The organism is Facklamia hominis CCUG 36813 (assembly GCF_000301035.1).
Taxonomy (GTDB): Bacteria; Bacillota; Bacilli; order Lactobacillales; family Aerococcaceae; genus Facklamia; species Facklamia hominis.
Genome location: NZ_JH932292.1, coordinates 519,042 through 576,712, shown reverse-complemented (window position 1 = coordinate 576,712; position 57,671 = coordinate 519,042). Strand labels below are relative to the sequence as shown.

Genomic DNA, 57,671 nt, shown 5'->3' with positions numbered 1-57,671 from the left:
CTTGCTTATTTTGCGTCATTAGATAGAGTTGGATCAATTCGTGAAAGCAAGGCCAGCTATTTTCTATTTGATAGGATTCCTCAAGGTATTTTTTGGCCAAGGCAAAATCATTGTTTTGAAGGGCAAGGCATCCCTTGCGGTAGTAGTTTTGTGCATTGTTTGGTAAATTAATAATATCCGTCATGGGAATCACTCCTTGGTCAAAATGAGGTGAAAAAATGTTAACGATCTATATGGATGCTGCATTTGATCCTAAAACAGGGGAAGCAGGTCTAGCATATGTTATTATCGATGGTCAAAGCCGTCAGTACAATAAGTACTATTGTTCAAAATTAATGGATAATCATCAAGCGGAGTTCGTCTGCTTAAGACAGGTCTTAAGAGATCTATTACTTGTCAAATCATCATTGAATCAAGTTCTAGCCATTAAAACAGATTCTAAGATTGTGGCTGATTCATTTGATAAAGGCTATGTCAAATCGAATAATTATCAGGCTTATTTATCAGAAATACTACAGCTGGCGGATCAGTTTGATCTTATTTTTGTCACTTGGCTTCCTGAAAAGAAGAATAGGCAGGCGGATGGGCTTGCAAAACAAGCCCTTCATCGTCAAGGGCTTGTTGAAGTGTTATCTTAGCCCTGTGACCAATATTGATAGTAATCGACTTTTAGAGCCCCATTATAGAGCTTGCGTTTTTTGGTGGCCTTCTTTCCATAATAGTCCTCAAAGGCTTCATCGCTGGTTAGAATGTATTTGGACCAGGTTGGCATTTTTTGATAAATTTCACCCATTTGTTGGTAAAGATGATGGACTTGGTCTTTATCCAGCAAGCGATCACCATAAGGTGGGTTAGCAATTAAAATGCCGTAATCTTTTTTGGGAACGAAGTCTGATAACTGCATTTGTTTAAATTCGATGGTATCAGCGACACCTGCTTTACTTGCGTTAGCTTTAGCAATTTCAATCATTCGTCCGTCAATATCACAGCCTAAAATATCCATTTGAAGGTCGGCTTTGATTTGTTGACGGGCTTTTTGACGTTCGATAGTCCAAACCTCTGGATGAAAATACGTCCAATCTTCAGCTGCAAATGATCGTTGTAAGCCTGGTGCAATCTTCCGCCCCATCATGGCTGCTTCGATTAAGATGGTGCCTGATCCGCATGTTGGATCATAAAGTGGTCGGTCTGCATGCCAAGTGGTTAATAGGACTAGAGCTGCAGCCATATTTTCTTTGAGGGGAGCCCCCCCTTTTTCACTGCGGTAACCTCGTTTGAAAAGGCTCGATCCGGAAGTATCCAAACTAATGATAACATGGTCTTTAACCAGACTAACTTCGATGGGATAATGACTGCCGGTTTCGGCTAGGGGTTGAGTGCGGCTGTAGTATGTCATTATTTTTTTGGCAATCGCTTTTTTTACAATCCGCTGGCAGTTAGGAACGGAGTGGAGTTTTGATTTTTGGGATTTGCCAGATACGGGGAAATTAGCATCTAAGGGTAGGATGTCTTCCCAAGGAAGGTCATAGGTTTGGTCAAAAAGGGATTCAAAAGTTGTTGCCTTGAATTCACCAACAATAATTTTGATTCGATCTGCCGTTCTCAACCAAAGGTTAGTACGAGCGATATCAATGGCGGTGCCTTCAAAACGGACACGGCCGTTTTCAGTTTGAGTTTTGTAGCCAAGTTCTTTTAATTCACGGTTTACGAGAGATTCGATGCCACTTGCAGCAGTGGCAATGAGTGAGTATGTTTGCATGGGATTCCTTTCTTTTTTTGTTATTAAATAAAAAAACACTCACCTAGCAGACGCTAAGTCAGTGTCAGTCTAAAAAGCAATCTCTTAGCTAGGCTAATACCTATAAATAGTAAAGATCGATAAGCCATGTTCTGTCATCATCGATTGATAGGTACCATCGATGATGGGGTAATCATCTATCTGCATTTACATGCCTTCTTGTCCGTTACCCGACGCAAAGGTCGTTCCTTTCAAGAAGTGCCCCTACCAAATTTGGGTTGCTCGCTCGAGGGGTTTACCAGCGTTCCAGTTTTTGCATTTCTGCAAAAAATCGTCTCTGTGGCACGTTATGGGATACTCCTTCATAGCTGTAGCCTTAGAAGTTTTTCCCGCCGTTAACGGTGAAGTTACCTTAGCTTATTGTTTCGCTAAGCACGATCACTACAAGCATTTCAGCATTGTGCGAGCATGGACTTTCCTCAGTCAACAGAAGTTGACCGCGATTACCTAACCTTTACTATGTAATATTGATTGACTTATTAAGGGTTGGAGTCGTCTGAGATTCGAGCTCCGAAAACATGTTTTTCCAAGTTGGAAAGACGTTTAAGAATATCAAAATTAGTGACGCCAGAACCTGGGTTGCTTGGCGCATTTTTCTTTGCAAGTGAGAGCTGTTTGGTTAACTCATCAACTTTAGCGATCAAACGTTCATTTTCGTTCTTCAAAAAGACAACATCTTTTTGATAGGAGTCATAATCACGAATAATACTATCGAGATATTCATCGACTTCTGCTGCATTGTAGCCACGCATTGAACGAGAAAATTCTTTTTGTAAGATATCTTTTGCGGTTAAATTTTTCTCTGCCATGAAGGTCACCTCGTTTACTAATTGGTCTTTGAAAATATTCTAGCTTATCTATTCTATCGCTTTTAGTGGTTAATATCAAAGATTAATTTGAACCTACTTAATATTATGACATGATCCTATGAAAAATACTAGTCTATTTCTAGAATTTTAAAGGTCAATCTTGCTAAAGTAGTTTGAAATCGTCATAATAAGATTCAGGAGAAAGGCGTGGTGAGATGGTAAGACTAAGTCTTTTTGAAGCTTGTCATCAGCAGCTAGACCAATTGTTTTTTTCAAATGATTGGTCTTTAAATTATCTTGAGGGTCAAAACTGTTTAGAACTATTCCTATATTTTGAATTGGACAATCCATTGCAGCTAAACTTTGAGGATGCGAGTCAGGCGGATAGTTGTCAGGATCCCTTGCCCTATTGTTTAAAGGTAGCTATCTATTCAAAATACCAACCGGTTAGTCAAAACTTGTACTGGGTAGCGTTAGAGATTGATCCCGATAAAGGCATAGAACATGGAGAGTTGAAAGCTTTTCTTAAGACAGTTAAAGATCAGTCTAAATCTTTAAGCTTAGCTTGGAAAGATTGGTATCAGGGGGGGCGCAACTTTGATTTTGATTTTGCTTGGGACTGGAAAGCATATCGTGATAAGATAGCCTTGTATCAAGAGACGGGGCGTTACGATAATCGACGCTTATTTTTGTTTTAGATGAAAGGAGGAAAGCAATGACCCAATGGCAGATGATGACTATATCGATGGATCGAAAGTATAAGAGTCTGTTGGACAGCTTGACTTATTATTTGTTTGAGATGGGTGCTCAAGGGACTCAGATTGAAGGGGCAGACTACTATTTAGAAACAGAAGACTTGTATGGTGAGATTCGGTCTCAAGGCTCTGAAGAATCAAAGGAGCCGCTTCAGGTTAAGGCTTTTTTTGAACCAACGATTACACCAGATTATATCCAATCACAACTTCAAGCAATGCTTCAAGTGCCTGTTCAAATTCAAAGTCAAGTTATTAAGGAGGAAAATTGGCAAGCTAATTGGATGTCTCATTATGAGCTGCAGACAATTTCTCGCTTTATAAAGATTGTTCCGGCTTGGCAAGATTATCAATCTAATTATCCTGATGAAAGGATCATCTTTCTAAATCCAGGCTTGTCATTTGGTACGGGAAACCATACGACAACACGACTAAGTGGGCAGGCTTTAGAGCTTTTCATGCAGGGTGGAGAAAGAGTGATTGATGTGGGAACTGGTTCGGGCATTCTTTCTTTAATTGCCTGGTCTTTGGGAGCTAAGCAAGTTTGGGGTTACGACCTGGATCCACAGGCAATTCAAGCGGCTACTGATAATTTAGCGATTCATCAAGCGAAAACGGGTCAAAATATAGCTGTCGAATTTCAAGTGAACGACCTATTATCAGGTGTTGAACAAACTGCTGAGATCATTGTGGCAAATATTTTACCACATATTTTAAAAGAATTAATCCCTCAGGCTGGCCCTCTATTAACCGAGAATGGTTACTTGATTCTTGGAGGAATTCTGGAAGAAAAAGCCAAGGATCTGATTGATTATTTAGAGGAATCAGGTTGGAAAGTTTGTCAAAAGACGAGCGCTGAAGGTTGGGCAAACTTAGTTGTCCAAAAAAAGGAGGACTAAGGTGCAACAGTATTTTCTAGAATTAGAAGCGTCTGCTTCGATACCTCCTACTTTAGTTTCTTTAAGCCAAGGAGACAGTCATCATTTGTTGACAGTTCTGCGAGCAAGAACAGGCCAAGAAATATATGTTGTTCATCAAGGTCAACGTTATTTAGCAAGGCTAGTAGGTGAAAGGGCAGGGTTGGCTCAGTTAGAAGTAATTCAGAGGATAGAAGTCGATACGGAGCTCCCTATTCAAGTGACCATTGCTTGTGGATTGTCAAAAAATGATAAGTTGGATACCATTGTTCAAAAGGGGACAGAGTGTGGTATGGCTAGTTTTCAGCCCGTGTCTTTAAGCCGTGATGTTGTTCGATGGAAAGATGGAAAGTCTATTCAAAAGATTGATCGGCTACAGAAGATTGCTCAAGCAGCCAGCCAGCAGTCTAAGCGATTGGTTGTTCCTCGAGTCTCTTCTTTAAAAACATTGGACCAGTGGTTACAAAGTGTGGATGATTATGACCTTAAGTTGGTTGCTTATGAAGAAGAAGCCAAGCAGACTACATCATATAGTCTTCGACAGGCTTTGTCTTTGGGCCAAAAAGGACAAAAGATGGCCATTGTCTTTGGTTCAGAGGGAGGGTTGACTCAGGAAGAAGTGGATCAATTACGCGCTAAAGGATTTATAACTTGTTCGCTAGGACGTCGAATCTTAAGGGCTGAAACGGCTCCTATATACGCTCTGGCCGCTATTTCTTATCAATTTGAATAATTTATCAAGGAAAGGAAGTTTTATGATGTCAATGAATCAATATATCGATCACACGCTTTTAAAAGCACAAGCCACTCGCTCTGAGATTGAACGTTTGTGTCAAGAAGCTAAGAAATATCAATTTATGTCTGTCTGTGTGAATCCATATTGGGTTGCTTATGCAAATGAGTTATTACACGATACGCCTGTTAAAGTATGTACAGTCATTGGTTTTCCTTTAGGGGCTAATACCAGCTCCGTAAAAGCCTTTGAAGCTAAGGAAGCTGTTAAAAGTGGGGCTGATGAGGTGGATATGGTAATTAATGTCGGTCTTGTTAAGGATGGCTTATGGGATCAAGTTCAAGCAGATATCGAAGCGGTTGTTGATGCAGCTAAACCCGCATTGGTTAAAGTTATTATTGAAACTTGCTTGTTAGAACATGATGAAATAGTCAATTCCTGTCAGGCTGCTCAGCAAGCTGGGGCTGACTTTGTAAAGACATCAACCGGATTTTCGACGGGTGGAGCGACAGTGGATGATGTGGCATTGATGCGTCAGACGGTGGGGCCAGATATGGGAGTGAAGGCTTCCGGTGGAATTCACACGTTCGAGGAAGCTCAAGCACTAATTGAAGCGGGCGCAAGTCGTTTAGGTGCGTCTAAAGGGGTTGCTATCGTTCAAGCAGAACAAGAATAATTAAATCAAAAAATAGGCGTTAAAATACAAATAATCCCACAACCGTGGTCATAGGATGGTTAGCTATACTTTAAGTAGAAGTTGCTAGCAGAAGCCAGAAGACTTTAAAAAGTTCCTGGTGGACCAACCCGGTTGTGGCTTTTATTTTTATTCTATAATGAGAAGAATATCCAACTAACTTGAATGTGTTAAAAAAATACGCTTTTTAATGGATTTTGTGGATCAAGTTTGGAAAGATGGCTTTAGAGCTTGTTAAATAAGGCTTGCTTGGCGTATAATGTAAGATAAATTATACTAGGGGGTGGAACAATGGCACGCAATGAAATATTTACCGCAGAATCAATCATTGAGATTTGTTCAGAGTATATGAATGAACGCTCGGTTGCTTTTGTCAAGAAGGCATTGGATTTTGCAACAGCAGCCCATGCCCACCAAAGTCGCTTGTCGGGAGAGCCTTATATTATACATCCTATTCAAGTTGCTGGTATTTTAGCGCGTATTAAGTTGGATCCAGATACGGTAGCTACGGGATTCTTACATGATGTTGTAGAAGATACAGATTATACCTTAGATGATATCAAGGAAAATTTTTCTGAAACAGTCGCTTTTTTAGTGGATGGGGTAACTAAGTTAGGGAAAATCAAGTTTCAAAGTAAGGAAGAACAATTAGCTGAAAATCACCGTAAGATGATTTTGGCCATGGCTAAGGATATTCGGGTGGTCATGGTTAAGCTAGCTGACCGCTTGCATAATATGCGAACCTTAAAGTATCAGAAACCGAGTAAGCAAATTGAAAAATCAGAGGAAGCTCTTGAGGTTTATGCACCCTTAGCTGAAAGAATTGGTATGTCAGCGATAAAATGGGAGCTAGAAGATACGGCGTTACGTTATATTAATCCAGATGCTTATTACGACATTGTCCATAAAATGGATGCTAAACGGGATGAGAGAGAATCCTATATCAAAGAAGTAATTGCTGATATCCAGGTTGCCATTCAGGAATTAGAGATGACGGCAGATATCTACGGTCGGCCTAAGCATATCTATTCGATTTATCGAAAGATGGTTGATCAAAACAAAGAATTTGACGATATCTATGATTTATTAGCAGTTCGAGTAATTGTGGATTCAATTAAAGATTGTTATGGGGTACTTGGGGTTATTCATACTAAGTGGAAGCCGATGCCCGGGCGTTTTAAAGACTATATTGCCATGCCTAAGGCTAATATGTATCAATCGATTCATACGACAGTCATAGGCCCTCAAGGGAAACCCGTTGAAGTTCAAATTCGAACTCATTATATGCATCAAGTTGCTGAATATGGGGTAGCGGCTCACTGGGCCTACAAAGAAGGTAAACGAGCAGATGAAGAACCCGTTGATAATATTCAAAAACAATTGAAGTGGTTCCGTGATCTAGGGGAATACCAGGATGATGCTGATAATGCTAGCCAATTCATGGAATTTATCAAAGAGGATGTTTTTAAAGATCAAGTTTATATTTTTACTCCTCGTGGGGATGTGTCTGAATTACCTGCTGGTTCTGGACCAGTTGATTTTGCTTTTCATATTCATACCGAGATTGGTAATAAAACGATTGGTGCTAAGGTGAATGGGATTATTGTTCCCTTAAATTACCAGTTAAAAAATGGCGATATTGTGGAGATTTTAACGAATCCCAATTCTAACGGACCGAGTCGTGATTGGTTGAAGTTTGTTAAAACATCTAAGGCCCGTAATCGAATTAAACGTTTCTTTAAGTTGAAGGAGCGTGAACGAAATGCTGAAATGGGTCAGCAAATCTTAGAAAAAGAATTAAAAGATCAAAATACTAGTCTACGACAGGAGTTAAAGCGTAATAAGGAAAAAGATCTGTTAGAGCGCTTTAATTTTAACAGTTTGGAAGACTTATATGCAGCCATTGGCTTGGGTGAATTGTCCATGCACACGATTTTGAATTATTTAGGGATTCACCAAGAGGAAAAAGATGATGAAGCTAGTGGTAATACGATTAATAAAACAACACCGAGTAAAGATCAACCAGACCGAACCGTCCACGAGTCGGGGGTTGTTGTTAAAGGTATCGATAATCTGATGATTCGCCTGAGTCGTTGCTGCAATCCTGTTCCCGGAGACCCTATAGTTGGGTATATCACGCGTGGGAGAGGTATTTCAGTTCACCGAATAGATTGTCCTAACTTGCAGCATGAGGTTGAATTAGCGGATCGGACCATCGATGTTGAGTGGGAAGAATATGATCAGTTACAAGAGGAATATACGACAGCGATTCAAGTCATTGGATTTGATCGTACGGGATTGATCAATGATGTTCTGCATGTGATTAACCATACGATTAAGAATTTAAAGAGTGTCAATGGTAAGATTTCGGACAATAGTCAAGCAACGATTGACTTAAAGGTAATGATTTCGAATACCAAGCAATTAGAGGATTTAATTCTTAAGCTGCGCAATATTCCAGATGTCTATGAAGTTAAACGGATTGCCAATTAGGAGGAAAAAATGCGAGTAATTATTCAACGGACTCAAGCTGCTCAAGTAACCATTGATGGAGAAGTGGTAGGGGCTATTGATCATGGATTTACATTGTTAGTCGGTTTTACCCACGGGGATGATCAGACAGATTGTGACTACTGTGCACGTAAGATTGCTAATATGCGAATTTTTGAAGATGAAGAAGGAAAGACTAATTTGTCGTTAAAAGAAGTGGGGGGAGCCATTCTTTCGATCAGTCAATTTACGCTATATGCCGCTACTAAGAAAGGAAATCGTCCTGGCTTTACTCAGGCCGCTGATCCCGATTTAGCGACTGAATTGTATGATTATTTTAACCAGTGTCTAAGAGATTACGGCTACCAGGTGGAAACAGGTCAATTCGGTGCAGATATGCAAGTTTCTTTAGTGAATGATGGACCAATGACGATTATCTTGGATTCGGTAGACCGATAGTTTATCTGTCTTAAGTATGCTCTTTTGATTGGGCATAAAATTTATGAAATTAAATAAACGAACAGGCTGGGATCTAACATCCCAGCCTGTTTTTTAATGATTTTTATTGAGTTGATTAAAATAGCTCTCTAAGCCTTGGACAATACCTTGTGCGAGTTGATCTTGATATTGATCACTTTTAATATTTTCTAGATCAGCCGCATTGGACATGAAGCCCATTTCTAGAAGGATTGCGGGGATATGGCTCCCACGAAGTACTTGATAATTACCATATTGAACGCCACCATCTGATTGTCCGAGAGAGGAGATGCTTGCTTGCATGGCTTGAGCGAAGTTCTCATCTTCTAAGTGATAGAAGTAAGTAGTAATGCCATTCCAATTGGGATCCCAAGAAGCATCGAAGTGGATTGAGACAAAAAGGTCTGCGTCCGATTGATTGGTCATGTCAACCCGTTGATCTAAGCCAACAAAAACATCCTGATCACGTGAAAGAATGACCTTGCAGCCTAGAGCTTCTAGCTTGGCCTTTAGTTTTACGGCGACAGGCAAGGTATAGTCTTTTTCATGAAACTGCTTATCTAGGGATAAAGTTCCGGGGTCTTCGCCGCCATGCCCTGGGTCGATAAAGAGGGTCGCCTCTTTAAGTGTATGTACTTTTGGTTCACTCTTATGATCAATCGAATCGATCGGTTGTGAAACAACCATTGGATTTAAATAACCTTCTCGGCCTTGATCGTCTTTAGCTTTATAGAATATTTCACCTGTTTCTTCATTTTTGACTTCTTCAAGAAGAGTGAATTGTTGAAGATATGAGGCTTGATAGTGAGCTTTGGATTGATAGGAGGGGCTTTCAAAGAAATAGGCTCCTTCTTGGCGGATCGTTAACTGGTCCTTAAGTTGTTCATAGGCTGCTTGACGTTTTGCTTCTTTCTTTTCCGACTCTTCTTTGGCTTGACGTTGCAATTTAGCATCTTTACTGGCAAGGAGTTGAACTTGATTTTTTTGTACGAAACCTTCATAGTCTTGATAATAAATTTTGATCCAGTCTGCTTGAACAAATTGAACATTGCTAAAGCTATCTGCCGGTAATTCAGTGACTACCGGGCTATCTTTATCTGCTTTACTATATAGAGGTGTTTTTCCTTTAGTTTTTAAGCCGATTTCCTGGTCAGAGGGGAGTTCCGGCTGATCAAGTAGCCATTGGGGAATCCAGCCATCGATCTTACCTTGATAACGTACTTTCAACCAGTTTTCATTACGGCTAAGCAAGGAAACTTGGCTCTTAGGATCGATTTCAGCGAGCGCTTGGGATCCTGTGGAGGGTTCTTGACGCAGGGTAACTCCGGGACGAACAATCGTTAAGGGACTGGTTCGTGTTAGATAACTAAGACTTAGACTAGCAATAAATAGGCTAGTGACGGTGAAGAAAATTGCTAGTTGCTTCTTAGATAGGTTAAATGAGATTGGCATCAGGGCGCCTTCCTTCCTAGACGGTCTTCATAATACTTCTATTATAATAACTTTGTTGACGCTTTCTTCCATTTTTATAAAATGTCATTAAAAAGTAATCATTTTGTGATCCATTTGTCTTTTAATAAATTCAAGGGATTAAGATTACGATTGAAATACTTATAAAGGGGATATTTGTCAATTGTCAACTTTTTTAGGAAGCGATCTCTAAAACTGCTAATTATTTAATTTATAGATATCTATTATTGTTCTTGACAAAAAGAAGTAGATTAAGTAAGCTATAAACAAAATTAATTCGTTGAAGTAGATAAGTAGCTCGCAAACAGAGAGGAACAGATGGTGAGACTGTTCATGCAATAGTGAAGACACTACGGAGAAGGATAATGCAAAGTTATCCCGTTTAGCGCGTTAAGTTATTTAAGGCAATGGTTACATTGCAAAATTAGGTGGTACCACGTTCAATCGTCCTATGCTATGGCTAGGGCGATTTTTATATTTAAAAAAGGAGGAAGCAATTTGATTCAGAAGATGAAAGGGACGGAAGATATCCTGCCAAAGGACGTTGCACGTTGGCAGTTTGTTGAAGATTTGGCCCGAGATTTATTTGATCAATATTTATTCAGAGAAATTCGAACCCCTTTATTCGAATCTTATGATTTATTTGCAAGGTCAGTTGGGAATACGACCGATATCGTTTCCAAGGAGATGTACGATTTCGAGGATAAAGGGGGGCGTCGTCTTGCCCTTCGTCCTGAAGGGACGGCACCGGTAGTTCGAGCATACATTGAAAACAAGTTGTTTGGTCCAGAACATCCTCAGCCTCTAAAACTTTATTATATCGGTTCAATGTTTCGTTACGAGCGTCCTCAAGCCGGCCGTCAGCGTCAATTTAATCAGATTGGTGTTGAGGTTTTTGGCTCAGATAATCCAGCTACTGATGTGGAAGTGATTGCTCTTGCTTGGCAATTTTTCCAAGAATTGGGTTTAAGAGGAATTCAAATCCATCTAAATTCATTAGGCGAAAAAACCGCTCGCCAAGCTTATCGTCAGGCTCTAATTGATTATTTTGAGCCGCATTTTGATGAATTGAGTGAAGATTCAAAGCGAAGACTTCATGATAATCCGCTAAGGGTTCTAGATTCAAAAGACCCTAAGGATCAGGCGCTTCTGCCACAAGCACCGTCAATATTGGATTATTTGAATGAAACGAGTCAAAAGCATTTTGAAGAAGTTCAATCATTACTTCAAGCTCTGAACATTCCTTATCAAGTGGATGATCGTATTGTACGAGGATTAGATTATTATCAAGAGACGATTTTTGAATTTATTGTTGAAAACCAAGCGATAGGCGCTCAATCAACCGTTTGTGGTGGGGGACGCTATAGTGGATTGGTCGAAGATTTGGGTGGCCCTCAAAAATCCGGTTTTGGCTTTGGATTGGGTATGGAGCGTCTTTTATTATTGTTAGAAGAAGAGGGTATCGATTTGCCCGGTTACGAACCTGTCGATGTTTATGTTATTTGTTTAGAGCAAGCAGCGAATCGATTGGCTACCCAAGTGGTTCAAGCAGCAAGAGGAGCGGGTCTAATTGCTGAACGGGATTATTTAAACCGCTCTTTAAAGTCACAATTTAAGACGGCAGCCAAGTTGGACAGTCGGTTAGTGGTTACTTTGGGCGAAAAAGAAGTAGCATCGGGTCAGTTGACTTTTAAAAACCAGGCTAATGGTCAGGAAACAACGCTTTCCCTCGAAGATTTACTGGAGGATTTTGCTGGAGTCTTCCGACGATTGACGATGGATACTTCTGTGATTGATGCATTTTTTAAAGGAGAATAGTTATGGCAAAAAGAACAGTTTATTGTGGTTTAGTCAGTGATGAATGGGTAGGAAAAACAATTACCCTCAAAGGATGGGTTCAAAAAAGACGGGATTTAGGAGGAGTCATCTTTGTTGACTTGCGTGACCGCGAAGGTTTTTGCCAAGTGGTATTTAACTCTGGCAAGCTATCAGCTGAAGATTTCCTAGCAGCGGACAAGTTGCGGTCTGAATATGTCATCGAGATAACAGGGGAGCTTCAATATCGGGCGGAAGATCAAATTAATCCAAAAATTCCAACTGGAAAATTTGAAGTGATGGCGACAGAACTGATCATTCATGCGAAAGCTAAAACACCTCCTATTTATATTGAAGATAATATTGATACCGATGAAGAAGTACGTCTGAAATATCGAATGCTTGATTTAAGACGCCATCAAGTCTTTGAAAATATCCGTTTAAGACATGTCGTCACCAAGACTATTCGTCATTATCTAGATAATGCAGGTTTTATCGATGTGGAAACCCCCTTCCTAACGAAATCAACTCCCGAAGGTGCTCGTGATTATTTGGTTCCCACTCGGCAAAATGCGGGCAAGTTCTTTGCTCTACCTCAATCCCCACAGTTATTTAAACAATTGTTAATGGGTGCTGGATTTGACCGTTATTATCAAATTGTGAAGTGCTTCCGAGATGAGGATTTACGAGGTGATCGTCAACCTGAATTTACCCAAGTCGACTTAGAAACAAGTTTCTTGGAACAAGAAGAGATTCAAGCAGGGGTTGAGGCCATGTTGAAGGAAGTGGTGAAAGCAACCCGTGGAATAGAAATTAATGAAGCTTTCCCAACAATGACTTATGACCAAGCGATGAATGAATATGGATCTGATAAACCGGATATTCGTTTTGATATGAAGCTAACTGATCTGAGTGATTTTGCGGCTACCAGTGATTTTGGTGTCTTTAAGAGTGCAGTTGAGGCGGGTGGCCAAGTTAAGGCGATTAATCTTAAGGGAAAAGCGGACGAATATACTCGTAAGACGGCGGATGCTTTGTTTAACGTTGTTAAGCCTTATAAAGCAAAAGGTTTAGCCTGGACAAAGGTACTTGAAGAAGGATTTAATGGGCCAATTGCTAAGTTTTTATCTAATGAAGATCAGGACTTGATTAAAGAACGATTAGATGCTAAAATAGGTGACATCTTATTCTTTGTGGCAGATAAGAAACAAGTGGTTGCGGATTCCTTGGGGGCTTTAAGAAGCTACTTAGCCAAGGAACACCAGCTTTATGATCCACAAGAATTAGCTTTCTTATGGGTGACCGACTGGCCTTTATTTGAATATGATGAGGAAGCTGGCCGGTATGTAGCTATGCACCATCCATTTACGGCACCTCAAAATCCAGATGTCGCTGAGTTGAAGGCACACCCAGATCAAGCAAGGGCTAAAGCTTATGATATTGTTTTAAATGGTTACGAAGTTGGGGGTGGATCGATTCGGATTCATACGCGTGAGATGCAAGATCAGATGTTTGAGTTGTTAGGTTTTACACCGCAACAAGCTCAAAGTCAATTTGCTTTCTTATTAGATGCGCTAGAATTTGGCTTCCCACCACATGGAGGATTAGCATTAGGATTGGACCGTTTAGTGATGATTTTAGCTGGACAGCCTAATATTCGAGAAGTTATTGCTTTTCCTAAGACTGGACGTGGACAGGACCTCTTAACCGATGCACCAAATAACGTTGCTAAAGACCAATTAGATGACCTTCATTTAGTTGTTAAGTATCCTAAATAATATGTGATCAATACGACATAACCAATGTGATTAATCTTACATTGGTTATGTCGTTTGTTTCGCATTCTTTTTATGAAATCAATAACTAATAAAATGTGATCAATTGGTTTTGTTGATGTGAAATCGTTAACGCAAGCGGTTTCCGCTGAGAGTTATAATGAATATATCAATTAAAGGGAGGAATTTGAATGTCAAATATTCAAGTATTTTCTGAAATCGGTCGTTTAAAAAAGGTTTTACTTCACCGTCCAGGTAAAGAGTTAGAAAACTTAATGCCAGACTACCTAGATCGTTTACTTTTCGATGATATTCCTTATCTCGAAGCAGCTCAAGCAGAGCATGATAACTTTGCTAAAACATTACAAGATCAAGGTATTGAAACAGTATACCTTGAAAAATTAGCTGCAGAAGCAATCGATGCAGGTGGCGTTAAAGAACAATTTGTTGACGATTGGATGGCAGAATGTGGACTTGCAGAAGGACCACAATATCAAGCTGTTCGTGAACAATTATTAGCTTTAGATACTTTCGATATGGTTCTAAAATCCATGGAAGGTTTCAAGAAATCTGAATTAGATGTGAAAACAACTGCTTTAGATGACCTTGATGCAGATTATCCATTTGCAGTGGATCCAATGCCAAACCTTTACTTCACACGTGACCCATTTGCGACAATTGGTAATGGTGTAACAATTAACCATATGTACTCAGATACTCGTAATCGTGAAACACTTTATGCAAAATATATCTTTGAATTCCACCCAGAATATAAGGATACTCCTCGCTTCTATAGCCGTGAAGAATCTACTCGTATCGAAGGTGGGGACGAATTAGTACTATCTAGTCAAGTGCTTGCTGTTGGTATCTCACAACGTACTGATAAACGTTCAATCTTGAAATTAGCTAAACGTTTATTTAAAGAAACAGACTATAAAGAAGTTTATGCTTTCTTAATTGCTAACAATCGTAAATTCATGCACTTAGATACGGTATTTACCCACATTGACCATGATAAATTTACCATTCACCCAGAAATCGAAGGTGGATTGAAAGTTATTCGTTTAACTCCAAATGGAGACGATGTCAAAGTGGATGAAATGGAAGGTAAATTAGAAGATACCTTAGCTAAAGCTTTAGGTGTTGACCAAGTTTCTCTATTACGTTGCGGTGGTGGCGAAATTGTTGCCGGTGCTCGTGAACAATGGAATGATGGAGCTAACACATTAGCTATTGCGCCAGGTGAAGTTGTGGTTTACAACCGTAACGTCATTACTAATGATCTACTTTGCAAAGCAGGCGTTAAGATTCACCAAATCGAAGGTAGCGAATTAGTTCGTGGTCGTGGTGGTCCTCGTTGCATGTCAATGCCATTAGTTCGTGAAAAATTTTAGTCGCTAAGTCAGTAAAATAGATAGGAGAATGCCCATGTTCCAAGGAAAAAACTTTTTAAAAGAAATTGATTTTACACCCGATGAATTAAGATATTTGATTGATTTTTCAATTCACTTAAAAGATTTGAAAAAACGTCATATCCCACATGAATACCTAAAAGGTCAAAATATTGTATTACTTTTTGAAAAGACTTCAACACGTACACGTTCTGCCTTTACAGTTGCAGCTAATGATTTAGGAGCTGCTCCAGAATTTATGGGATCTAATGATATCCAATTGGGTAAGAAAGAATCTGTTAAGGATACAGCCATTGTATTAGGATCAATGTTTGATGGAATTGAATTCCGTGGATTTAAACAAACAGACGTTGAAGAATTAGGTAAATATGCTGGCGTTCCAGTATGGAATGGTTTGACCGACGAATGGCATCCAACTCAAATGATCGCAGACTTTATGACCATTAAAGAAGAATTCGGTGAATTAAAAGGTAAAACTTTGGTTTACTGTGGTGATGGTCGTAATAACATGGCTAACAGCTTGATCGTGATGGGAGCTTTAGTAGGTGTTAACGTAACGATTGCTGCACCTAAAGAATTGTTTACTGATGAAGAAATCGTTAAACGTGCTGAAGGATATGCTAAAGAATCTGGTGCGACTGTTCGTGTAACAGATGATGTTGAAGAAGCCGTGAAGAATGCAGATGTTATCTATACAGACGTATGGGTATCGATGGGTGAAGAAGATAAGTTCGAAGAACGTATCAAATTACTTCAACCTTATCAAGTTAATAAAGAATTAACAGATAAGATCGAAAACAAAGACTGGATCTTCTTACACTGCTTACCAGCCTTCCACGATACTGAAACTCGCTATGGTAAAGAAATGAAAGATAAATTTGGTATTGATCAAATGGAAGTAACTGATGATGTCTTCAACGGCGATCACGCTCGTCAATTCCAACAAGCTGAAAACCGTATGCACTCAATTAAAGCAGTGATGGCAGTTACTAATGGTAACTTGTTCATCCCTAAAGTATAATTTGCCTATAAAAAATGACATATTAATCCGGTTATGGTCATAAGCTATGACCGGATTTTTTTAAAGTTAAGGAGGAAATAATATGTCTGACATGAATACAAATCAGGTTGAACAAACACCTAAAAAACGCAAAATGTTAAATGCCTTTACCATATTATTTATTATTACAGCCGTTGTAGCTATTTTAACTTGGATTATCCCTTCGGGTGTTTATGATGTAGATGCTGATGGGAATTTTATTGCAGGGACTTATCATACTGTAGAAAAAACAGCTCAAGGCTTTTGGGACTTATTTTCAGCACCAATTCGTGGTTTTCTAGGAACTGATTCGACACCCGGTGCGCTAGAAGTATCCTTCTTTATTTTAATGGTAGGTGGTTTCCTTGGAGTTGTTAATGAAACCGGTGCCATTGACGCGGGAATTGCTTCATTAATTAAAAATAATAGTAAAAATGTATCAATTTTAATCTGGGTATTGATGTTTGTCTTTGCCCTTGGTGGATCAACTTATGGGATGGCTGAAGAAACAGTTGCCTTCTATCCACTATTGATTCCTTTGATGGTTGGGGTAGGAATGGATGCCTTAGTGGCTGTGGCAGTGGTCTTAGTTGGTTCTGGACTTGGGGTTCTATCTTCTACTGTTAACCCATTCGCAACCGTAATTGCTTCTGATATGGCGGGTATCTCTACCGCTGATGGTATGGCTCTTCGTTTAATTTTCTTTGCTGTTACCTATGTGATTGGTGCTTGGTATGTGTCAAGCTATGCTAAAAAAGTAATGGAAGATCCAAAACGAAATTCTTATATTGCAGATCATATTGAATCAGATAAAGAAAAATGGGCTGTTGAAGAAGATGCTCCAGCACCAACTGGTAAACAAAAAGGTGTTTTAATTATCTTCATGCTTACCTTCGTTTTAATGATTTTAGCTTTAATCCCTTGGGGAGATTTAAACGAAAATTGGACTTTCTTTGAAAGTTTAACAAATTGGATTACTGGACTTCCTATCATTGGTGCTTTAGTTGGTAAATCATTGATTCCATTTGGTACTTGGTATTTAACTGAGATCTCTGTATTATTCTTCATGATGTCAGTGATTATTGCTTTATACTATAAGATGAATGAAAGTCGTTTCGTAGAAGTATTTATTAATGGTGTTACTGACTTAATTTCAGTGGCTTTAATTTGTGCAGTGGCTCGTGGTATCCAAGTTGTAATGAACGATGGTCAAATTACAGCGACGGTACTTCACTGGGGTGAAATGTCTCTAGCTAACTTGCCTAAGTGGGCCTTTACGACATTGACTTATATTTTCTATATTCCAATGTCCTTCTTGATTCCTTCAACTTCAGGACTCGCTGCAGCAACAATGGGGATTATGGCTCCGCTTGGCGAATTTGCCAATGTTGCTCGTTCGATCGTTGTTACAGCATACCAAAGTGCTTCAGGTATTGTGAACTTGATTACACCAACATCTGGAGTGGTTGTCGGGGCTTTAGCCATTGCTAATATTGAAATAGGTACATGGTGGAAATTCATGAAGAAGTTAATCATCATTGTCTTTGTAGTTTGTCTTGTTTTATTATTAGCTGGAGCGTATTTAGCAATATAGTATAGTATAGTATAGTTTAGTTTTAATCAATTGAAAGGGGAGTATTATGGAATATAAATTAACTCAGTCCGTTCAAGAAGAAGCCTTAAAAACCTTAGAAGAATGGATAGCTATTCCCTCTGTCTTAGATGAAAGTGCTAGTGAAACACCTTTTGGCGAAGATATACAGCGTATGCTTGAAAGAGCATTGGCTACGTGTGAATCCTTAGGAATGAAGACTTACATTGATCCTGAAGGATACTATGGCTACGCTGAAATGGGTCAAGGTGAGGAACTATTTGGTGTCTTATGCCATCTAGATGTAGTTCCTGTAGGCAACCCCTCTGATTGGACCAATGATCCATTTAAAATGATCCGGACTAGTGATGCATTATATGGTCGTGGAACACAAGATGATAAAGGGCCATCTATTGCTGCTTTGTACGCTTTTAAAGCATTGCTTGATCAAGGGTATGAATTAAACCAACGTGTACGATTTATTTTTGGGACAGATGAAGAGACCTTATGGCGCTGTTTAAACCGCTATAATGAAAAAGAAGAGGCAGTTACCATGGGTATTGTTCCAGACTCTGCTTTTCCATTAACTTATGCAGAAAAAGGTCTGCTTCAATTGCACCTTGTAGGTCCTGGTAGTAAAGATTTTCATATTTCAAATCCAGGTGCCTTTAATGTCGTTCCAGATAAGGCTGCTTATCAAGGAGAATTCGCTGAAGATTTAGCGAAAGAACTTGATAAAAAAGCTTATAAATATGAATTAGATGGGGATCACCTAACCGTAAAAGGCGTATCTGTTCACTCAAAAGATTCATTAGATGGGGATAATGCCTTAAGTCACTTGATTGAAGCTCTATCTACAAAAGTAGATCATCCAATTCTTAAGTTTGTTGCTGATACTTTGGCACAAGATGTGACGGGAGAAAAAATCTTTGGAAAAGTGGAAGATGAAGATTCTGGTAAATTAACATGTAATGTGGCTAATCTTGAAATTAATGATCATGAATCTAAGCTAGGACTGGATTTAAGAATTCCGGTTAAGACCGATAAAGATCAGTTAGTTAAAACATTATCGGATTTCGCTAAGGATTATGAGTTAAGCTATCAAGAATTTGACTATTTAGCTTCTCTTTATGTTCCTGTTGATTCTGAATTGGTGACTAAATTATTAGCTGTTTACCGTGAGCTTACGGGAGACATGACTGAACCGATTTCATCGGGTGGTGCTACTTTTGCTCGTACAATGAAGAATTGTGTTGCTTTTGGAGCGCTTCAAGAAGGTGTAGAAGATACCATGCACCAGGTTGATGAACATATGCCTTTAAAGAATTTCTATGAAACCATGGAAATCTATGCGAATGCTCTAAAGGCATTGATCACTAAATAATTTAAGGGGGAGTTTTATGTCAAAGAAAAAAATTGTTGTAGCCTTAGGGGGTAATGCGATCCTATCTTCGGATCCATCTGCCCAAGCACAAAAGAAAGCCTTAGAAGATACGGCAAGCTACTTAGTTCACTTGATTAAGAGTGGGCACGAACTCATTATTACACACGGAAATGGTCCTCAAGTAGGGAACCTGCTCTTACAAAATATTGCAGCAGATTCTGAAAAGAACCCAGCTTTCCCATTGGACAGCTTGGTTGCCATGACTGAAGGTTCAATTGGCTATTGGTTACAAAATGCCATGCAAAATGAATTGGCCAAAGAAGGCATCGATAAGACAGTGGCTTCTGTTGTAACGCAAGTAATTGTCGATAAAGAAGATCCTGCTTTTAGTAACTTATCGAAACCAATTGGTCCTTTCTACACCGAAGAAGAAGCCAAGGAACAAATGGCTAAGACCGATGCTACTTTTAAAGAAGATGCGGGTCGGGGTTGGCGTAAAGTTGTCGCTTCACCAAAACCAGTGGCTATCAAAGAATTAGATGCCATCTCAAGCCTAGTGAATGCAGGCCATGTGGTAGTTGCAACTGGTGGTGGCGGTGTGCCCGTTATTGAAGAAGATGGGCAATTAAAGGGTGTTGAAGCCGTTATCGATAAAGACTTCGCTTCCCAAAAATTAGCCAACGATCTTGGTGCGGACTTATTCATCGTCTTAACCGGTGTTGATTATGCCTATGTGAACTATAACAAACCGGATCAAAAGAAATTGGAAACCGTATCGGTCGACGAGATGAAGGAATATATTAAAGAAAATCAATTCGCACCTGGTTCGATGTTACCGAAGGTTGAAGCTGCTATTCAATTTGTGGAAAATACTCAAGGAGGTCAAGCAGTCATCACCTCGCTTGAAAACTTGAAAGCCTTCATCGAAGATGGGGCAGCAACGATTATTCAATAATATTTTTAGACCCATAGGATAAATAAGATTGTTTGTTCGATATAAAAGGCCAATTAACACCAGCGTAGAGCGATGTTAATTGGCTTTTTTTAAATAATAGGAGGATTCAAAATGAAACAGTTTAAGAGATATCGAAAATCATTGGTTAGTAGCTTATTAGTGATGACAGTGCTTCCGGTTCCTTTTGCTGAGGCTTGTACGAGTGTTATTGTTGGTAAAAATGCTACCGTGGATGGTTCAACAATGATTGCTCGAAATGAAGATATGTCGGCGGCATGGCCAAAATATTTTGTGGTTCGTCCGGGGGGACAAAACGAAGAAACTCAGTATGTGTCAAAGGGTAATGGTTTTACAGTGGAGTTACCACAAGAACGTTTTAAGACAACTGCTACTCCGGAAGGTGATGAGTCAGAAGGAAGTTTTGACGAAGCAGGGATAAACTCTGAAGGCGTGGCTATGTCCGGAACAGAATCCCTATCAGCCAATGATGATGTATTAAACATTGATCCTTTGGTCGAAGATGGTATTGCAGAGGATAGCTTGAATGCTGTAGTATTACCTTATATTAAATCTGCCCGTGAAGGGGTTGAACGATTAGGAAAGATTGTTGAAGAAAAAGGTGCTGCTGAGGGTAATGGTGTTATCTTCTCAGATAAAGATGAAGTCTGGTATATGGAAATCGCGACTGGTCACCAATGGGTAGCTCAACGAATTCCAGATGACTCATATGCCGTGATTGCTAATCAAATTGTAATTGAAGAAGTGAATCTTGAAGATAAAGAAAACTTTATGGCTTCGAAGGATGTTTTAAAGGTTGCTCAAGAAGCTAATCGTTATAAAGAAGGAGACACTTTTAGCTTTGAAAAAGCCTATGGTACGGATACTGAAGAGGATCAAGTCTATAATTATCCTCGTGTTTGGTATGGTCAAAAACTACTCACACCAAGCGTTGAACAAGATCTAGAATCTTATGATTTCCCATTCGTGATGAAAGCAGATGAAAAAATGGACATTGAAGATATTGAAAAAGTACTCTCCTCTCATTTTGAAGGTACAGACTATGATTATCGTACTAACCAAGAAAGTACTCTAAGACCAGCAAGTGTTCCTCAAACAATGGAATCACATATCCTTCAAATTCGTCAAGATCTACCAAATGATATTGCAGGGGTTCACTGGCTCAATATGGGGCAACCTGAATCAAGTGTTTATGTGCCTTTCTACTCAGGTATCACTGAAACGCCAGAAGCTTACCGTATGGGAGACACGAATTTCTCATCAGGTGGTGCTTATTGGACTTTCCGTCTCGCTGGTGCATTAATGGATCAAAACTATGACCTCTTAAAAGAAGATTTTATCGTACCTGCAAAAGATGAAGCAAGAAAGATGATGGCTGAAGACTTAAAGGCTAGTGATGAAAAAGCCTCATCGATTGAAGATCCTGAAGAGCGATCTAAGTATCTTACTGAAAGTTCAGCTGAACGTGCTCAAAAGATGATAGATAAATGGAAGGAATTAACCGATCAAATGATGGTTGAATTGTTAAAGAATACGCCAGTTTATCATAATCCAGATCTGTAAAATTTTAGGTTTGTGCTTGGTTTGCTTCTAGGAACCATAAACAATTTAGAGTTTAATAAATGTTAGAGGCTATAACTTAACCGTTATGGCCTCTATTTTTAAACAGTGAAATTTTATAATTTTTATTAAAATAAGATTAAATTATAACTAGACAAATGAACTTTAGCTGTGATATAATCCTTTAATAATTAACGAAGTATTAGTAGGAGGGTATATTATGAAGAAGTTCTTAAAAACAATGGGTCTTACTTTATTGACTTTAAGTCAATTATTGGCACCTTCAACAGCTTTGGCTCAAGATAAGGTTCTTAATTTATCAACAGGTGCTGAACCGCCAACAATTGATCCCGGTCTTTCATCGGATACGACCTCAGGAGTTATTATTGATAATGTCTTTGAAAATCTAACAGAGATGAATAATGAAGGGGAAGTAGTCCCGGGGGCAGCGGAATCGTGGGAAGTCAGTGAAGATGGGTTGGTTTATACCTTTAAGTTGAGGGCAGAAGCTAAATGGTCTAACGGGGATCCTGTGACAGCGGCAGACTTTGAGTATGCCTGGGAACGAATGTTAGATCCTGAAAAAGTGGCTCAACGAGCTAATTTGTTTTTTGATATCAAAGGAGCTGAGGCCTATAGTTTAGGTGAAGGTTCATTAGAGGATGTGGGAATTAAAGCAGTCGATGATTTAACCTTTGAGGTAACTTTAGCCCATCCGGTGGCTTATTTTCCTGAATTAATTAATCACTATGTATTTGCTCCAGTCAACCAGAAGGTGGTTGAAGGTAACCCAGATTGGGCAATGGAGGCTGGAGAAGACTATGTGACTAACGGTCCTTTTGTTTTATCAAGTTGGAATCATAATAGTGATTATACCTTGAGCAAGAATGACCAATATTGGGATAAAGATCAAGTTAAATTGGATCAAGTGAATGTTCAAATTGTTGAATCGGAGTCAACTGCTAGTACCATGTATCAGAGTGGAGATCTTGATTATTTAGGATCACCTTTTGGAACTATTTCTTTAGAGAATCTACCAGTATTCCAAGAATCAGGTGAATTGCAAAAAATTCCTTACTCTGCGATTTATTGGTATAAGTGTAATATCTCAGACCCTGTCATGAGCAATGTAAATATACGTAAGGCACTTGCATTAGCTATTGATCGTCAAGGATTAATTGAAAATGTGATGCATGGTGCGCATATTCCAGCGACAGGTTTAGTCCCACCAACAATTCCAAGTTTTGAATCGGAAAGAGATTACTTCAAGGATGGTGATCTAGAACAGGCTAAAGCTTATCTTGCTAAAGGCTTAGAAGAATTGGGAATGAAGGATCCAGCTGAATTAACAATTAATCTATCCATCAATACCAGTGAAGCCCATGCGACGATTGCTCAATATGTCCAAGAAAATTGGGCTCGTAATCTTGGAATTAATACTCAGATTGATAACTCAGAGTGGCAAGTTTATCTTGATAAGGTACAATCTTTAGATTATCAAGTGGCACGGATGGGATGGGCAGCAGATTATAATGATGCTAGCTCTTTCTTAGGTATGTATCGTACGAGTCAAACAGGAAATAATGATACGGGTTGGGAAAATCCCGACTTTAAAGCAAAATTAGATGAAGCTAATAGCGAAGCTGACGGGGATAAACGGAATCAATTGCTCCATGAAGCGGAAGCAATCATAATGGAAGAAATGCCAGTTATTCCAATTTACTATAATGAGAATAATTATGTGTTAAAAGATACCGTTAAAGGAATGCGTCCTGATCCAATCGGTCGGATCCATTTAAAATATGTTAGCATCGAATAATTAGAAGAGTACTAGTCATGGGATTGACCTCCGTCAGTTAGGCCAAAATCTAACATTTGGAGGTCTTTTATATTGAATGTGATGACGTTGATGACCGAGTTTGAGCTTGTTAATGAATATTGGCAACATTGACATTGAGGTCTAGGATGTTATGATTTAGATTATGAAAGAAGGTTAAAATATGATTATTAAAGATTTATCGAATGCTTTTGGTGTTTCTGGTTTTGAAGAAGAAGTTCGTCAAGTTGCAGAAAATTATGTAGCAGACTTCGCAACTACCCGACATGATAAAATGGGAAACCTATTTATTAATTACAAAAATCAGGCCACTAACGATCAAAAAGTCAGAGTTTTATTAGATGCTCACCAAGATGAAGTAGGCTTTATTGTTCAAGCTATCCGTCCGAACGGTATGTTGGACTTTTTACCAGTTGGAGGATGGGTGACAAGCAATGTTCCGGCTCATACGGTGATCATCAGAACACGTTCCGGTCAAAAAATTAAAGGGATTACTGCGAGTACGCCTCCTCACTTTATGACGGATGCCGAGAGAAAGGCTCCTTTGGAGATGGATAAATTGGTCATTGATGTGGGAACTTCTTCTTACGATGCGACCGTTGCATTGGGAATTCAGATAGGAGATCCGGTTGTGCCAGATGTTTCCTTTGAAGAATTACAGGATGGGTCTGTGCTATTGGGGAAGGCCTTTGATTGTCGTATTGGTTGTGCCTGTTTGTTAGAGACCATGAAAGATTTTCAAGATCAAGTCGATGAGAGTCAAGTTCAGATACAAGGCGTCCTAACAACGCAGGAAGAAGTAGGGACTCGAGGCGCGAAAGTAGCTATTAACCAATTACAGGCAGATTTAGCGATTGTCTATGAAGGTTGCCCGGCTGATGATACCTTTACAGCAGATTACAAAATCCAATCCGCTTTAACCAAAGGGCCAATGCTACGTAATTTCGATGTGTCAATGATTACGCACCCTGGATTCCAGAATTGGGCGGTAGACTTAGCTAAAGACTTGGGAATTAAAGTTCAAACGTCTGTTCGTAAGGGTGGTGGCACGAACGGAAGTGTCTATCATCTGGCTAATCAAGGAATTCCAACGATCGTCGTAGGGATTCCAGTTCGTTATGCTCATACTCATTATGGTTTCGTAGCTTATGAAGACTTTATCAGTGCTAAGGAATTAGTGCTAGCAATTTTGGCTAAGATGACTCCTGAAATCTATGATTCTTTATAAGCTATTATTAGTTACTACGAGAAGTAATCATAAATTAAAACAAATCTTTGACGATTTTATCTTTTATCAGTTTTTCTAATAGTATAAAAATTCTTGATATTGGTTAGTATAATTTATAATGATCGCTTTTTTATTCTTTAATCATTTATTTTTATGAGACTTTTTTTGGAAATAGGGTTGATTTATTAAAAAAATCAATTATAATGAAGTCATTCATAGATAAAATTGGGAAAGAGAGTAAGTGAAGCCTTATTCAACAGCAAGTCGGGACGATGAGAGCCGATGAAGATATTTTCACCGAAGCGCACTTTCTGATAGGATAGATGAAATTATGAGTAGTCTATCACGTTTAGCGACGTTATAGCATAGAGATAGCCTGTTTATTAGACTGGCTAATCAGAGTGGTACCGTGTATTTTATATGCCTCTGGGGGGTTCCCCAGGGGTCTTTTTTTATACGAGACCAAATAAGAAAGGAAGAAAATGATGTCAGTAAAAGAGAAAATTGTTGATTTATTGCATAAAGAGTTGTCGGAGCATTTAGATAAGGATCAACTAAGTCGTTTGATTGAAAAACCAAGCAATAGCGAATTGGGTGATTATGCCTTCCCAGTATTTAGCCTAGCCAAGATTTTTCGGAAAGCACCCAATGCAATCGCTGAGGAATTAGCTGCTAAGCTAGATCCATCTGGTTTTGAGAAGGTACAAGTAGTGGGTGCCTATATCAACTTCTTCATCGAAAAAGGCGCTCATGGTAATTCGGTGATTGGAGAAATCTTAACCAAAGGGTCTGACTATGGTTGTACGGATGTCGGTAAAGGGGGTAATGTTCCGATTGATATGTCATCACCGAACATTGCTAAACCAATGTCGATGGGGCACTTACGTTCTACAGTATTGGGCGAGTCTATTGCAAAAATTCTTGCAAAAATTAATTATAATCCAATTCGTATTAATCACTTGGGTGACTGGGGAACTCAATTTGGTAAGTTAATCGTTGCTTATAAAGGCTGGGGAGATGAAGAAGTTGTTAAAGCCGACCCAGTGAATGAATTAGTTAAGTTATACGTTGATTTCCATGAAAAAGCTGAAGAAAATCCAGAGCTTGAAGATCAAGCACGGCAAGTTTTTAAAGAATTAGAAGAAGGAAATCAAGAGTATCTTGATTTATGGAATTGGTTCAAGGATGAATCAATAAAGACCTTTAAGAAAGTCTATGACTTGTTGGATATCCATTTTGATTACTACACTGGAGAGTCTTTCTATAATGATAAGATGCAAGAAGTCATTGATATCCTAGCAGATAAAGGCATCTCTCATATTGAAAATGGTGCGACGGTTGTTAACTTGGATAAATACAATTTACCAATTGCCTTAATTAAAAAATCGGACGGAGCGACTCTTTACTTAACTCGGGATTTAGCGACAGCTTATTACCGTAAACGGACCTTTGATTTCGTTCAAAGTCTTTATGTTGTGGGAAGCGAACAGAGTGATCACTTTAAACAATTAAAGGCTGTTCTGAAGGAAATGGGCAATGATTGGTCTGACGATATGCACCATATTCCTTTTGGTTTGATTACTTTAAATGGTAAGAAATTATCCACTCGGAAAGGGAAAATTGTCTTATTGGAAAAAGTGCTTCATGAAGCTATTGAAATCGCTGATGAACAAATTGCGGCTAAAAATCCTAATCTAGAAAATCGTCAAGAAGTTGCCCAACAAGTTGGGGTGGGTGCAGTTGTCTTCCACGACTTGAAGTCGGATCGTCTGAATTCATTTGATTTCAACCTAGATGAAGTCGTTCAATTCGAGGGAGAAACGGGACCATATGTTCAATATACCTATGCACGGTTAAATACAGTGATCGCAAAATATGGTAAAGAAGTTTCTGACACGGTTGATTTCAACTTAGATGATGAAAATTCTTGGGAAATTATCAAATTGTTGCAAAATTATCCTGAAGTGATTGTCAAGGCAGCGACTGAATATGAACCATCTGTCATCGCTAAGTACGCGATTACTTTAGCGCAACAAGCTAACAAATACTATGCTAAGGTTAGAATCTTAGAAGAAAATGACCAATTGGAAACTCGGATCCAACTAGTTAAGGCAGTTACCATTGTCTTGAAAGATGCTTTATCACTCTTAAATATTAAAGCGCCTGAAAGAATGTAATGGATGATTAGTTAGTTTGTTAAACATTTAGAATATAATAAGTCCTTTTGCAATTTTGCTGGGGTGGAATCAATAGCTATTAATAGCTGACACATTCTACTCTATCGCTTGCAAGAGGATTTTTTTTACTTTGGGTACTTTTAATAATAGCCAAAAATAACAATTGACAAGGCTTTCATATAGGTCTATTATTAAACATATAAATCAACATAGAAAGGAGTGTTAACGATGGGAACCATTATAAAATTACTAGATCGTTTAATGTATAATACTCCTTTGAAAATGGTAGAATTAGGCTGAGATAAGTGACTGTCTTCAGCGAGCGATGCAATTTATGACGCTTCTTTTATCATGGACGATAGGAGAGGCGTTTTTGTGTGTTTAAAATAGAAATGAGGTTACAATGTTTAGTTTATATTTAGAAACGATTCGTAAGCATTCAAAAAAGTTTTCTATAGCATTTGTAGCAATTATTATTACTGCGATTGCAGAATTGGCTCCTACCTATATCATTCAAATATTCATTGATAAGATGGTTGCAGGGGGGCTTACTCAAAAAATAGGATTCGCTTTTTTGTTTGCTCTGTTTATGGCAGCAGCGATTGCTTATATTGGCAATGCCGTCTTAATGTATTTAGTGTTTGGTGAAAGTTTTTCTTTGATTCATCACATTCGAATCAAGATCTTTAAACGACTTTTAGCTATGAGAAGTTCTTTTTATGAACAATTTCGTTCAGGAGACCTCATGACGCGAATGACGGAAGATATACCAACGATTGGTTATGTTATGGCATGGTTCTTTATGGCTGTTGTCTTAGATGGCGTGACAATTATTACTCTGATGGTGCTAATGATAGGCTTCATTTCATGGAAGTTGACGCTTTTAAGTTTAATACCTTTATTAATTTATGGGGTAATCATGTATTTTCTAACAAGTAAAGTAGAAAAAAGTTATGAAACGATGCGAGAATCTGTTACACACTTGAATGATCAGGTGTTGGAGGTGGTGGAAGGTGTCCGTGTTATTCGTACGACGTCTAAGGCAGAGGAGGAACTATTTCATTTTAAAGAAAAAACTGCAGCAGTGAATCAAAGTAATAATGCATATATCAAAATCACTGGGCTTTATAATCAAGCGGCAAGTCTCTTTTCAGCAATTGCCATGGTTATTGGAATGGGCTATGGTGCTCAATTATTACAAAGGGGTGAAGTGACTTTGGGGATGTTGGTTTCTTTTCAACTTTATCTAACGATGCTTAATTATTCGATTTGGGATATTGCAAGTATTTTTTCAGATATACAACAAGGTCGAGTTGCATATCGTAAAATTCGTGAGCTTGAAGAAACACAGGATCATCTCTCCAAGTCGGGATCGCTTAAACTAGACCAGATACATTCCATTGAATGGCAAAATTATGGCTTTAAATATCCACTTCAATCTCAGCCAAGTCTGAGAGATATTCAAGTCACCTTGAAGGAAGGAGAAACTCTGGGCATCGTCGGAAAAACGGGAAGTGGAAAGACAACACTCATCCGGCAATTATTAAGACAATGGCCGGTCGGTAATCAGGGACGGTTGTTGATTAATGGGCAAGCGATTGAAGACTATGATCTTCAATCCTTAAGCCAGCAATTTGCTTATGTGCCTCAGGAACACTTCTTGTTTTCTCAATCGGTTAAAGAGAATATTCTCTTTTCAAATCCTACAGCCACAGAGCAAGACTTGGGTCAGGTTCTTCAGGCAGCCGATTTAGCTAAGGATATTGATCAACTGAGTCAGGGCTTAGAGACCTTAGTCGGTGAAAAGGGCGTGGCCTTATCAGGAGGACAAAAGCAGCGTTTGGCTATTGCTCGTGCATTAATCGCTAAAGCTCCGATTCTTATTTTAGATGATGCCCTGTCTGCCGTCGATGCTAATACAGAGCGTACGATTATTAATCATATTCATGAACTTCGCTCTGGGCAAACTAATCTAATTGTGACCCATCGACTTTCAGCTGTCCAAGCTGCTGATTATATTATTGTTTTGGATCAAGGGCGCATCATCCAGGAGGGAACGCCGATAGAATTGCAGAATCAGCCTGGATGGTACGCAGATCAGTATCATTTGCAGCAGATGGGAGGAAAAGTGAATGAAGGAATTTAAGCGGTTATTATTAGCTATTAAACAAGAATGGCTTTTATTCTTGTTAGGTATTACATTGTTGATTATATCAACCATTTTACTCTATTATTGTCCTAGATTAATTTCTGATTTGTTAGATTATTTGACCCAAATGATTCAAAGCAAAGGATCTTTTGAAACAAGTAAAGTGCTGCAGTTACTAACAATCTATTTAATCCTTTCCCTGCTAGCAGTCACTTTATCCTATTTGAGCCGTGTGTTAACCGGAATTGGGTCTAATCGCATTGTTCGCTGGATGCGTGACCAAGCCTATGCCCGTATGCAGTCCTTACCGGTCTCTTTTTTTGATGATAAGCCGGCTGGTAAAATTGCTTCGCGAATTGTAAATGATACGGAGACGATTCGCTTGAAGTTTTATCAGACCTTTTCAACTCAGATTTTATTGAACTTTACCAAGGTTATTGGGGCATATTTGGCATTATTTTATACCGATTATCGAATCGCCATTCCCTTATTGATCTTAATCCCTGTTTTTATTTATTGGCAGCAGTTTTATTCCAAATTAGTTAAGCCAATTAATCAGTATGACCGTGAGTCAAGTAGTGAGATTAATTCAGCTACCAGTGAATTAGTCCAAGGTATTTCGTTAATTCAGTCTTTCAATCAGGAAGAGCATGTGGAAGAGCAATTTTCTAAATTAAGTCAGTCATGGTTGACCAATCGCTTAAAATATTTAAAGATTGAAGCGACTCTTGAATGGTCATTGTCGAATTTTATTAAGATCATGGTGATGGTTTGTTTCATCGCCTATATTATGGCAGTTAATACTCAGGGGAACCTGGTTTATTCGGTGGGTAAATTCTATTTAGTGATGAATTATATTATGATGCTCTTTGATCCTTTGACCAACATGGTCTATATGAATGTTTCTCTTCAGCAGGCCTTAGTAGCTGCCCATCGTGTTTTTGAACTTTTGGATAGTCAAGTTGAGGAAGACCCTGACTCAATCTTTCAGATGCAAGAAGGTTCTGTTGTTTTCGATCATGTCTGTTTTGCTTATCAAGCGAACCATCCAGTTTTAAAGGAGATTAACTTTAGGGTGAAGTCTGGGCAAACGGTCGCCTTGGTGGGCACGACAGGATCTGGTAAGTCGTCGTTAATGAATTTATTGATGCGATTTTATGATCCTCAAAGAGGGAGAATTCTTATTGATGGACAAGATATTAAAGATTTTTCCAGAGAGAGTGTTCGGGATCAAATGGGCATTGTCTTACAAGAACCCTATTTGTTTACTGGGACGGTTGCAGAAAATATTCGCCGTTATCATCAAGAACTAACGGATGACCAATTAGTGGAGGCGCTTAGAAGAGTAGGAGGAGGCCCTTTGCTTGCTAAGCTTGATCAAGGAATACATACTCCACTTGCAGAGCGAGGGCAGTCCTTATCTTCGGGAGAACGGCAACTCATTGCTTTTGCCAGAACACTGGTAAATGATCCAAAAATTTTAGTATTAGACGAGGCTACTTCACATATTGATACCCAGACCGAAAGGATCATTCAAAATGCCATGAAGGTCTTGCAAGAAGGAAGAACCACCTTCATCATTGCACATCGTCTATCAACGATTCTCCATGCTGATTTAATATTGGTCTTGGATAAAGGGCAGATTGTTGAACGGGGAGATCATCAAAGTTTATTGGAATTAGATGGCTTTTATGCTGATATCTACAATAAGCAGACTCAGATGGCTCAATCATTATGAAAAATAGGTCTAACGTCGATTAGTCTTAATAATGTTAAATTAAAGATCCAGGGCAGGTTTCCCTGGATCTTATGATTTACTAGATAAAAGATAACTAGAAGGAAAAGCACGTTTGTGCCTAACATTAAAAATAAGTGAAATATAAACGTTTATATTAAAATCTTATTGATACTTGCTCATCGATTATAATGTTTAATCGCTTTTATCTTGAAAGAAAGTCAGAATCATGACATAATGAACGTATGACATGAAAAGGACACGTGATAGGCTGCTTTGTCCTTGTGTAAGGCAGTATTAATGAATGAGAGGGGGCTTATATGGTTAACCGAGATTTGGAGCGTTATGTTGAACAATTAGAAGACTATGACTTTTTTTCTCGTCTGACTTTAGAACAAGCTAATCAAATTACTTCTTCGGCTTTATTTCATCATATTTCTAAAGGACAGTATATTTTCTTTCGAGAGGATCCGATTATCTATTCTTATTTTAATTTTAAAGGGTTAGTTCGTTTGGAGAGAGAAGATGCGAGTGGCGATTATCGCTATTTGGATTATGTGGGTGAAGAGAGTTTTTTCCCTTACGCCGAGTTTATGAATCGTAGTGAACATATTTATGATGCGATTGCTGTCACAGATGTTGATTTGTTTTATATTCCAAAGAAATTAATGGAGGATATTGTTCGTTCAAATAGTGAACAATTGGCCTATGTTTATAGTAACTTAACGGATATTCAATATTATTTAGAAAAACGGGTACAAATGACGGCGATTCCTAGTGCAACCATGCGAGTTATTCAAACATTGGCTATTTGGATGTATGATATGGGCAAATTTATGCCGGATCATGTGATTATCCCGCATCCCTTAACGATTATGGAATTAGCTAGTGTGGCAGGGACGACGCGTGAGACCGCTGGTAAAGTCGTTAAGGAGTTACGGGAAGAAGGAAAATTAGATTTTACTCGTCAAAATATAATCTATAAAGATTGGAAATACTTTAGCAAATTATTGGAATAAATGTTATAATTTGTGTGATAAATTTTTAAAAAAGGAGATGTCTTATGAAAAAAAGATTATTGAAATGGCAATTGTTACTAGCTTTTCTATGTTTAACCTTGTTCTTGACGAGTCCAGTTTCGGCAGAAGAGTTAACCATTGAAGATATGGCAGGTCGAGAGCTTGTTTTAGAAGAAGGAAAAGTAGATAAAGTCGTAACCTTAATGCCGTCTGATGCTGAAATCTTATTCGCAATTGGTGCGGGGGATACAATTATTGCACGTGGAGATTACGTGGATTATCCTGCAGATAAGGTAGAATCTATTCCATCCATTACAACGGGTCAAGAAATGAACGTGGAAGAAATTATCGCTAAAGATCCTCAATTAGTAATTGCTTCCAAGATGTCTTTAAGTGAAGATCAATTAAAGCAGTTGGAAGATTTAGGCATTAAAGTCTTTATCACAGACGCTCAAACGATCGAGGAAGTGTATCATTCGATTGAGTTATTAGGACAATTAGTTGGACATGAAGATGAAGCCAGTCAATTAATTGAAGATATGAAAGCTTCTTTTAAAGAATATCAAGACAAAGCCAGTCAAAAGAACCTCGATTCAAATTCAGTCTATTATGAAATTTCTCCAATTGAATTTGGTTTATGGACTGCTGGTAAGAATACCTTCATGGATGAATTAGGTAACTTATTAGGATTAGATAACATTTTTAAGGATCAAGATGGCTTCGTTGAAGTCTCTGAGGAACAGGTCTTGAAGTTAAATCCATCATACATTGTAACGAGCTTTATGCCGATGGATGAAGGGGCGCCATCAGCCGTTGACGAAATTTTAGGTCGTGAAGCTTGGGCAGATGTGGCAGCTGTTAAAGATAAAAAAGTCTTTGCAGCTGATAATTCCTCCTTTACACGTCCAGGACCTCGTTTAGTAGATGCTATGAAGTCCTTGTATGAATTTGTATATGAAGAAAAATAAACGGCTCCTCTTAATTTGGATCCTAGGCCCAATGATCAGTTTGATGATCCTTGGGCTTTGTTTAGTGTGGGGATCTGTATCTATCTCATTTCACCAGGTTTACCTTTCTCTGGTTTCCCTTTTCAAAGAGGAGTGGAGCGGTTTAAATCCATCCAATCAGACGATTATTTTAGCGGTTCGTTTGCCGCGTATATTGAATGCTTTTTTGATTGGAGCAGGCTTATCATTGGCTGGGCTGACCATGCAGAGTTTATTAAAAAACCCCTTGGCAGACGGGTCTACATTAGGGGTTTCTTCTGGAGCTGCTTTAGGAGCTGGATTAGCGATTCTTTATTTTCCTCATTTTTCTGTGTATCAATTTGATAGTCGTTTTATCTTAGCTGCAACTTTTGCTTTTATTTCCTTGTTACTTGTCTTGACCTTTACTCGTTTGTTTGATCAACGACTAAGCCATCAAAGTTTAATTTTAGTAGGAATTATTTTCTCAATGTTAGTTTCTGCGGGATTAAATTTATTGCTTTTGTTAGCCAAAGATCAGCTGCAAACCTTAGTATTTTGGACACTTGGTTCGCTATCTGCGACAACTTATCATGATGCTTGCATTTTAGCCTTTGCTTTAGTGATTAATGTGTTGTTTCTTTATCGTTATAGCCAAGACCTGAATGCTCTTGCTTTAGGAGGGGAGCAGGCTCGTAATCTAGGGGTCAATGTTTATCGTGTCCGTCTACTTTTATTAATCTTAGTTTCGATTCAGGTAGGCTTGAGTGTGGCGGTAGCGGGATCAATTGCCTTTGTGGGCTTGATTATTCCTCATATGAGTCGAATGATTGTTGGGTCGAATCATCGCTATTTGGTAGCCGTGAGCCTGTTTTTAGGGGGGAATTTTTTAGCCGTAGCTGATTTGGTTGCACGAACTTTGATCCGTCCTTTAGAGATTCCGATTGGTATTATCACATCCATTATTGGAACACTCATCTTTTTCTATTTATTAGTCAAACGAACACGAGGTGGCGTATGTTAGAGTGTAAAGACGTATCGATCCAGATAAAAGATCAAGTCCTATTTGAGTTAGCAAGTTTGGACTTAATGGTCGGTCAATGGTGGATGATTTGTGGGCCAAATGGTGCTGGGAAATCAAGTTTTTTAAAGGCGCTTTCTGGTGAAATGGATTATAGGGGATCCATTTTTTTGAAGGGACGAGATCTAAAGACATATTCTAACCTAGAAAAAGCTAGGCACATGGCGTTCTTACCTCAAATTCAGTCCCTTTCTCATGATTATTTGGTAGAAGAAGTGGTCGCATTGGGGAGGTATCCCTATTTAAAAGGCTTCTTAAAAAATCTGACAACTAAGGATTGGCAACTCGTTAATCATTATTTGAACGATACAGGGATTGTTCATAAGCGAAGAGATTCTTTGAATAATCTGTCTGGAGGAGAACGACAAAAGGTGTTCTTGAGTCAAGCCTTTGCTCAAGAACCATCGATTTTGTTATTAGATGAACCCAGTAACTTTATTGATCTTAATTATCAAAAACGTTTATATGATGGTCTAAAAGAGTGGTTAGGTCAAGGTGACCGGATTATTGTTTCAGTGGTGCATGACTTGTCCCTCGCTAAAAAATATGGTAGCCATGCTTTGCTTTTAAAAAATGGACAGGCCCTGTCATGTGGGCCTATCCAGGAGAGTTTGGCTGATTCTAATCTTAATGCGGCATATGATATGGATGTGCGATCATATTTGCTTCAATTGTATCAAGAGTGGTTAAAGGATCAGTGATTGATTGCATTGTCCATATCCTGGATGATGAGTTGGGCAGTTTCTTCGATAGAACGATCAGCAACATTAATCACTGGGCACTCGAGTTGTTGATATATTTGATCGGCATAGTCTAATTCTGCTTGAATACGACTGCGGGAAGCGTATTGACTGGCTCCTTGGATACCAAACTCTTCCATGCGTTTTTGTCTAAATTTTTGAATGATTTCAAGGTCATTTGTTAGACCGATGATCTTTTTGCGGTCGATTTTAAAGAGCGAGTCGGGAAGTGAATTTTCTGGGATCAAAGGGAGATTGGTGACCTTGTAGCCTAAGGTGGCTAGATACATGGATAAGGGGGTTTTTGAAGTGCGGGAGATGCCTAGTAGTAGGATGTCGGCTTCATCAAAAATGGACGGATTGTTTCCGTCGTCGTATTTACTAGCAAATTCCATGGCTTCAATGCGCTTAAAATAAGCAGCATCCAGTTCGTGTTGGGCTCCAGCTTCTTGGCTAGGTTTGACCAGAGTTCGTTTTTCAATTAGTTGTGTTAAAGGTTGAAGTAGATTGAAATAGTCTAAGTCATGGGTCTGGCAAAATTGAGTGATTTCCTCTGCAAGGTTTTGGTCAGCCAGAGTTAGAAGAGCAATGCCTTGATGATCGATTAAACTCTTTTTCAAAGAACTTAGGTCCTCATCTTTTGAAATAAAAACCCATTTGTGTAATACTGACTCTATACTAGGAAATTGAACAATAGCAGCCTGGGCAACTTTTAGGGCTGTTTCACCGATAGAGTCAGAAATCAGGAAGAGATGAATTGATGGGATAGCTTGTGTCATGAGTACACTCCTATGTTTTAGATGATTGTTTATGCATAGTTTATCATATTATAAGGAAGTGAGAATTATGAAGCCAGTTCACTTGAAAAAAACTCCCTATTCAACGGAAGTGAATCGACTGATTGAGTTGGGGCATCAACAGTTAAGGGAGGCAGGATTTAAGATTACCAAAAAGCGGACAGAGATTCTTAGTTTATTTGCAGATAACCAACGATATTTGACGGCGCTCACGATTCATAAGGCTTTGGAAGAAATTTATCCAACGATGTCCTATAATACTACCTATCGTAACTTGTATGATTTTGTAGAAATTGGACTTCTGGAATCGACTGAGTACCAAAATGAACAACTTTTTCGTTTATCTTGCCAATTAGGTCACGATTGTCATCATCACCATCATCATTTTATCTGTGTGAATTGCGGAAAAGCTTTAGTACTGGATGCTTGTCCCTTAGAAGAGGTCCATACGGATCTATCCAGTGTCAAGGTGTTATCACATCGTTTTGAAGTCTTTGGTTTATGTGAAGATTGCCAACTTCTCCCTGAAAGTGAGCTTCAATAAATCGATTTATTGCCAAAAAATAATTTCTAGACTTTGCATCTGAATGGAATCGTGGTATAATTCTAAAAGGACTTTGTTTAGAAGATTAATTCTAAGAAAGGTTACTATAAGCTCGGAGGGAGGGGAACCATATGTCAAAAACAATTGTTCGTGATAACGAATCTTTGGATGACGCTCTTCGCCGCTTTAAGCGTAACGTTTCTAAAACAGGTACTTTGAGAGAAGCGCGTAAACGTGAATTTTACGAAAAACCAAGTGTTCGTCGTAAGAAGAAATCAGAAGCCGCTCGTAAACGTAAGTATTAGACGTAGCGCATAAGCAAAAATGAAATATTGAAAATTTTTATTTTCATGAAAAGAGAGGGGGCTTGCCCCCTTCTTTTTTTATCGAACAAAGCCAGCAAAATACCATTCAACAAGCTATAATGATACTCATTGGCTACTTTTTATGGTAATCTAAAAGTAAATCAGGATAATAAAGGAGAACGAGGATTGAATCAACGTGGAGCCTATACAAGTCAAGTAAATGTATCAAACACAGAGTGGTTATTACAAATCTTAGGTAATCATGATAAGAATTTGCGTCAATTAGAAGAGGCTTTTGATGTAATGATTGCTAATCGGGGGGAGGTCATCTCTATTGAGTCGGATGATGAGCTCTCAACACAACAAGTGCGATCGATCATCTTGAACCTTTTAGCCTTGTTAGAGCGAGGCATTCCTCTTCGACAAATGGATCTGGTAACGGCGATTAAGATGGCTAAGAATAATCAGATCGATCATTTTATCGATCTATATGATCGGGTAATTGGCCGAACAGCTGAAGGATCTGCTATTCGTTGTAAGACCTATGGTCAGTTACAGTATATTCAGGCCATTGAAAAGAAAGATATGGTGTTTGGTATTGGTCCAGCTGGAACCGGAAAAACATTTTTAGCCGTTGTAATGGCTGTTCAAGCGATGCGTGAAGGGAAGGTCAAGAAGTTAATTTTAACGCGTCCAGCAGTTGAAGCAGGGGAGAATTTAGGCTTTTTACCAGGAGATTTAAAGGAAAAGGTTGATCCATATTTGCGGCCAATCTATGATGCGCTATATGCTGTCTATGGTGCTGAGCATACCAACCGATTAATGGAACGAGGGGTTATTGAGATTGCACCTCTAGCCTATATGCGCGGACGGACCCTAGATGATGCTTTTGTGATTTTAGATGAAGCACAAAATACGACGACAGCTCAAATGAAAATGTTCTTAACCCGATTAGGATTTGGATCTAAAATGATCATTAATGGCGACCAAACTCAAATTGATCTTCCTAAGGGTGTTCAATCAGGTCTTATTCATGCTAGAGAACATTTGAGAGGGATTCAAGGGATTCAGTTTGTTAGTTTTGATGAAATGGATGTTGTACGTCATCCAGTTGTCGCAGAAATTATTAAGGCGTATAGTCAGGCTACTTAAAAAAATAAGGAGAGATTGCCATGAATCGGCGACTACAAGTTTTTTATGAAAAGCTGGGCCCTTTTTATTCAGTATTCATCATTGCTATTTTAAGTGGCTTAATTGCACTTATCGGGTACCATCATGTCCAGCCGAGGTCCTATGATTTTAAAGTTAACCACGTATCGGATGTGACAATATTAGCCCCTTCGACGATGGAAGATAGCTATCAAACTCAGTTAAATCGGCAACGAGCTCGAGAAGCGATTGCAGATATTTATGTTTTTCAAGAAGATCTACTTGAAATAGAACGAGATCGTTTGGATCAGTTTTTCTCCTATGTTCGCGAGTGGAAGAATCGAACTTATACCCAGTCGCAATTAGTTGAGCTTATTAAGGATAAAGGGCCGGATCAATCTATTGATCTTGAACAGATCAAGCAATATCTTCCTGAAGCATCGCAGTCTCTAAGTTTCGATGAATTATCACCGAGCCTTCAAAGTGTCTTAGCCCAGCTAGTTTTTCTAGATCCACCTGCAGACTTACAAGCATTAATTGATCAATTACGACAAGATAATTTGCGTCTGCTCCTACTGTTGGATGCTCAGGACTTGGATTTACTACAAGACGAATTGCTTCAAGTGATTAAAGACACGATGAGCCAAGAATTAAGTGCTAGTCAGCTTGGCCAAGAACTTCTTAATATAAGAACGCAAATGGCAGCTGGATCTTTACCTTTAGAACTTCAGCAGCTCGCTTTAAATATTTTAAGTTATTCGATCAAACCAACTTTGATTTATTCTGAAAGTGAAACAAAACGATTAAAAGATGAAGCAGAAGCGAATGTTCAAACTTCTTATATTTTACAAGGTCAAGTAATTATTCAAGCTGGACATGTGATTAAGCCAACTAATTTGCGACAATTAGAACTTTACGGCTATTTAAATCGACAGAAAAATTCGATGAAAATATGGGTTTTCTTGGGACTCATCCTAATCCATGGACTTTTATTAGTAAGGTTGTTTTATGTAGGTTTCGATCGATCAGACTTGGATCAAAAAAGTAAGAACTTGACAGCTTATGCCATTATCCTTGCCGGAGCATTGCTAAGTATTGAATTGAGTCAATGGCTACAGATCCATCACTTTTTATATGCGAATCTTTTAGTGCCGATGGCTGTTTTCCCTTTGCTTCTTTATACTAAAACTAATTTGAAGCATAGTTTACTATTTGTTCTAGTTGTTCATATTTTTGCCATCTTTGTACTTACAAATAATGAAAGCCAGACCCTGGTGATTTATGTTAGCCTGTTTTATCTGTTATCCAGCCTTTTAACGGTCATATATATTCTTTGGCAAGGAGAAATTAAACGATCGTTTAGAAGACAGCGCTTCTTTCTTTATACACTATTGGGGCAATTGTTTTTAGCGATCCCTATTATGAGTGCTTTATCGATACCGGTTAATTCAAAACAAGTTCTTTGGATTCTTGCATCGACAGTTTTATCTAATCTATTCGGTTTTTTAATATGGGTACTTTTGGAACCCTATTATGATCAATTGCTATCTAGTCGTTCTCCGATGACACTAAATCAGTTAGCAAATTTGAATCACCCGCTTTTAAAGCGTCTCATTGAAAAAGCTCCTGGAACTTATCACCATTCAATGATGGTGGCAAATTTAGCAGCTAATGCCGTTGAAACGATTGGTGGGGATTCTTTACTGACACGGGTTGCAGCCTATTATCATGATGTGGGCAAGACGATCCATCCTCTCTTCTTTGTGGAGAATTTGTCAGGTGGCATTGAGTCTCCCCATCAAATGCTGACACCTCAAGAATCTTCTCAGGTTATTATCGATCATGTCACTGAGGGAGTGAGATTACTTCAAGAAGAGGGGCTCCCTCAATCAATTATTGATATTTGTCAACAGCATCATGGAACGACCTCTACTCAATATTTTTACTATCAAGCCAAAGAGACAGATCCTACAGTTGAGGAAGCTGATTTTCGGTATCCGGGCCCGATTCCTCAGACTAAGGAAGCAGCGATTACGATGATTGCTGATTCGATGGAAGCAGCGTCTAGAACATTGAAACACTATGATCAAACATCCATTGAAAATTTATTGGATCAAATAATCCAATCAAAATTGAAGGATGGACAATTTGCCGATTGTCAGTTAACGGCTGATGAATTACTTAAGGTTCGTCAATCAATTATCAAGGGGATTGCGTCTATGTACCACACAAGGATTGAGTATCCCCACTAAGTATGAAAGGAGTTAATGAGATGAACATTGAAATTATCGATGATGAAAATTACCTTACCCTAGATCAAAGCGATTTATTAAAGGAATTAATTAATTTAGCCAGTAAAAAATTAGAGGTCAATCCCCACAGTGAAGTGGACATTTCAATTGTTGATAATGAGCGTATACAGCAATTGAACCGGGATTTCCGCAATAAAGATCAAGCCACGGATGTGCTATCCTTTGCATTGAATGAAGGTGAGGAGTGGTTAGAACTGGATTCTTTTGTGGAATTGGAAGAGAGTCCACAGATTGCTCCGCACTTAGGAGATATCATCATTTCAATTGAACGAGCTAAAGAACAAGCGATAGAGTACGGTCATTCTATTGATCGTGAATTAGGCTTTTTAGCGGTTCATGGTTTTCTGCATTTGAATGGGTATGACCACCAAACGGCTGAAGAAGAAAAAGAAATGTTTGCCCTACAAGATGAGGTATTAAAAGAATATGGCCTCTGTCGATAAACATCTTAAAAACACCAATTTTTTAGAATCAGTAATTACAGCTTGTCAAGGGATCGTTTTCGCCTTTTGCCATGAACGTAATTTACGTTTTCATGCTGTGACTATGGGGTTGGTTTTCGCTCTAGCTGGAAGATTATCCTTTTCAAGCTTGGAGTGGGTGATATTGGTACTAACTGTAAGTCAAGTTATCGTGGCAGAGATGGTAAACTCCGCCCTTGAGTATTTGACCGACCTAACTGTTGGCAATCAGTGGCATCCCATAGCCAAGCGGGTTAAGGATGTTGCAGCAGGCGCTGTCTTAATAACCGCTCTAGCAGCTGTTTTGATTGGTGGCTTATTATTTTTACCGAAATTAATTAACTTATTTTAAGGAATAGATAAAGGAGTTTTATGGAATCTATAAAATCATTATATCCTGACTATCATTCTGGTTTTGTGGCCTTGGTTGGTCGACCAAATGTCGGGAAATCAACCCTACTAAATCAAATTGTTGGGCAAAAAATCGCGATTATGTCGGATAAAGCTCAGACGACCCGGAATCGAATTCAAGGAGTGTATACGCGTGAACAAGCTCAGATCGTCTTTATTGATACACCAGGTATTCATAAGCCTAAGCATGAGTTAGGAGAGTTCATGGTCAAAACAGCCTACAGCGCATTGAATGGAGTCGATGCGATCTGTGTCTTAGTGAACGCTTCTGAAAAAATGGGACCTGGTGATCAATTTGTGATTGACAAGGTGCGTGAGGCCAAGGTTCCTGTTTTTCTAGTCGTCAATAAAATTGACCTTATTCACCCAGATGACTTATTGCCGTTGATCGAGAGCTATCAAGCCTTATTTAATTTTGAAGCGGTCATTCCTATTTCTGCTAAAGAAGGAATTAATATCCAAGCTTTATTAGATACATTAGTCGCAAAGATGCCCAATGGGCCACAATATTATCCGGCAGATCAAGTGATGGATCACCCTGAATATTTTGTGGTTAGTGAATTAATCCGTGAGAAAATCCTTTTGTTGACTCGTGAGGAGATTCCGCATTCTGTTGCTGTGCAGGTTCATTCGATGCAACGTAACCCAGATGATAAAGTTGAAGTTCAGGCAAGTATCATTGTGGAACGAAAAAGTCAAAAGGGAATTATTATTGGTCACCAAGGAAAAATGATTAAAAAAATTGGAAGCTTGGCGCGACGAGATATTGAAAACTTATTAGCGGATAAGGTCTATTTGGACTTGTGGGTGAAGGTTCAAAAAGACTGGCGCGATCGACAGGCCAATCTTAATGATTTAGGCTATCGTCTGGAAAATTATTAAGAGCTAGTTTGGATTCAAAATTTGAAGGCATCGTTCTTTTTCAACGACCTCATCGGGAAAACGATGCCTTGGTTAAGCTTTTCACCCAAGAATATGGCACGAAAATGTTTTTTGTTAAGGGGCTGCAGAAGCCGAGTCATCCCCTTAAGGCTAATTTGATTCCGCTTACTAGGCAATCTTTTGTGGGCCGTGTGAATCAGCAAGGACTTTCTTTTATAAGAGAGGCCAACTGCCTAGACTTTTATCCGGCTATTCAAAAGGATCCTTTTTTATTGGCGCATGCTAGTTATATTAGTCAACTTATTGATGCCTCAACTGATGATAATGTTAAGGATGTCTCCTTATATCAGTTTTTTTATAAAAGTTTGACATTTTTAAATGAGGGTTATCCAGCTGATGCCGTTCATTTAGTTTGTGATTTAAGGCTGCTTAAACGTTTTGGCGTTCAACTTGATTGGCAGCATTGTCGAGTCTGTGGGAATCAAGTAGGACCTTTTGACTTTTCTATGCGCTATCAAGGACTTTTGTGTCAAACACACTGGTCAATGGATTCATATCGTCTTCGCTTGAAAGCTGAGAGTATTCCTTTAATCCAATCTTTGTCAGGAATGTCACTATCTCGCTTTAGGAAACTAGAGATTGAGCCGGAACTTGCTCGAGATCTCCGGCGGCTTTTATTTGAGATATACAATGAGTTAGTTGGAATCCATCTAAAAACTCAGTCTTATATCCAGGAGATGGATCAAATGCAGACGATGATGAAAGAAATACCTAAGCGAAATAAGTGATTAATGAGTCATAATTAGCTATTTAAAGCGGCTTGCTTTAATACGGTGGATTGACTTTTTTCGAAAAATTGAGTAAAATTTCAACTAGTTGACAGGATTGGTCGATGAACAGGGATCCTTAAATAAATGTTAGCCAGTGTCTTGCTTCCATTGATTGTGAGATATCGATGGACGGATTAGGCTGGGACACGCTTATGATTTGTCCCTATGGCCCAAGATGGTCATAGGGACCTTTTTTACATTATGGAAGGAAGCGATAGAATGTCAGTTGAGTGTTTACAGGATATGATATTAACTTTGCAGAAGTTTTGGTCGAGTAAGGGATGTTTGATTCTTCAATCGTATGATGTAGAGAAGGGAGCCGGGACGATGAGTCCTTATACCTTCTTAAGATCGAATGGTCCTGAACCTTGGAATGCTGCTTATGTGGAGCCGTCTAGACGGCCTGCAGATGGACGATATGGTGAGAACCCTAATCGTCTTTATCAACATCATCAGTTTCAAGTAGTGATGAAACCTTCTCCAATTGATATCCAAGAATACTATTTGGATTCTTTGGTAGCTCTAGGGATTAATCCTTTAGAGCATGATATTCGTTTTGTAGAGGACAACTGGGAAAATCCTTCCATGGGTTGTGCTGGTCTAGGATGGGAAGTTTGGATCGATGGAATGGAAGTCTCACAATTTACATATTTTCAACAAGTAGGAGGCTTAAAAACAGACCCAGTAACCTCTGAAATTACTTATGGCTTAGAACGATTAGCAATGTATTTATTTGATGTAAATAATGTTTATGAATTGGAATGGACTAAAGGTGTTCGTTATGGTGAAATATTTAAACAACCTGAATATGAACATTCTATGTTTTCATTTGAATTATCCGATGGGGATTTGTTGTTCAGGCAATTTGATGACTACGAAGCAGAGGCTCAGCGCTTACTTGATCAAGGACTCGTTCATCCAGCCTATGACTATATTTTGAAGTCATCTCATACCTTCAATTTATTGGATGCCCGCGGATTGATTTCACCATCAGACCGAGCTGCTTACTTGGGACGAGTTCGTAAATTGGCCCGTGGCGTGGCTAAGCTATTCGTTGAAAAACGGAAAGAATTAGGATTTCCATTATTAAAGGGTAGTAAGGAATCATTGGTAAAGGAGGCAAACTAATGGCACAGTATTTATTTGAATTGGGATTAGAAGAAATTCCTGCACGTTTTTTAATAGCCTTAAGAGACCAATTAGCGGATCGCTTTGCTGATTTCTTGCAACATGAACGTTTAGACTATGAGTCGATTGAATCCTTTGCGACACCTCGTAGGTTGGCTATTAGGGTTAATGGTCTGTCAGATCTTCAAAATGCACAAATCGAGGAAGTGCGTGGACCTTCACTTAAGGCTGGTCGTGATGAAACTGGTCAGTTGACTAAGGCTGGCCAAGGTTTTTTGAGAGGGCAGCAGGGTTTGGAAGCGGATCTTTTTGTTAAAGAAGTAAAGGGAACAGAGTATCTCTTTCTAAAGAAGACGGCTGCGCAAGTGAGTGCTGCTGAAGTTTTAAAGAAAATGGGTGACTTGGTTGCCCAGCTCCATTTTCCAGTGACTATGCGATGGTCAGACTTAAATATTGAATATATTCGTCCAGTTCATTGGATGGTCTCGCTTTTAGACGAAGAGGTAATTCCATTCGAATTCGCGGGGGTGACCGCTAATCAATGGACACGCGGTCATCGTTTTTTAAAGACACAGGATCAAGTTATAATCAAGCATCCAAAACAATATGAGTCTGTATTGAAAGACCAGTTTGTGATTGTTTCATTTGAGGAACGTATGTCGATTATTCGCCAACAAATAAATGAGATCGCTCAAGAGAAACATTGGCTTGTTCCAGAAAATCAGGATCTTTTAGAAGAAGTAACTGCTATTGTTGAGTGGCCAACAGCGTTTAGTGGAACCTTTGAGTCGGAATACCTTGAACTTCCTCAAGCGGTTTTAGTAACAGCCATGAGAGATCATCAACGTTATTTCTATTGTCTTGATGAGAATACAGAAAAGCTTTTACCTTATTTTATTTCGGTTCGTAATGGGAATGATCAACATCTCGACCAAGTGATTAAGGGCAATGAAAAAGTATTACGGGCTCGATTATCGGACGCCATGTTCTTCTATCAGGAAGACTTAAAACATGATTTGGATCATTACTTAGAAGGTTTAACCCGCTTAAATGAACATTACAAATTAGGTAGTTATGCCGACAAGCAAGTTCGTGTGTATCAATTACTGCAGTTGTTGGCTAGTCGACTTAAAGTGTCTGAACAGGTTCAAAAGGATGCTTTGAGAGCCGCTCAAATCTATAAATTTGATTTAATGACTTTAATGGTTGATGAATTTAGTGAATTACAAGGAGTGATGGGAGGCTTTTATGCTCAAAAATATGGGGAGTCTTCATCCGTTGCTCAAGCTATTTCTGAACAATATTTACCAACATCTGCTAATGGTGAGTTGCCTCAAAGTCAAGTTGGCGCTTTATTAGCATTAGCCGATAAATTAGACACTTTAGCAAGCTTCTTTAGTGTCGGTCTTATTCCAACTGGTTCTAACGACCCATACGCCTTGAGAAGACAAGCTATGGGGATTATTGAGATTTGCTTGGACCAAGACTGGCCGGTTGATTTTTCGGATATCTTATTATCTTACTTGCAGCAAAGTACGATTGAATTACGTCAAGAAATTCTTAATTTTCTAAAAGCAAGAGTTCAGGTTTTATTAGAAAATCAAACGATAGATTATGATGTGATTCAAGCTAGTTTGAACAAGAAGCATTTGGTTCCATTAAGGATTGTGGGTGTGGCTAAATTAGTTCAAGCCTTTAAAGAACAGCATCCTGATCAATTCCATCAGATGGTTGAAAATCTTAGTCGAGTAGTTAATTTAGGGACTAAGGTGGGTGAAGAAGATCAGTTAGAATCGAATTTGGCTCAGAGTGATTTGGAAGCTCAATTTATTCAAAAGGTGATGGATTTAAAACATATTTCCGGCTTAAATGATCGATTGCAAGCTTACCAAGATTTAAGTCCAATCATTGCCCATTATTTTGAAGATCATATGATCAATGATGAGGATCCGAAAGTAAGACATAACCGTTATCAATTAATGCGTGAGCTGACTCAATTGATTCTTTCTAATTTTGATCCGAGATTAATTGTCGACTAAGACTTGCTTAAGAATATAATAATATCGATAAAGGAGGCGATAGAATGTCTAGCTTTTTAGATCAAGCAAAAGTTATGGTGAAAGCCGGCAAGGGCGGCGATGGTATGGTGGCTTTTCTAAGAGAAAAATACCGTCCAGACGGTGGTCCAGCTGGTGGTGATGGCGGTCATGGGGGTTCTGTGATCTTTTATGTAGATGAGGGACTAAGAACCTTGATGGATTTTCGCTATAACCGATTATTTAAAGCTTCAGCTGGAGAAAATGGTATGAGCAAGGGGAAATATGGTGCTAATGCAAAAGACCTTTATGTAAAGGTCCCGCCTGGTACCATTGTTAAAGACGCCCAGACTGGTGAAATTTTAGCTGACTTATTGCATCATCAAGACCAATGCGTAGTGGCAAAAGGCGGACGCGGAGGTAGGGGAAATATTAAGTTTGCGACGCATAAAAATCCTGCTCCTTCTATTGCTGAAAATGGTGAACCGGGTCAAGAAAGGGAGTTATCCTTAGAACTTAAAATCTTGGCAGATGTTGGTTTGATTGGTTATCCATCGGTCGGAAAGTCGACACTCTTATCGGTGATTTCTAATGCTAAGCCAAAAGTAGCTGATTATCCTTTTACAACATTAACGCCAAATTTAGGGGTAGTTCATTTAAAATCTGGTCAAGAATTTGTCGTGGCGGATACACCCGGGTTGATTGAAGGAGCGTCTCAAGGCGTCGGCTTAGGGATTGATTTTTTACGTCATATTGAACGAACGAAAGTCTTATTGCATGTAATTGATATGGCTGGAGTACAAGGCCGTGATCCTTTTGAAGATTTTACTTCGATAATGGAAGAATTGCGTGCTTATAATGAACGCTTACTGCTACGTCCGATGATCATAGTGGCTAATAAATTAGATCAACCCCAGGCAAAAGAAAACCTATCGATTTTTGAACATCAGTTAGAGGAATATTATCAAGATTTAAATTTGACAACCCCTCCTATTTATAGAATTTCTGCTTATCAAAGACTGGGTGTGGATGATTTATTACAAGCAACTTATCGTATGTTGAGTGAAAGTGATTATATTTCCCTGCAAGATGATAATCAGGATCAAAAAGTTTATCGTTTAGAGGAAGAGGCTCCTGATTTTGAAGTGAAGCGATTAGATGGAGATCTATGGGAACTAGTTGGCGAACGCATTGAGCGTCTCTATGCGATGACAAACATGGATCATGATGAGAGTTTACAACGATTTGCTCGTCAAATGAGAGCGATGGGGGTCGATGAGGCTCTTAGAGAAGCAGGGGCTAAGAATGGCGACACGGTCCTTTTAGTTGACTATCAATTTGAATTTGTAGATTAGGTGATGAATTAATATGAAGGAAACAAATAGTGGATATCGAATTCCCATATTTGATGGTTTAAAGGGGGTCGCGATTCTCACAATAATTGGTTATTATTTTTTTGAACACATCATGCCAGGTGGGTTTATCGCAGTTAATCTCTTTTTGGTTATTGCCGGTTTTTTTAACTTTAGACATTTTTATGTGGCGGATCAAAGAGGGAAACCTTTAAACTATATCGCTTTCATTCGTAAACGTTTTGAGCGGTTGTTCTTTCCAATGTTAGCGATGATCATGATGGTGGTTACTTATATTCTCCTTTTCAACCGTAATTACTTGCCGAATGTTCGGAATATGGGATTAAGTGCTCTAGGATTTTTTAATAATTATTATCAGATATTAAATGAACAATCGTATTTTGTTCAAGCAGCAAATCCCAGCCCATTTACTCATTTGTGGTATGTCTCTCTATATGGACAATTGGTGATTTTAACACCAATTTTGATCTTTCTAACCTATTCTTGGCATAAAAAGGCAAATATCACGATTAATATTTTGTTAATTATTTCTTTGGTTTCAGCAGTATTGATGGCTTATCTCTACCAAGGTTCGTCTGATCCAACGCGAGTTTATTATGATTTACTGACTCGCCTATCTGCCTTTACTTTGGGAGGCGCGTTGGGATTATTATTACCTGAACGCTTAAATCCAAAGCCTATTCCTAAAACCATTACACACGGCTTAAATGGTATTGGTGTTATAGTGTATATTTTAGCTTTCTTTATGGTTCGATTTATGTTTGGAACTAAGCCCTTCGCCTACCGTTTTGGTTTAAGTCTTTTCTCGATCTTATCGTTGGCGATGATTTTGACCGCTATTCACCCCTCTTCGATTTGGAATAAAGTTCTATCTTTTAAAGTCTTTTCTTGGATAGGCAAAAGGTCTTTTTCTTATTACCTATGGTATTATCCTGTCTATTTATTGAGTCCACAGAATATTGCTTTATTTAATCGTTTACCAGGTTTGAATTATATTTTTAAATTTGCTTTAATTATCGGTTTAGCAGAAATTACTTATCAACTCTTTGAACAAAAGTCAATTTCATTACCTGTTGGGCAAGATTTTAATTGGAAGAAAACAAAGTATCAGTTTAACTTTTTAAGGAATCATCCTCAAGGATTATATCTGGTTAAATTTCTTATGTGCTGCTATATTTTTAATTTTGTGATGGGAACTGTGGGAATGGCTATTTCTTCTCAGGCAAAAGGAACAAAGCAGACCCAAGAGATTGAACAAATCATTGAAAGTAATCTTAAGATAGCCGATGAGACAAAAAATGAATCTGCTGCACCGCCTAAAGTTGTGAATCATATCGAAGGATTAGATCAGGAAGTGCTGCTGTTTGCTTCGGGGCTGGATATTACTTTTATCGGAGACTCGACCTTAGCAGCGTCGACGGAGCATTTAAAAGAAGTATTTCCTAAGGCTGTCATTGATCCTCAAGTTGCGCGACAATTATATAATTCCTATGATGTGGTTGATCGGCTGAAAGCAAATAACCAATTAGCATCGACAGTCGTTACAATGTTAGGAACGAACGGTACTTATACAACGGGTCAATTAGATGATTATATCCAAGATATTGGCTTAGAGCGAAAACAGTACTATGTTAATATTTTAGTTGATCGGCCTTGGACACAAGATGCAAATTACCAACTCAATCAAGCAGCTGAACGCTATGGTAATGTTACTGTGATTGATTGGGCTTCCTTTGCTAGTGGGCATGCAGAATGGTTTGCTTCGGATGGGGTTCATTTAAATGAAGAAGGAGCTAAGGAATTTTCCAAATTTATGGCCAAGGAACTCTATTCAAAGCGTTAAACTCAGAAAGGATGACTTGATGCATTTACAATTTTTAGGAACAGGAGCCGGTGTACCTGCTAAGGTTCGTAATGTTTCTGCCTTAGCCTTAAAATTACTCGATGAGTTGAATGAAGTATGGCTTTTTGATTGTGGTGAAGCGACTCAGCATCAAATTTTAAGAACTCATATTAAACCAAGAAAAATTCGGCGCATTTTTATTACCCATCTTCATGGAGATCACATTTATGGTTTGCCAGGACTCTTGAGTTCACGCTCTAATCAAGCAGGACAAGATCCGGTTGATCTTTATGGGCCAGAAGGAATTAAAGATTTTGTATTAACTTCTTTAAGGATTTCTAAGACGAAGTTGGCATATCCATTGAATATTCACGAATTATCCCCTCAAGGGGGAACGCTTGATTTGGATAAAGGCTGGAAAGCCGAATATATGCCTCTAGAACACGGAATACTTTGTTTTGGATATCGAATTATCGAGCCGGACAAAGTGGGCCAATTGCTCATGGATAAGTTGGCAGCTTACGAAATACCCAACGGACCGATTTTGGGGCAATTGAAAGCGGGGGCTAGGGTGACCTTAGAAGATGGTCGTATCTTAAATGGCCAAGATTTTTTAGCACCTGATCAAGCAGGTCGTATTGTTACGATTCTGGGGGATACTCGATCTTGTCGAAACATTCTTCAACTAGCCAGAGGGGCGGATGTCTTGGTTCATGAGGCAACCCACCAAGCAAGTGAAGCTAAAATAGCGCGCGCATATTATCATTCGACATCTGCACAAGCGGCTCAGAATGCAAAACAGGCCCATGTCAAAAAATTATATCTGAATCATATTTCTGCAAGGTACTTAGGGAAGCAGTGTAAGCAATTAGAAAAAGAAGCACAGGAGATTTTTAGTCAAGCAACATTGGTCAATGATTTTGATGAGTTTGAAGTTCTAAGATCTTAGAGGAGGTTTGACATGAGAGGTCATTTTTCTCAGTGGATTTATCCGAAAGAATTCGATCAAGAACAAAACGATTTTATCCAACAAATGCAATCAGCGGGAATGACGTATTCGCCCGCTTTTTTGCGTCTTTGTTGGCAGCGAAGATTACGATCACAAGCGGCGATTAAAGCTGCGTGTGATCAACAACCGAGTTTATTCCACGACCCCTTTGAAATGGAAGATATGGATTTAGCTGTCGATCGTATTACCCAGGCGGTAGAAAAGGAAGAAAGTATATTAATTTATGGGGATTATGATGCGGATGGTATTACCTCAACATTAATTATGAAAGAAGCTTTGGAATCGATTGGGGCCAAGGTGACTTATTATCTTCCTAATCGTTTTACGGATGGCTATGGGCCAAACTTGGAGCGTTATCAAGCTTTTATTCAAGCAGGCACACAATTAATAATCACAGTGGATAATGGTGTGGCTGGTTTTGAGGCATTGGCATATGCTAAAGATCAAGGTGTAGATGTCATTTTAACGGATCATCATCAGATTCAAACGGATTTACCGCCCGCCTACGCGGTTATACACCCAGCGAATCCAAGAGGAAACTATCCTTTTAAGGATCTATCGGGTGCAGGAGTTGCTTTGAAATTAGCAACTGCTTTACTGGGGGAAATTCCGATTGAAGCTTTAGAGTTAGCTGCGATTGGGACCGTTTGTGATCGAGTTGCCTTGATTGATGAGAATCGAACGATTGTTTTAGCTGGTATCAATCAACTCAAACAGACAAACCGGTCAGGTTTACAGACCTTATTTAATAATCAAAACATTAGCTTAGAAGATATTGATGAGGAAACCATTGGCTTTGTAATAGGTCCAAGATTGAATGCAGTAGGACGTTTAGGGGATCCTAGTCCAGGTTTAGAATTTTTAGCAAGTTTAGATCGAATTGAAGCTAAGCGATTATTACAAGTCATTGAAGCCAAAAATGATGAAAGGGTTGACCTAGTTAAGCAGATTGAAGCGGAATTATTAAGGGTATATCCTAAAAACGTAGAACCTCCTGCCATAATTATTGCAGGTCAAGCAAATTGGCATCCAGGTGTTTTGGGAATTGTAGCCGGGCGTCTAGTGGAGCGGCATCATTGTCCTTGCCTACTGTTTAATTTTGATGAATCTAAGGGAGTTTATAAGGGGTCTGGTCGATCTATTCCTTCGATTAATCTTTTTAATCTCATTCAACCTTTTCAAGATTTATGTGTTCATTTCGGTGGGCATGATCAAGCAGTCGGATTAACCATAGCCCAGGATCAATTTGGTCTCTTTAAACAAAAGCTTGAAGAGGCTATTCGATCACTTGATCGCTCACTAGCAGAAGAGCCGGCTATATCGGTGGATTTGTTATTAACGGATGATGAAGTGACACTAGATTTGTATCAGGAAATTAAACAACTAGCACCTTTTGGTCAGGATAATCCTAAGCCACTGATTGTTTTAGAAGAACTTCTCATAAAAAATAAACGCTTAATGGGTAAGGATCAACAACATGTCCGTTGGCAATTTCATTTAGATGCACCCATGGCTGAACTAACGGCAGTAGCTTTTTCAATGGCTGAGTCAACAGCATTAATTAAGGCAGAAAGTCGTTTAAGCATTTTAGGTGAATTAAGCTTGAACCGTTGGCGTGATCAGACGAGTTTACAATTTATTGTACGTGATTTTGCTTTTATAAAGGGACAGTTGATTGACCAACGTTCTTCTAACGGACTTAAGGGGGAATTGGATTATCCTCAAGCCCTCTATTTGGTTAATCAATCGAAACTAATTGATCAACTTCAATCTTACTTGCCAGAATCGAGTCAGCTTAGTTTATATTCTGATAAAGATTTAAATATCGCTGATTTTCAACGACTGGTAATTTTAGAAGTGCCTGATGATTTATCACACTTACGCCAGGTTTTAGATTATAAAAAATGGTCACAAATCATTTTAGTTTCTTATGTGGCGGAGTCCAAGTATTTGGTGGGATTACCGACTCATCAAGAGTTTAGTCGACTTTATCAGGCTTTGTTAGTGAATCCTCAGTTAAAAATAGCAGATTTAGCACAGTTCGCTCAATTTTTGAAAATTCCTTTAGTTAAAATAAAGACCATGATCGTTGTGTTTTTTCAAGCAAAGTTTGTTAAAATAGAAAAGGGCATCATCTATAAGCAAGATGCTCATTTAGATCAACGTGTCGATCTTAAATCCTGTGACGCGATGATTAATTATAAAAAATCCATGGAAGCTGAAGCATTTTTGAACTTTCAAAGTATTGATGCCATTTATCAGTGGATGAATAAGGAGTTATAATATGAATTTACAAGATTATATTGCAAGTATTAAGGATTATCCTGAAGAGGGGATTATTTTTCGGGATATAACCCCATTAATGGGAGATGGTCAAGCTTTCGCATATGCTACTCAAAAAATTGTGGACTATGCTAAAGACCTAGAGATTGAAATGGTTGTTGGTCCGGAGGCCCGTGGTTTTATCATTGGCTGTCCTGTAGCTTATGCATTACAAGTGGGCTTTGCACCTGTTCGTAAAAAAGGTAAATTACCTCGTGAAACCATTGAGGTAGAGTATTCGTTAGAATATGGCAGCAACATATTAGAAATGCACAAGGATGCTATTAAGCCTGGTCAACGGGTCTTATTAGTCGATGACTTACTGGCTACGGGTGGAACTACAGCAGCTGCTATTGAACTTGTTGAAAAACTAGGGGGTGTGGTGGCTGGTTGTGCCTTTTTGATTGAACTTGACGATCTTAAGGGGGGCGAGCAGATAAAAGGGCATGATTATTACACCTTATTACATTATTAAACTAAAAAAGACGACTGAAGCTCAGTCGTCTTTTTTTGTAAGCTGTTAATAGAAACGATTCAAGCCAACTACCTTTCCTAAGATGGTGGCTTGCGGTAAGATAATATCTTCCATAGTATCATTTTCAGGTCTTAAAATAATATGATCATTTTTTTTGAAAAAGGTTTTGCAGGTCGCCTCATTATCTTCGGTCATCGCAACGACAATTTCTCCATTATTAGCGGCGGATTGCTTGCGAACGGTAATAATATCGCCATCCAAAATGCCAACATTAACCATAGACTCACCTTTAATAATTAACATAAATAGTTCACTAGCATCATAGCGAAGATCCTGTGGTTTTGGGTAATAATCGATCGCTTCTTCTACCGCTAAAATAGGACTTCCAGCTGCAACATAACCTAAGAGAGGGATCTTATTCGAGTCAACTCCCAATGTACTTAGGCCAAGTTCAGTGATTTCAATGGTTCGAGTTTTTGCTGCGTCTCGGTCAATCATGCCCTTTTCTTCTAAGCGGTCTAAGTGGCCATGAACAGTGGATGGAGAGGATAAACCAGCTCTTTCACCAATTTCACGAACGGTGGGTGGGTAGCCAGAGGCTTCCACGAGTTCATAAATACTTCGTAGGACATTCATTTGTTTACTGGATAGTTTAGCCATAGACACCACACTTTCTAATTATTAGCTATATTATAGCAAAACCAGTCATCAAAGGCAAACGGATGTTCGTTGGGCATAAGAAGCTACTATTAAGCATTTCACTTAATCAAAAAGTATGATAGAATGTTTTAAAAGGAGAGAGATATATGCCAACTTATGCTTGGATTTTAATTGTTATTTTAGCTTTAATTATTGGACTTGTTCTAGGTTTTTTTGCGGCTCGAAAATATATGTTTAAATATTTTAAAGAAAACCCACCTTTCGATGCGCGAATGATCACTGAAATGATGGCGCAGATGGGCCAGAAACCCTCAAAACGCAAAGTCCAACAGATTATGAATTCAATGAAAATGCGTAATCAGTAATAATAGGTGTTGATTCCCCAGCGTTAGTCGCTGGGTTTTTATTTTTAATCAAGTATAAGAGTCGTATGATTTGAATGCTTTTTCATGGAATGGTAGACTGAAATTACTAAGTTTCAAAAGGGGAGATTCCTGCATGAATATGTTCGCTAAGTTGGGATGGTTTTTAAAGCAAGAAAAGAAATCTTATATCATCGGTATTACCATGCTTACTTTACTTAGCTTGATTACGGGTTTTGTCCCCCTCATTTTAGGCCGGATTATTGATACCATGGCCTCACATCAGATGCAGCCACAATCTTTGCTCTATTGGGTATTACTTCTGATTACAATTGCTATCGTTCAATATGCTATGCGTTATGTTTGGCGGATGGCGATTTTTGGGACCTCTGCACAATTAGAACAAATTTTAAGAGCGCGTCTTTTTCATCATTTTATGCGGATGGATAAGGATTTTTTCCATAAGTATCGTACGGGCGATTTGATGGCACGTACAACTAATGATTTGGGTGCTATTCGGATGGTTGCAGCTGGAGGAATCTTAACACTGGTCGATTCACTTTCACAAGGTTTAATCACTTTGTTTATGATGTTTTTTGTGGTTGATTGGAAATTATCGTTAATTACTATTATTCCAATTCCATTTTTAGCCATTATCATCAATTATATTGGTCGGCAACTGCATTATTATTCTAAGAAAGCCCAGGTGGCTTTTGCTTCAATGAACGATAAGGTTCAGGAATCAGTAACTGGCATGAAAGTCATAAAAACTTTTGGCGAAGAGGAGCGAGATATTCAAGACTTTAAAGACCATACCTTTGCAGTGGTTCAAGCCAATCAAAAAGTCTATGTTTATAATGCTTTATTCCGTCCTAGCAGTCAGCTGATCATGGGGATCTCTACTATTTTGGCACTCTTTTTTGGAGGCTTCCAGGTAGTTCAAGGTCAACTAACGGTTGGATTGTTAGTTGCTTTCATTTCTTATATTACCCGACTCACTTGGCCCATGATTGCAGTGGGACAATTATTTAATATTCTCCAAAGAGGGGCTGCATCTTATGATCGAATTGAAGAAATTTTGGAAGAAAGATCGCATATTATCGAAAGCCCTAATCCTATTCAAGAGCCTATTCAAGCTCCTTTAGAATTTGATATTGCAGCTTTCTCTTACGAACGAAATGATAGTATTGAATTAAAAAATTGTTATTTTAAATTAGAAGCTAATCAAACTCTAGGGATTGTGGGGAAAACGGGTTCTGGTAAATCAACGATCTTCCATCTTCTGATGCGAGAGTACGATGATTATCAAGGGCAGATCGCCTTTGCCAATAAGGACATTAAGCAATATTCATTAGATAGTTTATTAAACCATATCGGCTATGTTCCGCAGGATACTTTTCTTTTCTCAACCTCTATTTTAGAAAATATTCGCTATGCTAAACCAACGGCTAGTCAGGATGAAGTGGAGCGGGCTGCCAAGTTGGCTGCTATTCACCAAGATATTCTGGAATTTCCTGAAGGCTATCAGACGCTAGTAGGCGAACGAGGAGTGGCTTTGTCTGGAGGACAGAAACAACGGATTGCAATTGCACGGGCTTTACTAATAGATCCACAGTTATTGATTCTAGATGATGCTTTATCGGCTGTAGATGCTAAAACAGAAGAAGCCATTCTAAATGCCGTTAAGGAATCATCTGAAGATCGGATGACAATCATTTCAGCTCACCGAATTTCTTCGGTGATGCACGCCCAAGAAATTTTAGTTTTAGAAGATGGATGTATTGTTGAGCGTGGGAATCATCAAGAATTATTAGCCCTAGATGGTTGGTATGCTAAGATGTATCATCAACAAGAATTAAATCGTTTAAAAGGAGATGAAGTCGATGGCAGCAAATTCAACGAATGAATCTGTGTGGGCTAAAAAGTTCACTATGAAAGAGCAATTGAAGATTACTCGGCGGATTTTTACTTTTACCAAGGACTTCTGGCGTCTCTTTTTATTAGCTGTTGTATTATCAGCCAGTACGATTTTGATTTCAGTTGCTATGCCACGTTTAGTTCAGTATTTTATTGATCATTATTTAGAACACCAACAACTGAGTTTTCAGATTGCGGGAAGGTTTTGTCTTATTTATTTAAGCTTACTTTTGTTACAGATCATTGGGAATTATTTATCAACGTATTATTTCAATTTAGCTTCTGAAAAGACCGTAGCGTCTATCCGAAATGACTTATTTCGAAAAATAAATGGGTTAGGGATGCGATTTTTTGACCAAACTCCGGGGGGATCGATTGTATCTCGCATAACGAATGATACAGAGACCCTCAAGGAATTTTGGCTCGTCTTTTACTCTTTATTTGAAGGCCTTGTGACGATATGCTCGGTATTCATTGCTATGTGGCTATTAAACCAACGGATGGCCTTGTTGTTTTTAATTTTTGTTCCAATCATGATTGGCTTAATCTGGTTTTATCAGTCATACTCGTCCATGGTATATCGACGAATGCGTGAAAATTTAAGTCGTTTAAATACCAAAATAAATGAGTCGGTTATGGGGGTTTCAACTATTCAGAACATGCGGCAAGAAGAGCGTGTCTACCAAGAATTTAATCAACAAAATCATCAACACTATTTAAATCGACGTACGATGATTCAAATGAATTCGTTAATGTTAATGCCTGTGATTAATCTTTTAGAGGGATTAGCACTTGCCTTAGTAATCTATGTGTTAGGTAAAGAGTACTTTTTACACGGATTGGAAGTTGGGGTTATTTATGCTTTTACCCAGTATGCCGTTCAATTTTTTAGGCCTATGGGAATGATGATGGATTCCTTGAGTTTATTACAAGACGGCATTGTATCTTCTGCACGGATTCTTTCTTATTTGGACAATGATGAGTTTGTTCCTCAGCAAAATCCTCAGCCAGAGGCAAGGATTACAGATGCTAAGATAGAAATCAAGCATCTTAGTTTTTCCTATGATGGACAACATAAGGTACTCGACGATGTTAGCTTCACCGTTGAACCCGGTCAAACAGTTGCTTTAGTTGGACATACGGGGTCAGGTAAATCTTCGATCATTAACGTATTGATGCGATTTTATGAATTTCAAGATGGAGAGGTTTTAATTGATGGCTATTCAATCCGTGATTTTTCTTATGACCAATTAAGAAAAGAGATGGGCTTGGTTTTGCAAGATTCTTTTCTTTTCTACGGGGATGTTGCAAGGAATATTCGCCTTTTAGATATGAGTATGAGTGATGATCGAATTCGAGAAGCAGCACGATTTGTCCAAGCTGATCGATTTATCGAAAAAGAAAAAGAAGGGTATCAACATCTTGTTATTGAGCGGGGTGAAGGATATTCCTCGGGTCAAAAACAATTGATTTCTTTTGCACGTACGATGGCTCGGCAACCTAAAATACTTATTCTTGATGAAGCAACGGCCAATATAGATACGGAGACGGAGCAAGCTATTCAGACCTCACTGAAAAAAATGCGTCAAAATCGGACTACTATTGCGATCGCTCATCGCTTATCTACAATTAAAGATGCTCATCAAATTATCGTTTTGGATAAGGGACGCATCATTGAGAAGGGAGATCACGAAAGTCTCATTGCTAAAAAAGGAAGTTATTATCAAATGTATCAGTTGCAGTCTATGGATGATGCTGATCTAGATGATTTTTAGAAGGTAACCACTTAAATCAGTCAACTAAAGACAGATCCTTTCTAGTATGGATTTCAAATTATTAATGGTGACTGATTAAAGATATGAATCAAATAGACTTACTTGCTGTGAATGACCAAAATCCCCTCGAAAGTTAGCTTTGAGGCTATCTTTCGAGGGGATTTTATAGGATCGTATGACTCTACAAACTGTTTGCAAAAAGGCATAGGCGGAATTCACCGATTATGATAAACTAGATCCGATGGTACCGATTCTATTTAGGATCATAATGGAACTGAGGGTCAATTTTTTGATCTAACTCATCGAAGGCATTGGCAATGGATTGGTCAATTTGTTCGAGTTTTGCTTTATCATATGTTGCTTGAGGATCATAGTTAATTGCTGGGCCAATGGCAATCTTAGCGGGTTGTCTTTTTAGAAATTGCCATTTTGTTAATGGAGGTTGGATTGCGACAGGAAC

General features: G+C 38.7%; 49 protein-coding genes, 1 other RNA gene and 1 other annotated feature (2 of these 51 cut by a window edge). Of the genes, 42 read left to right on the top strand and 8 right to left on the bottom strand.

Annotation, left to right across the window (positions count from 1 at the left end; translation table 11 throughout):
* Positions 1 to 184: the beginning of a tetratricopeptide repeat protein gene (locus HMPREF9706_RS02560; protein WP_006907804.1), read on the bottom strand. It extends 797 nt beyond the left edge of the window; 184 of the gene's 981 nt are visible here — the first part of the coding sequence; it begins with the start codon at positions 182 to 184; the stop codon falls past the left edge of the window.
* Between the two features lie 34 nt (positions 185 to 218).
* Here HMPREF9706_RS02560 and HMPREF9706_RS02555 point away from each other — a divergent pair, with 34 nt between their 5' ends.
* On the top strand, positions 219 to 638 hold the full coding sequence (locus tag HMPREF9706_RS02555; RefSeq protein WP_006907803.1) for a ribonuclease HI family protein: 420 nt from the start codon (positions 219 to 221) through the stop codon (positions 636 to 638).
* Here HMPREF9706_RS02555 and HMPREF9706_RS02550 read toward each other — a convergent pair.
* From HMPREF9706_RS02550 to gpsB, 3 genes are all read right to left on the bottom strand, one after another.
* The gene (locus tag HMPREF9706_RS02550) at positions 635 to 1,759 is read right to left on the bottom strand and encodes a THUMP domain-containing class I SAM-dependent RNA methyltransferase (protein ID WP_006907802.1); all 1,125 of its coding nucleotides are present in this window, start codon (positions 1,757 to 1,759) and stop codon (positions 635 to 637) included. The two genes, HMPREF9706_RS02555 and HMPREF9706_RS02550, sit on opposite strands and share 4 nt — an antisense overlap.
* Before the next feature lie 115 nt (positions 1,760 to 1,874).
* An RNA gene (gene rnpB / locus HMPREF9706_RS08900) (RNase P RNA component class B) lies at positions 1,875 to 2,253 on the bottom strand.
* 24 nt (positions 2,254 to 2,277) lie between these two features.
* Positions 2,278 to 2,607: a cell division regulator GpsB gene (gpsB, locus tag HMPREF9706_RS02545; RefSeq protein WP_006907801.1), complete on the bottom strand. Its 330-nt coding sequence runs from the start codon at positions 2,605 to 2,607 to the stop codon at positions 2,278 to 2,280.
* A 215-nt stretch (positions 2,608 to 2,822) separates the two neighbouring features.
* Between gpsB and HMPREF9706_RS02540 the strand changes: the two genes are divergently transcribed.
* From HMPREF9706_RS02540 to dtd, 6 genes are all read left to right on the top strand, one after another.
* On the top strand, positions 2,823 to 3,305 hold the full coding sequence (locus HMPREF9706_RS02540; RefSeq protein ID WP_006907800.1) for a DUF3013 family protein: 483 nt from the start codon (positions 2,823 to 2,825) through the stop codon (positions 3,303 to 3,305).
* Between the two features lie 17 nt (positions 3,306 to 3,322).
* On the top strand, positions 3,323 to 4,258 hold the full coding sequence (gene prmA, locus HMPREF9706_RS02535; protein WP_006907799.1) for a 50S ribosomal protein L11 methyltransferase: 936 nt from the start codon (positions 3,323 to 3,325) through the stop codon (positions 4,256 to 4,258).
* A gap of 1 nt (position 4,259) precedes the next feature.
* A complete protein-coding gene (locus HMPREF9706_RS02530; protein WP_006907798.1) occupies positions 4,260 to 5,009 on the top strand; it encodes an RsmE family RNA methyltransferase in 750 nt (249 codons plus the stop codon).
* Between the two features lie 25 nt (positions 5,010 to 5,034).
* A complete protein-coding gene (gene deoC / locus HMPREF9706_RS02525) occupies positions 5,035 to 5,685 on the top strand; it encodes a deoxyribose-phosphate aldolase (RefSeq protein ID WP_040444552.1) in 651 nt (216 codons plus the stop codon).
* Between the two features lie 309 nt (positions 5,686 to 5,994).
* The gene (locus tag HMPREF9706_RS02520) at positions 5,995 to 8,196 is read left to right on the top strand and encodes a RelA/SpoT family protein (RefSeq protein WP_006907796.1); all 2,202 of its coding nucleotides are present in this window, start codon (positions 5,995 to 5,997) and stop codon (positions 8,194 to 8,196) included.
* A 9-nt stretch (positions 8,197 to 8,205) separates the two neighbouring features.
* Positions 8,206 to 8,652 (top strand): D-aminoacyl-tRNA deacylase, encoded by a 447-nt coding sequence (dtd, locus tag HMPREF9706_RS02515; protein WP_006907795.1) that lies wholly within the window; start codon positions 8,206 to 8,208, stop codon positions 8,650 to 8,652.
* 93 nt (positions 8,653 to 8,745) lie between these two features.
* On the opposite strand, the gene HMPREF9706_RS02510 is transcribed toward dtd, so the two are convergent.
* Positions 8,746 to 10,122, bottom strand: a complete 1,377-nt coding sequence (locus HMPREF9706_RS02510; RefSeq protein ID WP_006907794.1) for an N-acetylmuramoyl-L-alanine amidase — start codon at positions 10,120 to 10,122, stop codon at positions 8,746 to 8,748.
* Positions 10,123 to 10,411: 289 nt separating this feature from the next.
* Positions 10,412 to 10,595: a binding site (T-box leader), on the top strand.
* Positions 10,596 to 10,638: 43 nt separating this feature from the next.
* Between HMPREF9706_RS02510 and hisS the strand changes: the two genes are divergently transcribed.
* From hisS to HMPREF9706_RS02425, 17 genes are all read left to right on the top strand, one after another.
* A complete protein-coding gene (gene hisS / locus HMPREF9706_RS02505) occupies positions 10,639 to 11,958 on the top strand; it encodes a histidine--tRNA ligase (RefSeq protein WP_006907793.1) in 1,320 nt (439 codons plus the stop codon).
* A gap of 2 nt (positions 11,959 to 11,960) precedes the next feature.
* Positions 11,961 to 13,733 carry an aspartate--tRNA ligase gene (aspS, locus tag HMPREF9706_RS02500; RefSeq protein WP_006907792.1) on the top strand — a complete coding sequence of 591 codons (1,773 nt, stop codon included), beginning with the start codon at positions 11,961 to 11,963 and terminating at the stop codon, positions 13,731 to 13,733.
* Between the two features lie 188 nt (positions 13,734 to 13,921).
* On the top strand, positions 13,922 to 15,124 hold the full coding sequence (gene arcA / locus HMPREF9706_RS02495) for an arginine deiminase (protein ID WP_006907791.1): 1,203 nt from the start codon (positions 13,922 to 13,924) through the stop codon (positions 15,122 to 15,124).
* Positions 15,125 to 15,158: 34 nt separating this feature from the next.
* Positions 15,159 to 16,163: an ornithine carbamoyltransferase gene (gene argF, locus HMPREF9706_RS02490; RefSeq protein WP_006907790.1), complete on the top strand. Its 1,005-nt coding sequence runs from the start codon at positions 15,159 to 15,161 to the stop codon at positions 16,161 to 16,163.
* A gap of 82 nt (positions 16,164 to 16,245) precedes the next feature.
* On the top strand, positions 16,246 to 17,775 hold the full coding sequence (locus tag HMPREF9706_RS02485; RefSeq protein ID WP_006907789.1) for a YfcC family protein: 1,530 nt from the start codon (positions 16,246 to 16,248) through the stop codon (positions 17,773 to 17,775).
* Between the two features lie 46 nt (positions 17,776 to 17,821).
* Positions 17,822 to 19,156: a M20 family metallopeptidase gene (locus tag HMPREF9706_RS02480; protein ID WP_006907788.1), complete on the top strand. Its 1,335-nt coding sequence runs from the start codon at positions 17,822 to 17,824 to the stop codon at positions 19,154 to 19,156.
* A gap of 16 nt (positions 19,157 to 19,172) precedes the next feature.
* Positions 19,173 to 20,111, top strand: a complete 939-nt coding sequence (arcC, locus tag HMPREF9706_RS02475; RefSeq protein ID WP_006907787.1) for a carbamate kinase — start codon at positions 19,173 to 19,175, stop codon at positions 20,109 to 20,111.
* 111 nt (positions 20,112 to 20,222) lie between these two features.
* Positions 20,223 to 21,692, top strand: a complete 1,470-nt coding sequence (locus tag HMPREF9706_RS02470) for a C69 family dipeptidase (RefSeq protein WP_006907786.1) — start codon at positions 20,223 to 20,225, stop codon at positions 21,690 to 21,692.
* Positions 21,693 to 21,909: 217 nt separating this feature from the next.
* Positions 21,910 to 23,508 carry a peptide ABC transporter substrate-binding protein gene (locus HMPREF9706_RS02465; protein ID WP_006907785.1) on the top strand — a complete coding sequence of 533 codons (1,599 nt, stop codon included), beginning with the start codon at positions 21,910 to 21,912 and terminating at the stop codon, positions 23,506 to 23,508.
* Positions 23,509 to 23,689: 181 nt separating this feature from the next.
* Complete coding sequence (locus HMPREF9706_RS02460; RefSeq protein WP_006907784.1) at positions 23,690 to 24,754, top strand: M42 family metallopeptidase; 1,065 nt, start codon at positions 23,690 to 23,692, stop codon at positions 24,752 to 24,754.
* Between the two features lie 485 nt (positions 24,755 to 25,239).
* Positions 25,240 to 26,931 (top strand): arginine--tRNA ligase, encoded by a 1,692-nt coding sequence (argS, locus tag HMPREF9706_RS02455; RefSeq protein WP_006907783.1) that lies wholly within the window; start codon positions 25,240 to 25,242, stop codon positions 26,929 to 26,931.
* A 403-nt stretch (positions 26,932 to 27,334) separates the two neighbouring features.
* Positions 27,335 to 29,077 (top strand): ABC transporter ATP-binding protein, encoded by a 1,743-nt coding sequence (locus HMPREF9706_RS02450; RefSeq protein ID WP_006907782.1) that lies wholly within the window; start codon positions 27,335 to 27,337, stop codon positions 29,075 to 29,077.
* Entirely contained in the window at positions 29,064 to 30,818 is a 1,755-nt protein-coding gene (locus tag HMPREF9706_RS02445) for an ABC transporter ATP-binding protein (protein ID WP_006907781.1), read from the top strand. Before HMPREF9706_RS02450 ends, HMPREF9706_RS02445 begins: the two co-directional genes overlap by 14 nt.
* A gap of 317 nt (positions 30,819 to 31,135) precedes the next feature.
* Entirely contained in the window at positions 31,136 to 31,834 is a 699-nt protein-coding gene (locus HMPREF9706_RS02440) for a Crp/Fnr family transcriptional regulator (protein ID WP_006907780.1), read from the top strand.
* Between the two features lie 44 nt (positions 31,835 to 31,878).
* Positions 31,879 to 32,802 carry an ABC transporter substrate-binding protein gene (locus HMPREF9706_RS02435; protein ID WP_006907779.1) on the top strand — a complete coding sequence of 308 codons (924 nt, stop codon included), beginning with the start codon at positions 31,879 to 31,881 and terminating at the stop codon, positions 32,800 to 32,802.
* Complete coding sequence (locus HMPREF9706_RS02430) at positions 32,777 to 33,823, top strand: FecCD family ABC transporter permease (RefSeq protein WP_231285828.1); 1,047 nt, start codon at positions 32,777 to 32,779, stop codon at positions 33,821 to 33,823. The genes HMPREF9706_RS02435 and HMPREF9706_RS02430 overlap by 26 nt, the downstream gene beginning before the upstream one ends.
* The gene (locus HMPREF9706_RS02425) at positions 33,817 to 34,581 is read left to right on the top strand and encodes an ABC transporter ATP-binding protein (protein ID WP_006907777.1); all 765 of its coding nucleotides are present in this window, start codon (positions 33,817 to 33,819) and stop codon (positions 34,579 to 34,581) included. The genes HMPREF9706_RS02430 and HMPREF9706_RS02425 overlap by 7 nt, the downstream gene beginning before the upstream one ends.
* On the opposite strand, the gene HMPREF9706_RS02420 is transcribed toward HMPREF9706_RS02425, so the two are convergent.
* The gene (locus tag HMPREF9706_RS02420) at positions 34,575 to 35,399 is read right to left on the bottom strand and encodes a pyruvate, water dikinase regulatory protein (RefSeq protein WP_006907776.1); all 825 of its coding nucleotides are present in this window, start codon (positions 35,397 to 35,399) and stop codon (positions 34,575 to 34,577) included. The genes HMPREF9706_RS02425 and HMPREF9706_RS02420 overlap by 7 nt on opposite strands.
* Before the next feature lie 67 nt (positions 35,400 to 35,466).
* On the opposite strand from HMPREF9706_RS02420, the gene HMPREF9706_RS02415 reads away from it, so the two are divergent.
* The 15 genes from HMPREF9706_RS02415 to HMPREF9706_RS02345 all read left to right on the top strand — a co-directional run bounded on the left by HMPREF9706_RS02415 (position 35,467) and on the right by HMPREF9706_RS02345 (position 52,497).
* On the top strand, positions 35,467 to 35,961 hold the full coding sequence (locus HMPREF9706_RS02415; RefSeq protein WP_006907775.1) for a Fur family transcriptional regulator: 495 nt from the start codon (positions 35,467 to 35,469) through the stop codon (positions 35,959 to 35,961).
* A gap of 131 nt (positions 35,962 to 36,092) precedes the next feature.
* Positions 36,093 to 36,266 (top strand): 30S ribosomal protein S21, encoded by a 174-nt coding sequence (rpsU, locus tag HMPREF9706_RS02410; RefSeq protein ID WP_006907774.1) that lies wholly within the window; start codon positions 36,093 to 36,095, stop codon positions 36,264 to 36,266.
* A 186-nt stretch (positions 36,267 to 36,452) separates the two neighbouring features.
* On the top strand, positions 36,453 to 37,418 hold the full coding sequence (locus HMPREF9706_RS02405; protein ID WP_006907773.1) for a PhoH family protein: 966 nt from the start codon (positions 36,453 to 36,455) through the stop codon (positions 37,416 to 37,418).
* Positions 37,419 to 37,438: 20 nt separating this feature from the next.
* Entirely contained in the window at positions 37,439 to 39,667 is a 2,229-nt protein-coding gene (locus HMPREF9706_RS02400) for an HD family phosphohydrolase (protein ID WP_006907772.1), read from the top strand.
* A 20-nt stretch (positions 39,668 to 39,687) separates the two neighbouring features.
* A complete protein-coding gene (gene ybeY / locus HMPREF9706_RS02395; protein ID WP_006907771.1) occupies positions 39,688 to 40,170 on the top strand; it encodes an rRNA maturation RNase YbeY in 483 nt (160 codons plus the stop codon).
* On the top strand, positions 40,154 to 40,540 hold the full coding sequence (locus HMPREF9706_RS02390) for a diacylglycerol kinase family protein (protein WP_006907770.1): 387 nt from the start codon (positions 40,154 to 40,156) through the stop codon (positions 40,538 to 40,540). Before ybeY ends, HMPREF9706_RS02390 begins: the two co-directional genes overlap by 17 nt.
* A gap of 20 nt (positions 40,541 to 40,560) precedes the next feature.
* Positions 40,561 to 41,481: a GTPase Era gene (gene era, locus HMPREF9706_RS02385; protein ID WP_006907769.1), complete on the top strand. Its 921-nt coding sequence runs from the start codon at positions 40,561 to 40,563 to the stop codon at positions 41,479 to 41,481.
* An 8-nt stretch (positions 41,482 to 41,489) separates the two neighbouring features.
* Complete coding sequence (gene recO, locus HMPREF9706_RS02380; RefSeq protein ID WP_006907768.1) at positions 41,490 to 42,269, top strand: DNA repair protein RecO; 780 nt, start codon at positions 41,490 to 41,492, stop codon at positions 42,267 to 42,269.
* Between the two features lie 261 nt (positions 42,270 to 42,530).
* Complete coding sequence (glyQ, locus tag HMPREF9706_RS02375) at positions 42,531 to 43,439, top strand: glycine--tRNA ligase subunit alpha (RefSeq protein WP_006907767.1); 909 nt, start codon at positions 42,531 to 42,533, stop codon at positions 43,437 to 43,439.
* Complete coding sequence (glyS, locus tag HMPREF9706_RS02370; RefSeq protein ID WP_006907766.1) at positions 43,439 to 45,478, top strand: glycine--tRNA ligase subunit beta; 2,040 nt, start codon at positions 43,439 to 43,441, stop codon at positions 45,476 to 45,478. The genes glyQ and glyS overlap by 1 nt, the downstream gene beginning before the upstream one ends.
* A 44-nt stretch (positions 45,479 to 45,522) precedes the next feature.
* A complete protein-coding gene (gene obgE / locus HMPREF9706_RS02365) occupies positions 45,523 to 46,830 on the top strand; it encodes a GTPase ObgE (protein ID WP_006907765.1) in 1,308 nt (435 codons plus the stop codon).
* 13 nt (positions 46,831 to 46,843) lie between these two features.
* Positions 46,844 to 48,691, top strand: a complete 1,848-nt coding sequence (locus tag HMPREF9706_RS02360) for an acyltransferase family protein (RefSeq protein WP_006907764.1) — start codon at positions 46,844 to 46,846, stop codon at positions 48,689 to 48,691.
* Between the two features lie 19 nt (positions 48,692 to 48,710).
* On the top strand, positions 48,711 to 49,640 hold the full coding sequence (rnz, locus tag HMPREF9706_RS02355; protein ID WP_006907763.1) for a ribonuclease Z: 930 nt from the start codon (positions 48,711 to 48,713) through the stop codon (positions 49,638 to 49,640).
* 12 nt (positions 49,641 to 49,652) lie between these two features.
* Positions 49,653 to 51,983 carry a single-stranded-DNA-specific exonuclease RecJ gene (gene recJ / locus HMPREF9706_RS02350; RefSeq protein ID WP_006907762.1) on the top strand — a complete coding sequence of 777 codons (2,331 nt, stop codon included), beginning with the start codon at positions 49,653 to 49,655 and terminating at the stop codon, positions 51,981 to 51,983.
* A gap of 1 nt (position 51,984) precedes the next feature.
* On the top strand, positions 51,985 to 52,497 hold the full coding sequence (locus HMPREF9706_RS02345; protein WP_006907761.1) for an adenine phosphoribosyltransferase: 513 nt from the start codon (positions 51,985 to 51,987) through the stop codon (positions 52,495 to 52,497).
* A 45-nt stretch (positions 52,498 to 52,542) separates the two neighbouring features.
* Here the strand turns inward: HMPREF9706_RS02345 and lexA are convergent, their stop codons facing one another.
* Positions 52,543 to 53,157 carry a transcriptional repressor LexA gene (lexA, locus tag HMPREF9706_RS02340; RefSeq protein WP_006907760.1) on the bottom strand — a complete coding sequence of 205 codons (615 nt, stop codon included), beginning with the start codon at positions 53,155 to 53,157 and terminating at the stop codon, positions 52,543 to 52,545.
* A gap of 146 nt (positions 53,158 to 53,303) precedes the next feature.
* On the opposite strand from lexA, the gene HMPREF9706_RS02335 reads away from it, so the two are divergent.
* The 3 genes from HMPREF9706_RS02335 (at position 53,304) to HMPREF9706_RS02325 (ending at position 57,211) form a co-directional block, all read left to right on the top strand.
* A complete protein-coding gene (locus HMPREF9706_RS02335) occupies positions 53,304 to 53,522 on the top strand; it encodes a YneF family protein (RefSeq protein WP_006907759.1) in 219 nt (72 codons plus the stop codon).
* Between the two features lie 133 nt (positions 53,523 to 53,655).
* A complete protein-coding gene (locus HMPREF9706_RS02330; protein ID WP_006907758.1) occupies positions 53,656 to 55,425 on the top strand; it encodes an ABC transporter ATP-binding protein in 1,770 nt (589 codons plus the stop codon).
* Positions 55,403 to 57,211 (top strand): ABC transporter ATP-binding protein, encoded by a 1,809-nt coding sequence (locus HMPREF9706_RS02325; RefSeq protein ID WP_006907757.1) that lies wholly within the window; start codon positions 55,403 to 55,405, stop codon positions 57,209 to 57,211. Before HMPREF9706_RS02330 ends, HMPREF9706_RS02325 begins: the two co-directional genes overlap by 23 nt.
* Positions 57,212 to 57,464: 253 nt before the next feature.
* On the opposite strand, the gene HMPREF9706_RS02320 is transcribed toward HMPREF9706_RS02325, so the two are convergent.
* Positions 57,465 to 57,671, bottom strand: the 3' end of a protein-coding gene (locus HMPREF9706_RS02320; protein WP_006907756.1) for a lysophospholipid acyltransferase family protein. The gene runs 411 nt beyond the window's last position; 207 of the gene's 618 nt are visible here — the last part of the coding sequence; its start codon lies beyond the right edge, outside the window; it ends in the stop codon at positions 57,465 to 57,467.

Bases quoted from the DNA above. Each gene is read 5' to 3' on its own strand.
- HMPREF9706_RS02555 (WP_006907803.1), top strand. From the start codon at position 219: ATGTTAACGATCTATATGGATGCTGCATTTGATCCTAAAACAGGGGAA.
- HMPREF9706_RS02550 (WP_006907802.1), bottom strand. From the start codon at position 1,759: ATGCAAACATACTCACTCATTGCCACTGCTGCAAGTGGCATCGAATCT.
- gpsB (WP_006907801.1), bottom strand. From the start codon at position 2,607: ATGGCAGAGAAAAATTTAACCGCAAAAGATATCTTACAAAAAGAATTT.
- HMPREF9706_RS02540 (WP_006907800.1), top strand. From the start codon at position 2,823: ATGGTAAGACTAAGTCTTTTTGAAGCTTGTCATCAGCAGCTAGACCAA.
- prmA (WP_006907799.1), top strand. From the start codon at position 3,323: ATGACCCAATGGCAGATGATGACTATATCGATGGATCGAAAGTATAAG.
- deoC (WP_040444552.1), top strand. From the start codon at position 5,035: ATGTCAATGAATCAATATATCGATCACACGCTTTTAAAAGCACAAGCC.
- HMPREF9706_RS02520 (WP_006907796.1), top strand. From the start codon at position 5,995: ATGGCACGCAATGAAATATTTACCGCAGAATCAATCATTGAGATTTGT.
- dtd (WP_006907795.1), top strand. From the start codon at position 8,206: ATGCGAGTAATTATTCAACGGACTCAAGCTGCTCAAGTAACCATTGAT.
- HMPREF9706_RS02510 (WP_006907794.1), bottom strand. From the start codon at position 10,122: ATGCCAATCTCATTTAACCTATCTAAGAAGCAACTAGCAATTTTCTTC.
- aspS (WP_006907792.1), top strand. From the start codon at position 11,961: ATGGCAAAAAGAACAGTTTATTGTGGTTTAGTCAGTGATGAATGGGTA.
- arcA (WP_006907791.1), top strand. From the start codon at position 13,922: ATGTCAAATATTCAAGTATTTTCTGAAATCGGTCGTTTAAAAAAGGTT.
- argF (WP_006907790.1), top strand. From the start codon at position 15,159: ATGTTCCAAGGAAAAAACTTTTTAAAAGAAATTGATTTTACACCCGAT.
- HMPREF9706_RS02485 (WP_006907789.1), top strand. From the start codon at position 16,246: ATGTCTGACATGAATACAAATCAGGTTGAACAAACACCTAAAAAACGC.
- HMPREF9706_RS02480 (WP_006907788.1), top strand. From the start codon at position 17,822: ATGGAATATAAATTAACTCAGTCCGTTCAAGAAGAAGCCTTAAAAACC.
- arcC (WP_006907787.1), top strand. From the start codon at position 19,173: ATGTCAAAGAAAAAAATTGTTGTAGCCTTAGGGGGTAATGCGATCCTA.
- HMPREF9706_RS02470 (WP_006907786.1), top strand. From the start codon at position 20,223: ATGAAACAGTTTAAGAGATATCGAAAATCATTGGTTAGTAGCTTATTA.
- HMPREF9706_RS02465 (WP_006907785.1), top strand. From the start codon at position 21,910: ATGAAGAAGTTCTTAAAAACAATGGGTCTTACTTTATTGACTTTAAGT.
- HMPREF9706_RS02460 (WP_006907784.1), top strand. From the start codon at position 23,690: ATGATTATTAAAGATTTATCGAATGCTTTTGGTGTTTCTGGTTTTGAA.
- argS (WP_006907783.1), top strand. From the start codon at position 25,240: ATGTCAGTAAAAGAGAAAATTGTTGATTTATTGCATAAAGAGTTGTCG.
- HMPREF9706_RS02450 (WP_006907782.1), top strand. From the start codon at position 27,335: ATGTTTAGTTTATATTTAGAAACGATTCGTAAGCATTCAAAAAAGTTT.
- HMPREF9706_RS02445 (WP_006907781.1), top strand. From the start codon at position 29,064: ATGAAGGAATTTAAGCGGTTATTATTAGCTATTAAACAAGAATGGCTT.
- HMPREF9706_RS02440 (WP_006907780.1), top strand. From the start codon at position 31,136: ATGGTTAACCGAGATTTGGAGCGTTATGTTGAACAATTAGAAGACTAT.
- HMPREF9706_RS02435 (WP_006907779.1), top strand. From the start codon at position 31,879: ATGAAAAAAAGATTATTGAAATGGCAATTGTTACTAGCTTTTCTATGT.
- HMPREF9706_RS02430 (WP_231285828.1), top strand. From the start codon at position 32,777: ATGAATTTGTATATGAAGAAAAATAAACGGCTCCTCTTAATTTGGATC.
- HMPREF9706_RS02425 (WP_006907777.1), top strand. From the start codon at position 33,817: ATGTTAGAGTGTAAAGACGTATCGATCCAGATAAAAGATCAAGTCCTA.
- HMPREF9706_RS02420 (WP_006907776.1), bottom strand. From the start codon at position 35,399: ATGACACAAGCTATCCCATCAATTCATCTCTTCCTGATTTCTGACTCT.
- HMPREF9706_RS02415 (WP_006907775.1), top strand. From the start codon at position 35,467: ATGAAGCCAGTTCACTTGAAAAAAACTCCCTATTCAACGGAAGTGAAT.
- rpsU (WP_006907774.1), top strand. From the start codon at position 36,093: ATGTCAAAAACAATTGTTCGTGATAACGAATCTTTGGATGACGCTCTT.
- HMPREF9706_RS02400 (WP_006907772.1), top strand. From the start codon at position 37,439: ATGAATCGGCGACTACAAGTTTTTTATGAAAAGCTGGGCCCTTTTTAT.
- ybeY (WP_006907771.1), top strand. From the start codon at position 39,688: ATGAACATTGAAATTATCGATGATGAAAATTACCTTACCCTAGATCAA.
- HMPREF9706_RS02390 (WP_006907770.1), top strand. From the start codon at position 40,154: ATGGCCTCTGTCGATAAACATCTTAAAAACACCAATTTTTTAGAATCA.
- era (WP_006907769.1), top strand. From the start codon at position 40,561: ATGGAATCTATAAAATCATTATATCCTGACTATCATTCTGGTTTTGTG.
- glyQ (WP_006907767.1), top strand. From the start codon at position 42,531: ATGTCAGTTGAGTGTTTACAGGATATGATATTAACTTTGCAGAAGTTT.
- glyS (WP_006907766.1), top strand. From the start codon at position 43,439: ATGGCACAGTATTTATTTGAATTGGGATTAGAAGAAATTCCTGCACGT.
- obgE (WP_006907765.1), top strand. From the start codon at position 45,523: ATGTCTAGCTTTTTAGATCAAGCAAAAGTTATGGTGAAAGCCGGCAAG.
- HMPREF9706_RS02360 (WP_006907764.1), top strand. From the start codon at position 46,844: ATGAAGGAAACAAATAGTGGATATCGAATTCCCATATTTGATGGTTTA.
- rnz (WP_006907763.1), top strand. From the start codon at position 48,711: ATGCATTTACAATTTTTAGGAACAGGAGCCGGTGTACCTGCTAAGGTT.
- recJ (WP_006907762.1), top strand. From the start codon at position 49,653: ATGAGAGGTCATTTTTCTCAGTGGATTTATCCGAAAGAATTCGATCAA.
- HMPREF9706_RS02345 (WP_006907761.1), top strand. From the start codon at position 51,985: ATGAATTTACAAGATTATATTGCAAGTATTAAGGATTATCCTGAAGAG.
- lexA (WP_006907760.1), bottom strand. From the start codon at position 53,157: ATGGCTAAACTATCCAGTAAACAAATGAATGTCCTACGAAGTATTTAT.
- HMPREF9706_RS02335 (WP_006907759.1), top strand. From the start codon at position 53,304: ATGCCAACTTATGCTTGGATTTTAATTGTTATTTTAGCTTTAATTATT.
- HMPREF9706_RS02330 (WP_006907758.1), top strand. From the start codon at position 53,656: ATGAATATGTTCGCTAAGTTGGGATGGTTTTTAAAGCAAGAAAAGAAA.
- HMPREF9706_RS02325 (WP_006907757.1), top strand. From the start codon at position 55,403: ATGGCAGCAAATTCAACGAATGAATCTGTGTGGGCTAAAAAGTTCACT.